Annotated in this window: 42 protein-coding genes and 1 pseudogene (2 of these 43 cut by a window edge); 17 read left to right on the forward strand and 26 right to left on the reverse strand. The window is 72.2% G+C overall.

Going from position 1 to position 57,671, the window contains the following annotated elements; all coding sequences use genetic code 11:
* From sbnA to OHS81_RS07095, 6 genes are all read right to left on the reverse strand, one after another.
* A protein-coding gene (sbnA, locus tag OHS81_RS07070) for a 2,3-diaminopropionate biosynthesis protein SbnA (protein ID WP_328383474.1) crosses the window boundary here: on the reverse strand, positions 1-870 show its 5' portion. Its footprint begins 141 nt before the window's first position; 870 of the gene's 1,011 nt are visible here — the first part of the coding sequence; the start codon lies at positions 868-870; the stop codon falls past the left edge of the window.
* Positions 871-912: 42 nt separating this feature from the next.
* Entirely contained in the window at positions 913-1,947 is a 1,035-nt protein-coding gene (gene sbnB, locus OHS81_RS07075) for a 2,3-diaminopropionate biosynthesis protein SbnB (protein WP_328383476.1), read from the reverse strand.
* A 33-nt stretch (positions 1,948-1,980) separates the two neighbouring features.
* Positions 1,981-3,003 carry a TauD/TfdA family dioxygenase gene (locus OHS81_RS07080; RefSeq protein ID WP_328383478.1) on the reverse strand — a complete coding sequence of 341 codons (1,023 nt, stop codon included), beginning with the start codon at positions 3,001-3,003 and terminating at the stop codon, positions 1,981-1,983.
* 119 nt (positions 3,004-3,122) lie between these two features.
* A complete protein-coding gene (locus tag OHS81_RS07085) occupies positions 3,123-5,678 on the reverse strand; it encodes an amino acid adenylation domain-containing protein (protein ID WP_328383479.1) in 2,556 nt (851 codons plus the stop codon).
* Positions 5,679-5,898: 220 nt separating this feature from the next.
* The gene (locus OHS81_RS07090; protein WP_328383481.1) at positions 5,899-6,558 is read right to left on the reverse strand and encodes a response regulator transcription factor; all 660 of its coding nucleotides are present in this window, start codon (positions 6,556-6,558) and stop codon (positions 5,899-5,901) included.
* Entirely contained in the window at positions 6,558-7,892 is a 1,335-nt protein-coding gene (locus OHS81_RS07095; protein WP_328383483.1) for a sensor histidine kinase, read from the reverse strand. Before OHS81_RS07095 ends, OHS81_RS07090 begins: the two co-directional genes overlap by 1 nt.
* Before the next feature lie 298 nt (positions 7,893-8,190).
* Between OHS81_RS07095 and OHS81_RS07100 the strand changes: the two genes are divergently transcribed.
* Complete coding sequence (locus OHS81_RS07100; protein WP_328383485.1) at positions 8,191-8,631, forward strand: hypothetical protein; 441 nt, start codon at positions 8,191-8,193, stop codon at positions 8,629-8,631.
* Between the two features lie 119 nt (positions 8,632-8,750).
* Here OHS81_RS07100 and OHS81_RS07105 read toward each other — a convergent pair whose 3' ends face one another.
* Together OHS81_RS07105 and OHS81_RS07110 are read right to left on the reverse strand one after the other, a co-directional pair.
* On the reverse strand, positions 8,751-9,893 hold the full coding sequence (locus OHS81_RS07105) for an FUSC family protein (protein WP_328390955.1): 1,143 nt from the start codon (positions 9,891-9,893) through the stop codon (positions 8,751-8,753).
* 180 nt (positions 9,894-10,073) lie between these two features.
* On the reverse strand, positions 10,074-10,472 hold the full coding sequence (locus OHS81_RS07110; RefSeq protein WP_328383487.1) for a VOC family protein: 399 nt from the start codon (positions 10,470-10,472) through the stop codon (positions 10,074-10,076).
* A 121-nt stretch (positions 10,473-10,593) separates the two neighbouring features.
* Here OHS81_RS07110 and OHS81_RS07115 point away from each other — a divergent pair, with 121 nt between their 5' ends.
* The 5 genes from OHS81_RS07115 to OHS81_RS07135 all read left to right on the forward strand — a co-directional run bounded on the left by OHS81_RS07115 (position 10,594) and on the right by OHS81_RS07135 (position 16,073).
* Positions 10,594-11,685 carry a helix-turn-helix transcriptional regulator gene (locus tag OHS81_RS07115; RefSeq protein ID WP_328383489.1) on the forward strand — a complete coding sequence of 364 codons (1,092 nt, stop codon included), beginning with the start codon at positions 10,594-10,596 and terminating at the stop codon, positions 11,683-11,685.
* 168 nt (positions 11,686-11,853) lie between these two features.
* Positions 11,854-12,255: an SH3 domain-containing protein gene (locus OHS81_RS07120; protein ID WP_328383490.1), complete on the forward strand. Its 402-nt coding sequence runs from the start codon at positions 11,854-11,856 to the stop codon at positions 12,253-12,255.
* A 93-nt stretch (positions 12,256-12,348) separates the two neighbouring features.
* Complete coding sequence (locus OHS81_RS07125; protein WP_328383492.1) at positions 12,349-13,368, forward strand: phage baseplate protein; 1,020 nt, start codon at positions 12,349-12,351, stop codon at positions 13,366-13,368.
* Positions 13,369-13,572: 204 nt separating this feature from the next.
* A complete protein-coding gene (locus OHS81_RS07130) occupies positions 13,573-14,421 on the forward strand; it encodes a helix-turn-helix domain-containing protein (RefSeq protein WP_328383494.1) in 849 nt (282 codons plus the stop codon).
* A 566-nt stretch (positions 14,422-14,987) separates the two neighbouring features.
* Positions 14,988-16,073, forward strand: coding sequence for a DUF2637 domain-containing protein (locus tag OHS81_RS07135; RefSeq protein WP_328383495.1), 1,086 nt, complete (start codon positions 14,988-14,990; stop codon positions 16,071-16,073).
* Positions 16,074-16,113: 40 nt separating this feature from the next.
* On the opposite strand, the gene OHS81_RS07140 is transcribed toward OHS81_RS07135, so the two are convergent.
* Positions 16,114-16,491: an ATP-binding protein gene (locus tag OHS81_RS07140; RefSeq protein ID WP_328390957.1), complete on the reverse strand. Its 378-nt coding sequence runs from the start codon at positions 16,489-16,491 to the stop codon at positions 16,114-16,116.
* A 389-nt stretch (positions 16,492-16,880) separates the two neighbouring features.
* Between OHS81_RS07140 and OHS81_RS07145 the strand changes: the two genes are divergently transcribed.
* Together OHS81_RS07145 and OHS81_RS07150 are read left to right on the forward strand one after the other, a co-directional pair.
* Positions 16,881-20,102, forward strand: a complete 3,222-nt coding sequence (locus tag OHS81_RS07145; protein WP_328383497.1) for an alpha-mannosidase — start codon at positions 16,881-16,883, stop codon at positions 20,100-20,102.
* A 177-nt stretch (positions 20,103-20,279) separates the two neighbouring features.
* Positions 20,280-20,504 carry a hypothetical protein gene (locus OHS81_RS07150; protein WP_328383499.1) on the forward strand — a complete coding sequence of 75 codons (225 nt, stop codon included), beginning with the start codon at positions 20,280-20,282 and terminating at the stop codon, positions 20,502-20,504.
* Positions 20,505-20,521: 17 nt separating this feature from the next.
* Here the strand turns inward: OHS81_RS07150 and OHS81_RS07155 are convergent, their stop codons facing one another.
* Positions 20,522-22,264 (reverse strand): pyruvate dehydrogenase, encoded by a 1,743-nt coding sequence (locus OHS81_RS07155; protein WP_328383501.1) that lies wholly within the window; start codon positions 22,262-22,264, stop codon positions 20,522-20,524.
* Between the two features lie 192 nt (positions 22,265-22,456).
* A complete protein-coding gene (locus OHS81_RS07160) occupies positions 22,457-24,064 on the reverse strand; it encodes a protein phosphatase 2C domain-containing protein (RefSeq protein WP_328383503.1) in 1,608 nt (535 codons plus the stop codon).
* 457 nt (positions 24,065-24,521) lie between these two features.
* On the opposite strand from OHS81_RS07160, the gene OHS81_RS07165 reads away from it, so the two are divergent.
* On the forward strand, positions 24,522-25,004 hold the full coding sequence (locus tag OHS81_RS07165) for a DUF456 domain-containing protein (RefSeq protein WP_328383505.1): 483 nt from the start codon (positions 24,522-24,524) through the stop codon (positions 25,002-25,004).
* Positions 25,005-25,420: 416 nt separating this feature from the next.
* On the opposite strand, the gene rsgA is transcribed toward OHS81_RS07165, so the two are convergent.
* From rsgA to OHS81_RS07220, 11 genes are all read right to left on the reverse strand, one after another.
* The gene (rsgA, locus tag OHS81_RS07170; RefSeq protein WP_328383507.1) at positions 25,421-26,548 is read right to left on the reverse strand and encodes a ribosome small subunit-dependent GTPase A; all 1,128 of its coding nucleotides are present in this window, start codon (positions 26,546-26,548) and stop codon (positions 25,421-25,423) included.
* 327 nt (positions 26,549-26,875) lie between these two features.
* A complete protein-coding gene (locus OHS81_RS07175) occupies positions 26,876-28,849 on the reverse strand; it encodes a hypothetical protein (RefSeq protein ID WP_328383509.1) in 1,974 nt (657 codons plus the stop codon).
* Positions 28,846-30,957 (reverse strand): hypothetical protein, encoded by a 2,112-nt coding sequence (locus OHS81_RS07180; protein WP_328383511.1) that lies wholly within the window; start codon positions 30,955-30,957, stop codon positions 28,846-28,848. The genes OHS81_RS07175 and OHS81_RS07180 overlap by 4 nt, the downstream gene beginning before the upstream one ends.
* Entirely contained in the window at positions 30,954-33,515 is a 2,562-nt protein-coding gene (locus tag OHS81_RS07185) for a hypothetical protein (protein WP_328383513.1), read from the reverse strand. The genes OHS81_RS07180 and OHS81_RS07185 overlap by 4 nt, the downstream gene beginning before the upstream one ends.
* Positions 33,512-37,003 carry a tubulin-like doman-containing protein gene (locus OHS81_RS07190; protein WP_328383515.1) on the reverse strand — a complete coding sequence of 1,164 codons (3,492 nt, stop codon included), beginning with the start codon at positions 37,001-37,003 and terminating at the stop codon, positions 33,512-33,514. The genes OHS81_RS07185 and OHS81_RS07190 overlap by 4 nt, the downstream gene beginning before the upstream one ends.
* 130 nt (positions 37,004-37,133) lie before the next feature.
* Positions 37,134-39,407: a VWA domain-containing protein gene (locus OHS81_RS07195; protein WP_328383516.1), complete on the reverse strand. Its 2,274-nt coding sequence runs from the start codon at positions 39,405-39,407 to the stop codon at positions 37,134-37,136.
* A 117-nt stretch (positions 39,408-39,524) separates the two neighbouring features.
* The gene (locus OHS81_RS07200; RefSeq protein ID WP_328383518.1) at positions 39,525-40,076 is read right to left on the reverse strand and encodes a Pycsar system effector family protein; all 552 of its coding nucleotides are present in this window, start codon (positions 40,074-40,076) and stop codon (positions 39,525-39,527) included.
* A complete protein-coding gene (locus tag OHS81_RS07205) occupies positions 40,076-41,134 on the reverse strand; it encodes a hypothetical protein (protein ID WP_328383520.1) in 1,059 nt (352 codons plus the stop codon). Before OHS81_RS07205 ends, OHS81_RS07200 begins: the two co-directional genes overlap by 1 nt.
* Positions 41,127-43,619 carry a hypothetical protein gene (locus tag OHS81_RS07210; RefSeq protein ID WP_328383522.1) on the reverse strand — a complete coding sequence of 831 codons (2,493 nt, stop codon included), beginning with the start codon at positions 43,617-43,619 and terminating at the stop codon, positions 41,127-41,129. Before OHS81_RS07210 ends, OHS81_RS07205 begins: the two co-directional genes overlap by 8 nt.
* A gap of 5 nt (positions 43,620-43,624) precedes the next feature.
* Positions 43,625-44,476 carry a hypothetical protein gene (locus OHS81_RS07215; protein WP_328383524.1) on the reverse strand — a complete coding sequence of 284 codons (852 nt, stop codon included), beginning with the start codon at positions 44,474-44,476 and terminating at the stop codon, positions 43,625-43,627.
* Positions 44,477-44,572: 96 nt separating this feature from the next.
* Complete coding sequence (locus OHS81_RS07220) at positions 44,573-45,283, reverse strand: Crp/Fnr family transcriptional regulator (RefSeq protein WP_328383526.1); 711 nt, start codon at positions 45,281-45,283, stop codon at positions 44,573-44,575.
* Between the two features lie 550 nt (positions 45,284-45,833).
* Here OHS81_RS07220 and OHS81_RS07225 point away from each other — a divergent pair.
* Both OHS81_RS07225 and OHS81_RS07230 read left to right on the forward strand, forming a co-directional pair.
* A pseudogene (locus OHS81_RS07225) lies at positions 45,834-46,072 on the forward strand (IS5/IS1182 family transposase); the annotation flags it as partial.
* Between the two features lie 257 nt (positions 46,073-46,329).
* Positions 46,330-47,565: an esterase/lipase family protein gene (locus tag OHS81_RS07230; RefSeq protein WP_328383528.1), complete on the forward strand. Its 1,236-nt coding sequence runs from the start codon at positions 46,330-46,332 to the stop codon at positions 47,563-47,565.
* Between the two features lie 65 nt (positions 47,566-47,630).
* On the opposite strand, the gene OHS81_RS07235 is transcribed toward OHS81_RS07230, so the two are convergent.
* The gene (locus OHS81_RS07235; protein WP_328383530.1) at positions 47,631-48,158 is read right to left on the reverse strand and encodes a DinB family protein; all 528 of its coding nucleotides are present in this window, start codon (positions 48,156-48,158) and stop codon (positions 47,631-47,633) included.
* A 261-nt stretch (positions 48,159-48,419) separates the two neighbouring features.
* Here OHS81_RS07235 and OHS81_RS07240 point away from each other — a divergent pair, with 261 nt between their 5' ends.
* Complete coding sequence (locus OHS81_RS07240; RefSeq protein WP_443058663.1) at positions 48,420-51,125, forward strand: SpoIIE family protein phosphatase; 2,706 nt, start codon at positions 48,420-48,422, stop codon at positions 51,123-51,125.
* Between the two features lie 108 nt (positions 51,126-51,233).
* Positions 51,234-51,725 (forward strand): hypothetical protein, encoded by a 492-nt coding sequence (locus OHS81_RS07245; RefSeq protein ID WP_328383532.1) that lies wholly within the window; start codon positions 51,234-51,236, stop codon positions 51,723-51,725.
* 48 nt (positions 51,726-51,773) lie between these two features.
* Here the strand turns inward: OHS81_RS07245 and OHS81_RS07250 are convergent, their stop codons facing one another.
* Positions 51,774-52,256 carry a DUF4118 domain-containing protein gene (locus OHS81_RS07250; protein WP_328383534.1) on the reverse strand — a complete coding sequence of 161 codons (483 nt, stop codon included), beginning with the start codon at positions 52,254-52,256 and terminating at the stop codon, positions 51,774-51,776.
* Between the two features lie 310 nt (positions 52,257-52,566).
* On the opposite strand from OHS81_RS07250, the gene OHS81_RS07255 reads away from it, so the two are divergent.
* From OHS81_RS07255 to OHS81_RS07265, 3 genes are all read left to right on the forward strand, one after another.
* Positions 52,567-54,534 (forward strand): amino acid transporter, encoded by a 1,968-nt coding sequence (locus OHS81_RS07255; RefSeq protein WP_328383536.1) that lies wholly within the window; start codon positions 52,567-52,569, stop codon positions 54,532-54,534.
* Between the two features lie 116 nt (positions 54,535-54,650).
* The gene (locus OHS81_RS07260) at positions 54,651-55,451 is read left to right on the forward strand and encodes a maleylpyruvate isomerase family mycothiol-dependent enzyme (RefSeq protein WP_328383538.1); all 801 of its coding nucleotides are present in this window, start codon (positions 54,651-54,653) and stop codon (positions 55,449-55,451) included.
* A gap of 417 nt (positions 55,452-55,868) precedes the next feature.
* The gene (locus OHS81_RS07265; protein ID WP_328383540.1) at positions 55,869-56,279 is read left to right on the forward strand and encodes a hypothetical protein; all 411 of its coding nucleotides are present in this window, start codon (positions 55,869-55,871) and stop codon (positions 56,277-56,279) included.
* Here the strand turns inward: OHS81_RS07265 and OHS81_RS07270 are convergent.
* Positions 56,276-56,515, reverse strand: a complete 240-nt coding sequence (locus OHS81_RS07270) for a hypothetical protein (RefSeq protein WP_328383541.1) — start codon at positions 56,513-56,515, stop codon at positions 56,276-56,278. The genes OHS81_RS07265 and OHS81_RS07270 overlap by 4 nt on opposite strands.
* Positions 56,516-56,533: 18 nt before the next feature.
* Entirely contained in the window at positions 56,534-57,172 is a 639-nt protein-coding gene (locus OHS81_RS07275) for a TetR/AcrR family transcriptional regulator (RefSeq protein WP_328383542.1), read from the reverse strand.
* A 145-nt stretch (positions 57,173-57,317) separates the two neighbouring features.
* Here OHS81_RS07275 and OHS81_RS07280 point away from each other — a divergent pair, with 145 nt between their 5' ends.
* Positions 57,318-57,671 carry the 5' portion of an MSMEG_1061 family FMN-dependent PPOX-type flavoprotein gene (locus tag OHS81_RS07280; RefSeq protein WP_328383543.1) on the forward strand. The gene runs 276 nt beyond the window's last position, so 354 of the gene's 630 nt are visible here — the first part of the coding sequence; the start codon lies at positions 57,318-57,320; the stop codon falls past the right edge of the window.

Genomic DNA, 57,671 nt, shown 5'->3' on the forward strand with positions numbered 1-57,671 from the left:
GATCGCCACGGCTTCGGGCCGCTCGGCGCCGGCGTGTGCGGCCAGCCAGCGGGCGGCACCGCTGACGACCGTTCCGGTGGAGCCGCCGAACAGGAAGCCGCGGGCGGCGAGCCGGTGGCACATGCGGAGGGTGTCGGGTTCGGGCACCATCACCACGTCGTCGACGAAGGACTCGTCCAGCAGCGGCGGGCGCACTCCGGTGCCCAGGCCCGGGATCATGCGGGGGGCCGGCGGGTGGCCGAAGGTGACCGAGCCGACGCTGTCCACGGCCACCACGCGGACGGCGGGGCGGTGCTCCTTGAACCAGCGGGCGCAGCCCATCAGCGTTCCGGTGGTGCCGGCGCCGACGAACAGGACGTCCAGGCCGGGGTGGCTGCGGGCGACGGCGGGCGCGGTGTGGCGGTGGTGGGCCTGCCAGTTGGCGTGGTTGGTGTACTGGTTGAGCCAGACGTACCGCTCGTCCCGCTCGCACAGCGCCTGGACGTGTGCGATGCGCGCGGCCAGGAATCCGCCCTCGTGCGCCGGTTCGGTGACGGTGTGCACCACGGCGCCGAACGCCTCCATCAGCCGCTTGGAGGCGAGGTTGCAGCGCGAGTCGGTGACACAGACGAGGCCGTATCCCTTGCTGGCCGCGATGACGCTGAGCGCGACGCCCAGATTCCCGGAGGAGGACTCCACCAGGATCGATCCGGGGGTGAGCTCCCCCGACTCCTCCGCGGCCTCCACCATGGCGACGGCGGCCTTCTGCTTGACGGAGCCGGTGAAGTTGAACCCCTCGCACTTCAGGTGCAGCGGGATGCCGAGCACCGCGTCGAGGTCGACGTACAGGTCTTCCTCGTTGAACTCGTGGGGGGCCGAAATGATCGGCACGAGACCTCCCTGCCTGGCCGGGCGTTGATGCGGTGGACTGCGTCAGCCGTAGCGCTGCATCTCATGGAAGAAGTCGTCGACGACGTTCAGCTGCCCCAGGGCGCGGACCGCGTCGTAGACGTGCTTGCCGAGTGCGAGATCGAGGACGCCCAGGCCGAAGGGGGAGAAGAACACCGGGCGGTCGGCGGCCGGGCTCAGCTTCCCGGTCAGCACGTCGTGGAGCGTGCCGTGGACGAAGTCGCGGTGTCCCAGCTGCTGTTCGGCCAGGTGCAGGGAGGTGTTGGCCTTCAGGCAGTGCTCGACGTCGTCGACGATGTTGGTGCCGGTCAGCACGACCTCGGGCGCGAGGTCGCGCAACGAGACGTGCAGCACCAGCGGGTTGTGGGCGAACAGGCCCGGGTCGGTGACGTGCGGGGTGCCGGCGATGGTGGCGAAGACGACCAGGTCCGAGGAGCGGATCAGGTCCTCGGGGGTGTCGTGGACGGTGATGCTGCCACTCTCACCGGACTGGTCGAGGTACGCGGTGAAACCGGCCGCGTGCTCGGCGGACAGGTCGTGCACGCCGACCTCGTCGAAGGTCCAGCCGGTCTCGCGCAGCAGGCGGTGGATGAAGCGGGCGATGAGGCCGACGCCGAAGAAGCCGATCCGGGCCGGGCGGGTGCGGGTGGCACCGATCCGGTCGGCGGCCAGCGTGGCGGAGGCGGCGGTGCGCACCGCGCTGATGATGGAGCTCTCCAGGCAGGCGAACGGGTAGCCGGTCTCGTGGTCGTTGAGGATGAGGACGGCGGACGCCCGGGGGATGCCGGCCGCCACGTTCTCCGGGAAGCTGGAGATCCACTTCACTCCGTCGGTGCGGACCCGGCCGCCGATGGAGGCGGGCAGCGCGATGATGCGCGAGGAGGGCTTCTCGGGGAAGCGCAGGAAGTACGAGGGCGGGTTGACGGTGTCGCCCTCACCGTGCAGGCGGTAGGCGGTCTCGATCAGGTCCACCACCTCCTGGCCGCGGCCGTCGAGAACCTGGCTGACCTGTGCTCCGGGGATCACCGCAAAGGAGGGCGCCGGGTGCTGCTGGGACATGAAGAACTCCGTGGAGAAGTGCGGGATGGACGGTCAGACGGCCGTGGGGCGGGCCGGTACGTCGGTGCGTACATGGCCGGTGAGGCGCACCGGGTCAGCGAAGAGCGCCACGACCTCGCGGTCGCCCTGGTACGCCTCGCGGCTGTGCGCCATCCGCAGGTTGTCGACGACCAGAAGGTCGCCGGTCTGCCAGGGTTCCCGTGACGTGGCCGCGGTGTAGGCGGCGTTGATGGTCTCGATGACGTCCTCGGTGATGGCCTCGCCCTCGCCGAAGCGGGTGTTGAAGGGCAGCGATCCCGGACCGTAGAAGGAGGTCAGGTACTCCCGGACCGCCGGGTCCAGGGTCAGCTCGTTGAGGAAGGCGATCTGGTTGAACCACAGGCGCTCGCCGGTGACGGGGTGGGCCATCACCGCGGCACGCCGCTGGCGGGTGCGCAGCGCGCCGTCCGCCAGCCACTCGTGCGCGATGGCGTGGCCGGCGCAGTACGCGGCCGCCTCGGCACGGTCCTCGGAGCCGAAGGCTTCGAGCCGGCTGACGCCCACCTCGCGGTAGTCGCGGTCCAGCAGCCAGCCCTCGCGCTCGAAGCGCTCGACGAGGCCGGCGGGCAGGGTGCGCAGCAGCGTCCGGGCGTCGGCGACCGCGGTGGCGCCGCCGGAGGCGGGCGCGGTCAGGCAGCCGAAGAGGGCGAGGGAGGGCACCTCGACGGCGTAGCTCAACTCGTGGTGCATGCACATCGGTTCGTCGGCCGGCCACTGGGAGGCGGAGTAGACGCCGTCGCCGTGGTCGGTGCGGCTGGTGAAGCCCTCGCGCTCGGTCATCGGGGTCACCCCGAGCCACCGCGCGGCCCGCGCCAGGTCCGTGGGGGCGCTCAGGCCGAGGCCCCGTACGAGCAGGGCACCGTGCCGGGCGACCAGGTCCCTGACCGCCTGGCCGGGCAGCGTCTCGAAGTCCGCGCCGGGGACCTCCAGCAGGGGGGTGCGCCCCGCGTCGAGGGTCGGCTCGCGGCCGTCGGGGAGTGCCGCGCCGGCCGTGTTGCCGTCGGTCGTGACCGTCATCGGGTTGCCTTTCTGGGCGGTCTGGCGGCGTACGGGCAGGGCGGGCCGGCCGGTACGCAGGAGGAGGTGGTGGGTCCGGCCGCCGGGGCCGGTCAGGGAGGGGCGGGCGCCCGCCGGCGTCAGACGACCGGGGTGGCCTGGGCGGCCCGCTCGTCCAGCAGGGCGGCGAGGTCGGCGAGCACCGGCCGGTTCATCAGCTCCGCGGGGGTCACCGTGCGGTCCAGGGCCACCGCGAGCCGCAGCATGGCCAGCGACGTGCCGCCGGCCTCGAAGAAGTGGGTGTCCCGGCCGATGGTGTCGGCGGGGAGCTTGAGGGCGGCCGCCCACAGTGCGGCGAGCCGGCGTTCGCGGTCCGTGCGGGGTGGCCGGAACTCCCCTTCGGCCGGGCCGAGTTCGTCTGCCGTACGGGTCAGCGCCTTGCGGTCGATCTTGCCGTTGGAGGTGAGCGGCAGGGCGGGCAGGTAGTGGAGACGGCCGGGGACCATGTACGCGGGCAGGGCACAGCCCAGCTCCTTGCCGACGGTCTGCGCCGGCAGCTCCTGGGCGGCGGAGTAGAAGGCCACCAGCTGCTTGTGCTCGCCCTCGCCGGTGATGACGACGGCGCTGTCGCGCACCCCGGACACCCGCAGCAGCTGGTTCTCCACCTCACCGATCTCGATGCGGAAGCCGCTGATCTTCACCTGGGCGTCGCGGCGGCCCAGGAACTCCAGCCGCCCGTCCGGCAGCCAGCGGCCGAAGTCGCCGGAGCGGTACATCCGGGCGCCGGGGTGGTACGGGTCGGGGACGAACGCGGCGCGGGTGCGCTCCTCGTCGTTGACATAGCCGCGGCCCACGCAGACACCGGAGAAGACGATCTCGCCGGACGAGCCGAGCGGCACCGGACGCAGCAGTTCGTCGACGACGTAGATCCGCACGCCGGCGATCGGACGGCCCAGCGGCACCGACGCCTGCTCGGGCACACCGCGCATGACCTCGTGGTTGGTGTCGTCGGAGGTCTCGGTCAGGCCGTAGGCGTTGGCCAGCGCGACGTCGGGGAAGGTGGCGAACCAGCGTGCCACCAGGTCCTTCTTCAGGGCCTCGCCGGTCGCCGAGACGCAGCGCAGGTGGGGCAGTTCGCGGGGGTGGCGCTCCAGTTCGGTCAGCACCACCTCCAGGTAGGAGGGGACGACCTGGACGACCTCGACGCGGGCACGCTCCAGCGTCTCCACGAAGCGCGCCACGTCCAGGACGGCGGCCTGCTCGATGATGCGGGTGCGGCCGCCGACGGCGAGGGCGGCGACCAGCTGCCACAGCGAGATGTCGAAGCACTGCGGAGCGCTCTGCGCCACCACCCCGCCCTCACGGACCCCGAAGTCCTCGATCTTGGCGAGGAGGTGGTTGAGGAATCCGGCGTGCTCGCACAGCGCGCCCTTGGGCTTGCCGGTGGAACCGGAGGTGAAGTAGATGTACGCGCCTTGGGAGGCGGCGACGGGCAGCCCGGGATCGGTGTCGGGGTGGTCGGCGGCGAGCACGTCGTCGAGGTGCAGCGCGACGGCACCGGGGGCGGCGCGCAGCGCCTCGGGCAGTCCGGCGCAGGCGTCGCGTTCGGCGAGTACGTGGCGGCACTCGCTGCGGGTGAGCATGTCGGCGATCCGGCCCGCGGGGAAGTGCGGCTCCACCGGGAGGTAGACACCGCCCGCCTTCAGGACGCCGAGCACGGCCGCGAGCCATTCCAGGTTGCGTTCGCTGACCACCGCGACGGCGTTTTCGTCGCACAGGCCGCGGTCGCGCAGGGCGTGGGCGATGCGGTTGGCGCGGGCGTTGAGCTCGCGGTAGGTCCAGGAGCGTTCGCCCTGTTCGGCGGCGATGTCCTGTGGGCGCAGCCGGACCTGTTCCTCGAAGAGCTGATGGACCCGGCGGTCGGGCAGCTCGCGCCGGGGGCCGGCCAGCCCGTCGAGCTGGTGGGCGGTCTCCGCTGCGGAGACCGGGCTCCACTCGTGGTGGTCCGCCTCGGGCCGGCGGGCGAGCGTGTCCAGGGCGGCCAGCAGATAGCCGGAGATCCGCCCGGCCTGGCCGGCGTCGAGCGCGCGGGGGCGGTGGCCGAGGACGAGTTCCGGCTGCTGACCGGTCGTGTCCAGGCCCACCGCGAGCACGGTCTCGGGGGCCAGGTCGTCCGCGCGCGGGGCCCGGCCCGCGACCACGAGTGTGTCGAAGAGGGCTGGGGCGCCGTCGGCCTCGGCGCGCAGTTCCGCAAGGGCCGCGGCAGGACGGCCGGTCACCGCAGCGGCGGCGCGGGCGGCGGTGTGCAGCAGGGCCCGCCACGGGCCGTCGGCCACCGGCACCGGGCAGGGCAGCGCCTGCGGCGCCGGACCGTCGGCGCCCAGGTAGCCGACCACGACGGCGGAGTCGGAGGTCAGCGCCGCCAGCACCCGTGCACAGGCGGCCAGGAGCACGGTGCCGGGGTCCGTGGCGAGGTCGTCCGCCAGCCGCCGCACCGCCTGTGCGGTCGCGGCCGGCAAGGCCGTCCGGTGTTCGGCCACGGCGCCCGGTGCGCTGTGCTCGCCGGACCACCGGGGTACGGGCGTATAGCTGCCCTCGGCGAGCACGCGCTGCCAGAATTCCCGGTCCGTCACCGGGTCGGCAGTCGTGTGCCACTGTGCGGGCCGGCTGTGCTGCCCGTCCTGCCGAACCTTCACTCGCGTTACCTTCCATCGCGAACGTCCGGTCCGGACGTTCTTCAGCATCTGTGCAATGGCCGGTAACGACGCTAGGACGCCCCATTATTGGCGAGATATCGCTTCGGAACCCCGGGGTTATCGCCCCGCTCGGCGCTGTGCGAACGGGACGGACGACCGGCGCCGGGGACCTTGCGGGGCGCCGGAGACGGCGCACTTCAGCGCCGCGAGGGCGGGGCGGTCACTCCCCGGCGACCACCAGCCCCGCTTCGTACGCGTACACCGCCGCCTGTGTGCGGTCGCGCAGCTGCAGCTTGACCAGGATGCGTCCGACATGGGTCTTCACCGTCTGCTCGGCGATGACCAGCTGCTCGGCGAGCTCGGCGTTGGACAGGCCCTGGGCGATCAGGCACAGCACCTCCGTCTCCCGCTCGGTCAGATCCGCCACCCGGTCCCGGCGGGGCGCGCGGGGTGCGCCCCGCTTGGAGAACTCCTCGATCAGCCGCTTGGTGACGGTCGGGGCGAGCAGGGCGCCGCCGGTGGCGATGGTGCGTACGGCGGCGGCGAGTTCGTGGGCCGAGGAGTCCTTGAGCAGGAACCCGCTGGCCCCGGCGCGCAGTGCCTCGTACACATACTCGTCCAGATCGAAGGTGGTGAGCATGAGGATCTTGGTGAGGCTGCCGCTTCCGGTGATGCGGCGGGTGGCCTCCAGGCCGTCGAGCTCCGGCATCCGGATGTCCATCAGCACGACGTCCGGGGCGTGTTCGGCCACCTGGCGGACGGCCTCCGCGCCGTTGTCCGCCTCCCCCACGACCTCGATGTCCGGCTGCGCGTTGAGCAGGACCGCGAAGCTCCCCCGGATCATCGCCTGGTCGTCGGCGATCAGCACGCGTATCGTCATCAGTCCTCACTCCGGCCGGTGGGCAGCAAGGCCCGTACCTCGAACCATCCGTCCCTCATGCGCCCCACATGCAGGGTGCCGCCGAGCATGGAGGCCCGCTCCCGCATACCGAGGACACCGTGTCCGTTGCCGCTCTGGCGCTGCCCGGTGCCGGTGACCGGGCTGTTGGTCACCTGCACCCCGAGCTCCGCATCCCCGTAGGTCAGCTCCACCCGGACCTGTGCGCCGGGTGCGTGGCGCAGCACATTGCTCAGCGCTTCCTGGGTGATCCGGAACGCCGAGAGTTCGACGTGGTGGGGCAGGGTCCGCGGGGTACCGGCTATGTCCGTCTCGACGGTCAGTCCGGCCGCCCGTACATTGCCGACCAGTTCACCGAGATTGTCCAGGGTCGGCTGCGGCACGTATTTGCCGTCCTCGCCGCGCGCACCGGGGTCGTCGGACCGCATCATGCCCAGGATGTGGCGGAGTTCGGTCAGGGCGGCCAGCGCATTGCGCCGGATGCTGCCGAAGCTCTCGCGCATCACCTCCGGCGGATCGGCGACGAGGTACGGCGCGGCTTCCGCCTGTACCGCGACGACGGACATGTGGTGCGCCACGACATCGTGCAGCTCCCGTGCGATGCGGGCCCGTTCCTCCAGCAGCGTCCGGCGGAACCGTTCGATCTCGGTGAGTTTTTCCTGCCGCCGCAACTGCCGCTGTGCTTCCCTGCGTCCGCGCACGGCGGCCAGCAGCAGCAGTCCGACCCCGGACAGTATCCCGAACGCGTACAGCCCCTGCCCCGCGCCCTCGGGCCGCAGCACCACCGCGAGCACCCCGCCGACGAGCAGGGTCAGCAGCCACTGGGTGACGAACAGCCGGGCGCTGACCCGCCAGGCGACGATCAGCGTCACGACCAGGTGCGCCAGAAACCCCGGCTCCGTCCACGGCCAGGGCGTATCCCTGGCCGGCGGGGCCCCCAGCGCCACCAGCAGCAGCGGGAACGGCACCATGGCCACGAGCGACAGCCACCAGGCTGCCACCGGCCGGGACAGACTCAGCGGTACGGACGCCGCCTGGAGGCACGCGAGCAGCACCGGCACCGGCCACGGCATCTGCAGCCGCTCGGCGACCACGTCCGCTCCCGGCACGACGAGATAGAGCGTGAACAGTCCCGCGAGGACGAGCGGGAGCTGGCGGAGCACCCGGTTGCGCGCCCGGTGGAGAGCCGGCAGCGGCCGTGGGGAGAAATCCAGGAGCTCCCCCCGTAAGGGACGAACGGTGGACACCCACCACTGCTGCACCCCGTGCGCCCGCTCACTCGGTGGTCGCTGCGCACTGTCCGGATCGCTTGTCACGCACGCCATGGTAGAGCCGCGCCGAAGAGGCCCGGAGCCGTGCCGCTGGCCGGGCCACGATGCCCTGGTCGGCCCTCCCGTGTCGCGCGCGCGGTGGTTTCGGCGTGAAGTGGAGAGGGCGCCCGGCCGTGGAGGTGCCGCAGGCCGGCCAACAGAACAGCGACGGCCGCTCCCGCAGGAACACCTCAGGAACCCATGAGGAGCATCGCAAGGCCCCGGCCGCTGACCCGGCCCACCGGGCCTGGCGTCCGCGGCACCATGAGCGAGTGCCCTGACAAAGAGAACGGCCAGGAGAGCGATGCACGACAACAGCGGCGAACCGACGGCCACACCGCATCCGAGGGTGTGCGAACTGTGCGGCACTGCCATCCACCGGACCTCGCAGGTCTCCGGCCGGGTCCGCGACTCCTCCTGGATCCACCCCTACGACTCGGAGCAGGACGGTGAACGGCTCCTGGCAGCCTGCAGCCCCGGCCATCTCGACCAGCTCCGGCAGCGCTACCGCCGGCGGCCGTTCGTCAAGGAAGAACTCTGGGCGGGAAAGATCGACCGTGCCCTGCGCGCACAGCCCGACCTCGACGAGGAAGAACTCGCCGATGTGACGGGGCTGAACTTCATCCAGATCGAACACGCCCTCACCTGGGAGAGCGAACGCTTCCTGGCGGAACGGGCCGCACGAGGCGGTCACGAGGGGCCGGACGGCGGACCCGGCAGACAGAACACCCAGGGGCTGAACTGACACCGGGTCTCCCCCTGACTGACACCGGGCCCCCTACGGCTTGGATCCATCGCGCTGTGCTGCCGGTTGCGGCACGACCAGGGCATCCCCGGGGCGGTGGGAGTCCGGCGCCACCGCCGTCACTGGTCCACGTGGTGCTGGAGCACGTCACAGGTGTACTGGAACTCCTCCATGAGGCGGGTGGCCTCGATGACCAGTACGCCGTAGGGGCGGGCCGGGTCGGCGAGCGGCAGGCCGTCACGCTCGGCCTGTTCGGTCACGCGCCGGCGGCACTGCTGGGCCCGGTCCGCCAGCCGGCACAGCTGCGGAGCCTGGTCGCTCAGCTTGTCCTCGTCGAGACCGGCAAGGACCTCGGTGATCTCCGAGACGGAGGCCAGGAAGTCGGCGTAGTACTCCAGGAAGGACCGGTAGCGGGGGCTGCTGTCGTCCTCGCTCCACCGGTCCAGGCTCCGCGTCAGGGACCCCATTTGGTACAGCACGCGCTCCAACGCCGCCAGAACCGCGTCGTAGCCCGCGAAGCCGGTACGCCCGCGATGGCGGCGGAGCAGCCGGCGCGGGTTGTAGTGCAGGCTCTCCTGCGCGGTGTGCAGGCCCGCCCTCGCCTGGGTGACCAGCCCTTCCGTTCGCTGGGCCCGGCCCCGCCACTGTGCGGTGCGCTCCTTGCCGACCTCGTGTGCGCGCAGCGCCGGGTGCATATCGCCGACCAGGTCGTACAGCGCACGGGCCAGGGTGTGGATACCGTGCTCGGCGCTGCGGTAGCGCAGGGGTGGCACCACGGCGACGTTGACCAGGATGCCGATCCCGCAGCCGATGAGGACCAGCAGGATGATCTGCCCGAGCTGGGTGACCTTCTCCAGGTCCGAGGTGGCGGAGACATAGGTGGAGAAGGCGAAGAACGCCGCGGTGGCCACCTGGGAGCCTTGTGAACCGAGCGCCGGCCACCGGCCGATGGTGAGCGCCACCAACGCCACCAGCGCAAAGGTCAGCAGCTCGGGGCCGCCGAGAGAACCCAGGGCCGCCTGCACCGCGACGCCCACCGCGACGGCAGCCGCATAGCGGGAGGACTGCAGCAGTGACTGGTACACGGTCACCTGCATGATCAGCACCGCCGAGAACGGCGCAAAGGCCGGCGACTGTGCGTGCAGGAGGGAGAAGGAGACGACCCAGGCGAGGGTGGCGGCCACGGTGCTCTTGCCGATGAGCAGCACCGTGTGGCGCTCGTACCCCTCCGAGCCCAGGGCCCGCCGCCACCACTGCCCCATCCTGGAGAGCCGGCCGTGTCCGGCCGGTTCCTTCCGCCGCTCGACGACACCATCGGCCACGCCAGTCCTCCGCTTCCTCAGGGGTCCGCCCATTCGGGCGTCTTCGGTCTGCCCGGTACCCGCCCCTTGCGGCGCTATCCACGGCCGTGCCGCGTGGTGGATGACTCCACGGGCTGCCCCTCAGCGACCCTGCCTCTGCACGGCCTCGGGGGTGACGGGCGTGAAGAGGTTGATCAGATTCCCGTCGGGGTCCCGGAAGAGGAGCGAGCGGTTGCCCCACGGCATCGTCGTCGGCTTCTGGACGAACGCCTCGCAGAGGGACGTCAGACGCTCGTACTCCGCATCGACGTCGGCGACGCGGAATTCGGTGATCACCGTGCGGTTGGCGGCCGGCCGGGCGCTGCCGGCGCCGAACAGCGCCACCGTGCGCTCACCGGCGAGCGCAAGGGTGCCCGACTCCGTCACGAGCTCGGCGAACTCGGGGGTCGACCATGTCGCCGAAACGCCGGTGACCTGCTCGTAGAACGCGACGAGGCGAGCGACGTCATGGGTGATCACACGGAGCGAAACGAGGTTCATCAGGGGACTTCCTGTCAGAAGTGACGCGCCTGTCAGAAGTGACGCGGGGTGAAGGAACGCCTCGAACGCTAGGACCCCTACCGGACAGAACCCGCCCGGTATATGCAGCAGACTTGCCGAAGTGACCACATCGACCACTCGGGTGCTCGCCCTGCTGGAGATCCTGCAGGGGGGCGGCATCCGCACCGTTCCCGACCTGGCCGCCCGCCTCGGCGTCGACGAACGCACCGTCCGTCGCTACGCCGGCCACCTGCTGGACCTCGGCGTGCCCGTCGACTCGGTGCGTGGCCGCTACGGCGGTTACCGGCTCGCCCCGGGCTACCGGATGCCCCCGCTGATGCTCACCGAGGACGAGGCCCTGGCCGTTCTGCTCGGCCTCCTGGCCGCACAGCGGGCCGGGCTGGTCACCACGTCCGCCGCGGCGAGCGAGAGTGCCGCGGCGAAACTGCGGCGCGTCCTGCCCAAGGCCCTGGGGCGACGGCTGGCGGCGCTGCCGGCCACGGCCGATTTCACCGCGCGGCCCCGCCCCGCCGCCGCACCGGATGCGGGTGTGCTGCTGGGACTTGCCGAGGCCGCGCTCCATCAGCGCCCGGTGGCGATCGCCTACACCGACCGGAAGGGCCGCGGCAGCGACCGCACCGTCCTGCCCTACGGTCTGGTGGCGCACTCCGGACGCTGGTACCTGACCGGCGCGGACCCGGCCGCCGGGGAGGGGGAGGTGCGCACCTTCCGGCTGGACCGGATCACCGCCGCCACCGTGCAGCCCGGCTCGTTCGTCGTCCCGCCGGCCTTCGACCCGGTGGCCACGGTCCTGGACAGCCTCGCGCAGACCCCCTGGAGGCACGAGGTGTCGCTGCGCATCCACGACAGCGTCCCGCACCTCCGCCGCCATCTCCCGGCCGGCATCGCCACCCTGTCCACGATCCCGGATACGGCGGCACCCGACGACACCGAGCCGGCGGTCGACGCGCGCGGGACCCGCCCCGAGAGCCCGGCCCGCCCGGCACCGTCCGACGAACCCACCCGGTGGGTCCGCGTCCGGATCCGGGCCGAGCGGCTGGACTGGATTCCCCCCGTACTGGCCGCTCTGGACCGCCCGTTCGTCATCGAACACCCCGCGGAACTGCGCACCCGTGTGCAGGAGCTGGCCCACCGCCTCGGCGCTCATGCCGCTGCCGGCCAGGAGCGTCCGCCCGGTCCTGAGGCCGGCTGACGGGCCGGAGCACCACCACTGCCGGCTTCCCAGGGGCCGCAAGGCGGGCCGCCACGTTCCACTTTCTCCCTGGGACGGCTGGGACACATCATCGGCCGGCTCGTCGGAAACGCTGAGCGATGCAGGGTCACGCTCCGGTGAACCTGCAGATCAATCGAGGAGAATCCGATGAATCGACGTCGACGCATGATGCGCAGCGGTGTGGTCGCCGCGGTTGCCGCCCTCGCCATGGTCCCCGCGGTGGCGTTCGCCGACTCCTGTCCGCACCCCGCATCCGGCCGGCACTCCGCGCAGCAGGACACGGCGACGATGAGGACCACTCATGCGTACGGCCGCGTGGTGACCCCGAACGACGTGCGCCTGAACGTCCGTTCGGGTCCGGGCACCGCCTACCGCGTGGTCGGCACCGTACGCGCCGGCCGGGTGCGGGCCCTCGCGTGCAAGACCGACGGCGGCTCGGTGCAGGGCAACCACCGCTGGTACCGGCTCACGCACCACCGGGGCTTTGTCTCCGCCCACTATGTCCACGCCTTCCGCGCCGTCCCGTGGTGCCGGGTCCTCGGCAGCTGACGCCGCCGTCCGCGGTGACACCGCAATGATCGCCGGCTGCCCGCCCGTTCGAGGGGGCGGGCGGGCAGCCGGTCCGAGTTCTTGGAGCGCGCGATGGTCACAGAGACAGATATGCAGGGGCCTGGGCCGGGACGCAGGGCCGTGTGCCGCCTCGGGCTGAGCGCGGCGGCCGCTGCCGTGATGCCGGCCCGGGGGGCACCGGCGGCGCCGGCTCCGAGCCGGAAGCTGCCCACCCTGTCCGCGGCGGGCCGGCCGTTCCTCGCCGGGCGGCTGCGGCACGCCACGGTGCTGCAGTCCTTCGCCGTCGACGAACGGAAAGGTCATCTCTACGCCCTGCAGGTGGTGGCGGGCGGGGTCCGGCTGGCAGGCGAGGAGACGGCTCCTTCCCACGCGCAACGCGTCAGGAACGGCGATCTGTGCCTGAACCGGCTCACCCTTGACGGCTCCGCCGCCGGTCACATGTACCTGAAGGGCTTCGGTCACGGAGGCTCGATCGGACTGGAGGACTCCGCGGACGGTGTCACGCTGTGGACGGAGTGGGATGCCAACCCGGCGTCCGGCTACGGGCGGGGGGTGTGCCGCTTCCGTTTCACGGACGGGCGGGTGCTGGAGCGTGGCACCGGCGGACTCGGCACGTGCCACCCCGTCATCGGCTCCACCAGCAACGCCCCCGCCCTCGATGTGACGCACCGGCAACTCCTGCTGCGGTACAAGAGGGACGGCATACCGAGGTTCGCCCTGTACGACCTGGACCGGTTCCGGGCCGGCTGGTTCCTCCCGCTGACCGACTTCGCCCAGCCGGGCGCCGGCCTCGCCCTGCCCTTCCAGGGCATGGCCGTCCACGGCGCCTACGCCTACCAGCTCCTGGGCAGTGCGTACGGCACGGGGAATCCGGCGTCCTCCGGCGGCAACACCCGGTTGTACCGCATCGACCTGCGGTCCGGACGTGTGGTGTGGCAGCAGCTGGAACGGACGGCTCCGGGTCTGTCGCCCCGCGAGCCGGAGGGCCTGGCCGTGCTGCGGGACGGGGGCACACCGCGGCTGTGCCTGGGGTTCGTCGAAGGCCCGGCGGGCGGCCGCGGCTTCCGCCTGTATGACAAAGCGCTCAGCTGACATATCCCGTTCGGTGTGTGCGGGGTGCATCGGCCGCCACGGGTGGGTACACATTCCGCCATCCGGGAGGAAACAGACCCCCCGGATCCCCGGCCGGGACCGCTGAGGCGAACCTCCCGGCCCGGAGGCAGGTGGTGAGGGGAGGCGCACAAGGTGTCCCGCTGGCGGCCGCTGCCCGACACGCTCGATACTGACGCGCAACGCTTGGCGAAAGAGTTGCGCGTCCTCAAGGAACGGACCGGGCTGAGTCTGGACGGGCTGGCCAGGAAGACCCCGTACAGCAAGTCCGCCTGGCACCGCTATCTCAACGGCGAGAAGCTGCCGCCGCGCAGCGCGGTCGAAGCACTCGCCCAGGTGGCAGGCGCGGATCGGGAACAGTTGCTCGCCGTGTACGACGCCGCGTACCGCGCCCGGACGGCACCCGTGGCCCCGCCGCCCGTGGCGCCCACGGCTCCCCTCCCGGCGGAAGGCACCGGCCTCACGGCGGAACGCACCGGGTGGGCCCGGCAGTTCCTGCGCAGCGCCGGGGTGCTGCGGACCGTCGGGGCGCTGGTGGCGCTGACGGCGCTGGTGGCGACCATGGGTGCGGCGGCCGCGATCGTGGAGATTCCCGCACGGGCCGCACGCACGGACGGCGATGCCTCCCCCGCGTGCCACGGCCACCGATGCCAGGGGCGCTATCCGTGGCGGCCCGGCTGCCATCGCGATGCGCGCGCGGAGAGCACCATCGTGGACACCACCTACACCGTGCGCCTCCGGTTCAGCCCCTCGTGCGGAACCGTCTGGTCGGAGGTACAGCCGCGCTCCGGCGGCGCACAGAAGGTGTCGATCTGGGTCGGCCGTGACGCCCGCCTCACCTCCCACACCCACGGCCGTGAAGGACTTGCCGTCAGCCCCATGCTGGCCACCTCGGACCTGCGGCAGGCGGTGGCCTGCGCAAAGGTGGCGGACCGCGTGGCCTGCACCGGCGCCATCGAGCTGACGAGCCCGGCCCGTTCCCCTGAGGGTGATGACTTTCCCGGACCCGAGTTCCTTGACCGGGTGATGCGTTGAGGTGAGCGGTGCCGGGTGAAGGGGCGATGCACCGCTGGGGCCGTCCGCCGCGACGAGTCGCTTTCGGCCTGTTCAGCGCCTGTGCCGGGAGGCTTTCCCGACGGCGGAATTCCATGGCCGACTGCTGCGGCGGCGTAAGTGGTACCCGAAGGGGCGGCTGTTCGGACGTTCGGTATTCAATGACCAAGGGAAATGTGTCATCCGCCAGAGCTGGGACGAGGAAGGCAATTTCACGGAGGAGACCTACACACGCCAGGCCTCCCCGTCCTCCACCTGTTCGAGGAGGGAGGGGTCAGGCAGGGAAGCGGCCTCGCAGCCCTCAGCCGTCCGCGCGGCCGGCCTGGCATCGCCACCGCCCACCCTCTGGGGGGCTCACCAGTTCGTCGGCACGCCACCCGCCAGGGTGATCTCACTCGAACTCAATTACCCCTCGGGGAAAGGAAGTTCGACACCCAGGCGCCTTCCTCGCCCCCTAGGCGTCCTCTTGTTCCGAATGCCTCGGTTACGGCAGCGCTTTCCGCCAGGATGTCGCGGAAATCGCGTCTTCGAGCCAAAGGGATCCCAGAATGAGAATGACCGACATACCGCTGGACTGGCTGGTTCCCGGGGTCTTGCTGCTCGTCGGGGTGCCGGTGGTCGCGGCGCTGGTGGTGCGGGGCAGGCGAGCGGCCGCCCGGTCCGCCGGAGAGGACTCCTGGGAACGCAGCGAGGAGCGCCGGCGCCGCAAGGAGACGGTCTTCGCCTCGGCCTCGTATCTGCTGCTGTTCTGCTGTGCGGCGGTCGCCGCAGCACTGTCCTTCCACGGTTTGGTCGGCTTCGGCGTACAGAACCTCAACCTCTCCGGGGGCTGGGAGTACCTGGTGCCGTTCGGGCTCGACGGCGCGGCGATGTTCTGCTCCGTGCTCGCCGTGCGGGAGGCCAGCCACGGTGACGCGGCGCTCGGTTCGCGGATGCTGGTGTGGACGTTCGCGGGCGCGGCGGCGTGGTTCAACTGGGTGCATGCGCCGCGCGGCCTGGACCACGCGGGCGCTCCGCAGTTCTTCGCCGGGATGTCGCTGTCGGCGGCGGTCCTCTTCGACCGGGCGCTCAAGCAGACCCGCCGGGCGGCGCTGCGCGAGCAGGGCCTGGTGCCCCGTCCGCTGCCGCAGATCCGGATCGTCCGCTGGCTGCGCGCTCCCCGTGAGACCTTCGGGGCCTGGTCGCTGATGCTGCTGGAGGGCGTACGGACGCTGGACGAGGCGGTCGAGGAGGTCCGCGAGGACCGGCGCGAGAAGGAGCAGCAGCGTCTCCGCAGGCGCGAGCAGGGCAAACTCGACCGGGCGCGACTCAAGGCCATCAACCGGCAGCACCGCAGCTGGGGCCGTGGCGGCGGTCGGCAGCTGGCGGTGACGCAGGCGGCGACGGCCACCGCGGAGGTGGCCGGTCCCGACCCCGCCATAGCCGGCGACGCCGCGCCGCCGCTCACCGGAGAGCTGCCGGTGCCCGCCCGTCCGGCCCTCAAGGCCGTGTCCGGGGCTGAGGCCGAGGGCGCCGCGATCGCGGACGGGCCCCGGCGGACCGTGGATCTCACCGCCGAGGACGACACCCAGACCATTCCCCGTCTGGACTCCCTGGAGGAAAAGCTGGCCGAGATCGAGCGGCAATTCGGCTGACCGGCGGCGGGCCGTGCGGGCCGGCACCCGCGCCCATGGGTCAGGCCGGTCCGCCGCCCAGCTCGAACCACACGCTCTTGCCGAGGCTTTCGACACGTATTCCCCAGGCGTCGGCTAAGGAGCGCACCAGCATCAGGCCCCTGCCGGAGGTGCCGTCGGTGGTCGGGGTGCGCGGCTCGGGACGGCCGGGAACAAAGTCCCGCACCTCCACCCGCAGCCGGTCGCTGACCCTGGCCGTGACGACGGCGCCGCCCTCCGCATGGACCAGGGCGTTGGTGACCAGCTCGCTGGTGAGCAGTGTCGCGACCTCCGTGAGCTCGCCGCCCCCCGGCGCCGACCAGCGGCTGAGCAGTTGGCGCAGCTCCCGGCGCACCTCGCCGACCGCTTTCAGATCCGCATGCCGCACCTTCCGCTCCAGTACTCCCGGCGCTCGTGCGGCGATTCCCCCGTTCCGGCTCCCCTCAGCCGTTTTCTGCTGTCTGTCCCGCTCTTCGCGTCGCACAGGCTGACGCATTTTCTCCCCCGCCCCCAACGAACATCGGCGCTCTGCCTCGAACAGCCTCACGGTCAGCATGCCCATCGGATCTGCCGCCATGCTTCGGCCCGCCGGGTCGCCGGGGCACGCCCCGCGCGCCGGATGGGCCGGGCGCCGCCCAGTGGGTATGCCTGACCCGAGCCTGCCGTGGACCCCCGGCCGGGACCCGGACGACCGGAGCACTCCCCCGGCTACGGCAACCGCCGAGGTCCCCGCCGGGGGCCCCGCCCGCGCCCCGGCGGCGTCGGGGAGTACGACCGTGAGGAGCCGCTGTGCACGACGACCGACTGCTGGTGGAGGGGCGTCTGGAGAGGGCGCTGGGGCAGTTCATCCGGCCCGCGCAGTACGCGGCGCGGGTACCGCTGCGGCTCGAGGTCTGGCATGTGCCGCGCAGCGTCGTCGACGGCCCGGGGGAGGATGCGAGCGCTCGGGGAACGGTGCCGGTGCGCGACGCGCTGCAAGCCCCGTACGAGCCCTTCGCGGTCGGCGAACCCTGGGGGCCGCCGTGGTCCACGAGCTGGTTCCGGCTGACGGGTGAGGTGCCCGAGGAGTGGGCGGGGCGACGGGTGGAGGCCGTTATCGACCCCGGCTTCAGCGGCGACGGGCCCGGCTTCCAGGCGGAGGGGCTTGTCTACGACGCCGAGGGCGTACCGGTCAAGGGCATCCATCCGCGCAGCCGGCATGTCCCCGTCGGCGCGCCGGCCGGCGGCGGTGAGCAGGTGCGGCTGCTGCTGGAGGCCGCCGCGAATCCGGCCGTGCTGCGGGATTTCCGCCCCACCGACCTCGGCGATGTACGCACCGCGCCCAGCCGTCCGCTGTACCGCTTCGCCTCGGCGGATCTCGCGGTGCTCGACGAGAGCGTCTGGCAGTTGATCCTGGACATCGAGGTGCTGTCGGAGCTGATGCACGAGCTGCCCGCCGAGGGGTCGCGCCGGCACGAGATCCTGCGGGCGCTGGAGGACATGCTGGACGCGCTCGATCTGCACGATGTCGGCGGCACCGCGAGGGCGGGACGGGACGCACTGGCGGACGTCCTCGGCCGCCCGGCCGCCGCGAGCGCCCATCGCGTCTCGGCCGCCGGGCATGCGCATATCGACTCCGCCTGGCTGTGGCCGCTGCGTGAGACGGTCCGCAAGGCGTCCCGTACCTTCGCCAATGTCACCCATCTGGCCGAGGACTACCCGGAGTTGGTGTTCGCCTGCTCCCAGGCGCAGCAGTACGCCTGGGTCAAGGAGCACCAGCCGCACATCTGGGCGCGCATCAAGAAGGCAGTGCGGAAGGGCAATTGGGCTCCGGTCGGCTCGATGTGGGTGGAGTCCGACGCCAATATGCCCGGCGGTGAGGCGCTGGCCCGGCAGCTGGCGTGCGGCAAGCGCTTCTTCCTGGAGGAGCTGGGGGTGGAGACCGAGGAGGTCTGGCTGCCCGATTCGTTCGGCTACAGCGCCGCATTCCCGCAGCTGGCGCGGCTGGCGGGGGCGAAGTGGTTCCTGACCCAGAAGCTGTCGTGGAACCAGAGCGACAAAATGCCGCACCACACCTTCTGGTGGGAGGGCATCGACGGTACCCGGGTCTTCACCCACTTCCCGCCGGTGGACACCTACAACTCCCGGCTGGCGGCAGATGAACTCGCCCACGCCGAGCGCAACTTCGCGGACAAGGGCCGCGCCACCCGCTCGCTGGTGCCCTTCGGCTGGGGTGACGGCGGGGGCGGCCCGACCCGCGAGATGCTGGAGCGGGCCCGCCGGCTGCGCTCCCTGGAGGGCTCCCCCCGCGTCGGGATCGAGGCGCCGGCCCGGTTCTTCGAGTCCGCCCACGCGGAGTACGGGGCGGCGGCACCGGTCTGGTCGGGCGAGCTGTACCTCCAGTTCCACCGCGGCACGTACACCTCGCAGGCGAAGACCAAACAGGGCAACCGCCGCAGCGAACACCTGCTGCGCGAGGCGGAGTTGTGGGCGGCGACGGCGGCGGTGCGGGCGGGTGGCGGTGGCTACGCCTATCCGTACGACGCCCTCGACCGCCTCTGGAAGACGGTGCTGCTGCACCAGTTCCACGACATCCTCCCGGGGTCGTCCATCGCCTGGGTGCATCGCGAGGCCCGTGACACCTATGCGGCGGTCGCGGCCGAACTGACCGGGATCACCGGGACGGCGCTGGGGGCGCTCGGGGCAGCCGGGGCGCCCGGAGCGCTGGAGGCAGCGGAGACGGCGGCGGCCGGGGTGCCGGTGGTGTTCAATGCCTCGCCCTACGACCGGGACGAGATCGTCACCCTGCCGGCGGCGGGGCCGGGGAGCGGTCCGGGGACGGGCGGGCCCACCGAGGTTGCGGTGCATGTCCCCGCGCTCGGCTCGGCGGCCGTCCGCCCGGGCGGCGAGGACTCCGCCACCCCGCCGCCCGCGCCGGTACAGGCGGACAGCGACGCCGGCGGCACCGTCACGCTCGACAACGGGCTGCTGCGGGTGGCCGTCGACGCCGACGGCCTGCTGGCGTCCGTACGCGATCTGCACGCCGGGCGGGAAGTGCTGGCGCCGGGCGCCCGCGGCAATCTGCTGCAACTGCACCCCGACCACCCCAACAAGTACGACGCCTGGGACCTCGACCGGCACTACCGCCACCGGCACACCGATCTGGCCGACGCCGAGTCGGTCGAGCTGACCGCGGCCGGGCCACTGTCCGCGACGGTACGGGTGACCAGGGCGTTCGGCGCGTCCCTGATCGTCCAGGAGCTGATCCTGCGGGCGGGCTCACGCCGCCTCGACATCCGCACCGACATCGACTGGCACGAGTCGGAGAAGGTCCTCAAGGCCGCCTTCCCCCTGGATGTGCACGCCGAACGGTCCACCTCCGAGGTGCAGTTCGGGCACGTACACCGCCCCACACACGCCAACACCAGCTGGGACGCGGCCCGTTTCGAGATCTGCGCGCACCGCTGGCTGCGGGTCGCCGAGCCGGGCTACGGCATCGCGCTGCTCAACGACTCGACGTACGGCCACGACGTCACCCGCACCCCGCACCAGGAGGGCCTGGGCACGACCGTCCGGCTCACCCTGCTGCGCGCACCGCACAGCCCCGACCCCGAGACCGACCAGGGCACCCACCGTTTCACCTATGCGCTGCTGCCGGGCGCCGGGACCGGCGAGGCGGTCGCCGAGGGGCTGGCGCTCAACCTGCCGCTGCGGACCGCCGTCACGCCGCCCGTCGCGCCGCCCGTCCCCCCGCTGGTCCGCATCGACCACCCGGCCCTCACCATCGAGTCGGTCAAGCTCGCCGAGGACCGCAGCGGCGATGTGGTGGTGCGGCTGTACGAGTCGCGCGGCGGACGCGCCTGCGGCACGCTCTCCCCCGGCTTCCCGGTCGAACGGGTCACCGTCACGGACCTGCTGGAGCGGCCGCTGCACGAGGAGGAGGAAGGGCCGACCTCGGAGGTGACGGTGGAGCTGCGTCCGTTCCAGATCCTGACGCTCCGGCTCCGGCCACAGCACCCGCCAGGGGCCTGAACCGCCGCGGCACCCGCCAGAGGCCTGCACCGCCACGGCACCCGCCAGAGGCCTGCACCGCCGCGGCACCCGCCAGAGGCCTGCACCGCCGCGGCACCCGCCCGGGGCAGCCGGGGTGCCGGTACCTCTATTCTCGATCGGTCAGGGTGCGTTGGTGAGGGATTCAGGGGGCGGGGAATGAAATTTTTCTGGTCATTGGCGTGGATACGGCACGCCGGCAACTTCGGGTACAGCCATGGCGCCCTGCCGGGAACGATCGGGACGATCGCCCTTCTCCTCACGGCCGTTGTCCTGGGCTTCGCGCTCCACCGCGTCGACCGCATCCGCCGCCTCCGCTTCGCGGCGCCTGCCGTCGCGGTCGCCTTCTTCACCGCCGGGGTGCTCTGGCTCGCCGGCAGTTGAGGTGTCCTCGCGCCGAACTAAATCCTGGGAACGTTCCGCAAGTTGGAGCGGGCCATCTGCAGCATCCGGCCGACGCCGCCGTCCAGCACCATCTTGCCGGCCGAGAGGGCGAAGCCGGACACCATCTCGGCGCTGATCTTCGGCGGGATGGACAGGGCATTGGGGTCGGTGACGATGTCGACCAGCGCCGGCCCCTTGTGCTTGAAGGCCTCGCGCAGTGCGCCGCGCAGTTGCTTGGGCTTCTCCACCCGGATGCCGTGGGCCCCGGCCGCGCGGGCGATGGCCGCGAAGTCCGGGTTGCGGTAACCCGTGCCGTACGACGGCAGCCCGGAGACCAGCATCTCCAGCTCCACCATGCCCAGCGAGGAGTTGTTGAACAGCACCACCTTCACCGGCAGGTCGTACTGGACCAGGGTGAGGAAGTCGCCCATCAGCATGGAGAACCCGCCGTCGCCCGACATCGAGACGACCTGGCGCCCGCGGTCGAGGAACTGGGCGCCGATCGCCTGCGGCAGTGCATTGGCCATCGAGCCGTGGCTGAACGAACCGATCACCCGGCGGCGGCCGTTGGGGGTGAGATAGCGGGCCGCCCAGACATTGCACATACCGGTGTCGACCGTGAAGACCGCGTCGGCGGCGGCCTCCTCGTCCAGGACCGAGGCGACGTACTCGGGGTGGATCGGCAGGTGCTTCTCGACCTTGCGGGTGTACGCCTTGACCACGCCCTCCAGGGCGTCGGCGTGTTTCTTGAGCATCCGGTCCAGGAACCTGCGGTCCGTCTTCGGCTGCACCTTGGGCATCAGACCGCGCAGCGTCTCGCGCACATCGCCCCAGACGGCCAGGTCGAGCGTGGAGCGGCGGCCCAGGTGTTCGGGGCGGACATCGACCTGCACGATCGTGACGTCGTCGGGCAGGAACGCCTCGTACGGGAAGTCCGTGCCGAGCAGGATCAGCAGGTCGCACTCATGGGTGGCCTCGTAGGCCGCGCCGTAGCCGAGCAGTCCGCTCATGCCGACGTCGAAGGGGTTGTCGTACTGAATCCATTCCTTGCCGCGCAGCGCATGGCCCACCGGGGCCTTCACCCGCTCGGCGAATTCCATGACCTCGGCGTGGGCTCCCGCCGTACCGCTGCCGCAGAACAGCGTGACCTTGCCGGCCTCGTTGATCATCCGGGCCAGCTTGTCGGTCTCGGCGTCGCCGGGGCGGACGGACGGGCGCGCGGTGACCAGGGCGTGTTCGATGGTGCGCTCGGGGGCCTGCTCGGCGGCGATATCACCGGGGAGCGCGACGACCGCGACCCCGCTCCGCCCGATGGCGTGCTGGATCGCGGTCTGCAGCACCCGCGGCATCTGCCGGGTGCTGGAGATCAGTTCGCTGTAGTGGCTGCACTCGGCGAACAGCCGGTCGGGGTGGGTCTCCTGGAAGAAGCTGGTGCCGATCTCGCTGGAGGGGATGTGGGAGGCCAGCGCGAGGACCGGGGCCATGGAGCGGTGGGCGTCGTACAGGCCGTTGATCAGGTGCAGGTTGCCGGGGCCGCAGGAGCCGGCGCAGGCCGCGAGGGAGCCGGTGAGCTGTGCTTCCGCCCCGGCGGCGAAGGCGGCGACCTCTTCGTGACGGACCTGGATCCAGTCGATCGCGGAGTTCCGTCGGATGGCGTCCACCACCGGGTTGAGGCTGTCGCCGACGACACCGTAGAGCCGCTGTACTCCCGCCCGCACGAGGATGTCCACGAACTGCTCGGCCACGGTCTGCTTCGCCATGTCGTGCTCGCTCCTTCGACGGGTGGTTGATTGCCCCTGCCGGCGTGGTGGGTGCTGCTCTCCCATGAACCCATGGGGCGCCGCGGTGCGCCCCCGCTGTGCCTCCCCGTATATCTCAGCGGCTGCCTCCCCGGCCCGCCTCCCGCTGCGCCTCGCCGTCGGGTCCGCGGCGGGGGCCCGGTACGGGCCGCGCTACGACTCCCACACCCCCACGGCCGTACGGTCCTCCGGGTGGCCCTCGGCCCGTAGTTGCGCGGCGGTGAGGAAGTCCACCAGTCCCGGCGGCCCGTCGGCGGACCACCGGTCGGCCAGCCGGGCGGCGAAGGCGGGCTCCCCCCTCAGCGGATCGGCGAGACCCGCGCTGCACAGCAGCAGAGTGTCCCCCGGACGGGCGAAGGCCGTCCGGAAGAGGAACGGCTCGGGCCGTGCCGGGCTCGCGTTCGGGTGCGGGTCGTGCGCCGGGCCCGTGTCGGGCCGGGGCAGGTGGCCGGTGCCCGTCGCCGTTCCGGAGCGGTGGGCCGTCCCGGCGGGCTCCAGGTCCTGCCAGGCGCCGTCGCGCAGCAGGAAGAGGCCGCCCTCGCCGACACCGAAGAACACCCGGGTACGGCAGTCCGGGTCGGCGGGCAGCAGCAGACAGCGCAACGCGGCCGGGTGCCGCTCCGGTGGGACGCCCCGCTCCGGCGACCGGCCGCGCAGGGGGCCGTAGCTGCGCTCGGTGAGCCGCTGCAGCCCGGATTTGAGGGCACCGCGACGGTCCGTCCGGATGTCCTCCGCCAGTCGGGTGTAACTGCGGCCGACCGCGCCGCCGATCCAGGTGCAGGCGTCCCGGGCGGCGCGGTGGGCGCCCTCGGCGGACGGACGGCCCGTGGCGACGGCGACCAGGATCAGGGCGTGCCGGCCGGCCCCGAAGCGGGCGGTGAGCAGCGCATCACGGCGTAGGTCGCCGCGCCGGCGGGCGGCGTCGCCGCGCTGTGAGGCGGCACGCAGGGTCAGCGCGCCGTACCGGGCGCCGTCCAGCGTGGTGTCCGGCACCAGGTCGTCGAGCGCGGCCGGGTCGGCGGCGGGCAGTTCGCCCGGTTCCGCCCCGGGGGAGGGCGGCCGGTCACCGGGGACGGCGGGGCCGGCGGTGGCGGGCGGTGGGGTGTCCAGGGGAGTGCGGGGCGATGGGGTGGTTGGCCGGTCGGTGGGTGGCGGGGTGGCCCGCTTGGGGCGGGGCGCCGGGGAGGCTCGCCGGTCGGTGGGTCGGCGGTCGGTGGGTCGGCGGTCGGTGGGTCGGCGGTCGGTGGGTCGGCGGTCAGTCGGCGGGGCATCGGTCGGCGCGCGGTCGATGGACGGGCCGTCCATGGGCGGGCGGTCGACAGACGGGCCGTCCATGGGCGGACGATCGGAGAGCGGGAGGCCGGCGGACGGGCGCTCGGCGGATGGCGTGTGCCTCCCGGGACCGGTGGACCGGAGCGGGGTCGGTACCGACGGCTCGGGCGGGGAGGGGGCGGGCCGGCTCGGCGGTTCCCGCGGTGGCGGGTCGGCCGTGCCGCGGTCCGGGGGCACCTGCGGTGCCGGACCGGCCCGCCTCGGCCCTCTCAGTGTCCGCAGCGCCGACGCGACCCGGTCATCGAGGGTGTCCGGGGCTCCGGACGGGCCCACATCGGACGGGCCGGCGCCGGACGGGCCGGCATCGCACACCACGCCGCGGCCCGGGGCGCCCGCGCCCGCGCCACCACTGCCGCTGCCGTCGCCGTCGCCGTACAACTGCCGCCACCAGTCGTCCTCGTGGCCCCGCGCGGCTCCCTGCTGATCCATGGGCCGTATTGTCCCTGGACGGCCACGGCGGAGACAGGGCGCGAAAGAGCGTCCACCGGGCGGCCGGCCCCTTACGGGTGATCGTCCGCCGGAAGGGGCGGCCGATGCGGGCCGCGGGTGCGGGCTCGGGCCCGGCGGGCCGGGTGGCCGTGGGTGTCGGCCGGTTCGCCCTCCGGCGTTGTCTGTTTGCCGGGTGACACGGAAGGGGCGGGGCTGACGGCGGAGCACCCGCCGGGCACGTCCGGTCCGGCCGGCCGGCAAGCGCTTCCGGGTCGCGTCCGGCACGCTGGGTCCATGAGACTGTGCAGCGTACGAGCCGTCACGGGGCGTGCGCCCGCCGGGAGTGAGGCCGGCGCGTGAGCGAGGGCAGCGGGCGGGCCAGGAACAGCAGCCGGCGGGCCAGGAGAAACTGCCTGCCCGGCGAAGGCGGGACGGCCGGGCGATATGGGGCCGGCGCATGAGTGCGTGGCAGTTGGCCGCGGTCGGCCTGGTGATGCTGCTGGGGCTGCTCGGGGTGCTGGTGCCCGGTATCCCCGGGCCGCTCATCGTCTGGGCGGGCGTGCTGTGGTGGACGCTGTCCGAGAAGTCCTCCCTCGCCTGGGTGGTGCTCATGGGCGCCACTGCCGTACTGCTCCTCAACCAGACGCTGAAGTGGCTGCTCCCGGTCCGGAATCTGCGGGCCGCGGGCGCGCCGTACCGGGCGCTGTTCCTGGCCGGGGTGGCCGGCATCGTGGGGTTCTTCGTGATCCCGGTCATCGGCGGCCCGCTGGGCGCCGTCGGCGGGCTCTACCTGCTGGAACGGGTCCGGCTCGGCAGCCATGGCGATGCCTGGGCCTCGACCCGTACGGTCATGCGCGCCATCGGCCTGAGCGTGCTGATCGAGCTGTTCGCCTGCCTGCTGGTGGTCGGCGCCTGGGCGGGCGCGGTGGCGGCGGGGTGAGGCGTCATCCGGGCCGGCGGGTTGCGGCGTCGCCCCGGACGGGACGGCCACGGCGCAGGCGGGCAGGTCCGCCAGGACGGCACCTCCGCCGCCCGACAGAGCTCCGCAGACCTGGCCCCCCTCCACCGCCCGCGGGCCGGCCCAAGAAGCGCGACCGGCACCCGTTCGGCGGCACCACGGTCCGTGCCCACGTCCAGCGGCACCACGCCCTCGGCGAGGGCGGTGCACCGCGTACGGACCGGCTCCGCGATCTCCGCGCCGGTCAGCTCACCGGGCTCGGGAAAGAGGTGGGGCGGCCCGGCGTCCGCCGCATCCAGCGGGGTGCCGTACCTCCGCACCAGCGCGGCGGCCCGGTCGGCGGGCCGCCGAGCACGGTCCGTACCGCGAGTTCCCCGGCGCCAGGCCGCCGCCTCACCTCACCTCTGCGGCCCCCGCTTCCGCTCCATCATGTGCCGCCCCAGCGCCTGCTTCTGCTTCCAGTCCCGGCGGATCCCGGCGCGCAGCCGGGCGTCCGTCTTCGCCACGATGCGCTGGTTCTCCCGCAGCAGCTTGCGGTAGCTCTCCAGCCGTCGCAGGGGCAACTCCCCGCTCTCGACGGCCTCTTGCACCGCACAGCCGGGCTCCGCCTCATGCGCACAGTCGTGGAAGCGGCACCCCTCGGCCAGCGACTCGACGTCCGAGAACGTCCGGGCCAGACCGGCCCCCGCATCCCACATTCCGACGCCCCGCAGCCCCGGCGTATCGATCAGCACTCCACCACAGGGCAGCGCCCGCAGATCCCGGGTGGTCGTGGTGTGCCGCCCCTTGCCGTCCCGGTCGCGGATCGCCTGTACCAGCTGCACCTCCTCACCGAGCAGGGCATTGGCCAGCGTGGACTTGCCCGCACCGGACTGCCCCAGCAGTACGGACGTGCCCCCGGCGAGCACGGCGGAGAGCACATCGATCCCGTCCCCGGTCGCCGAGCTGACCGCCAGCACCTGCACACCGGGAGCCGCGGACTCCGCATCCGAGACAAGATGCGCCACCGTGTCCGGCCCTCCGGCCAGATCCGCCTTCGCCAGCACCACCAGCGGCTGCGCCCCGCCCTCCCAGGCCAGCGAGACGAACCGCTCGATACGCCCGAGGTCCAGCGCATCGGCCAACGACACCGCAATCACCGCATGATCGACGTTCGCCGCGAGGATCTGCCCCTCGGAACGCTTGGACGAAGCAGACCGCAAAAACGCCGTACGCCGCGGCAGCAACGCCCTGACGACACCGTCGAGATGGTCACCGGTCAGCCCGTTCTCCAGGTCGATCACTGCCCAGTCACCGGTACACGGCACCCGCATCGGATCACTTGTCGCCACGAGTGCGGTATCCGCCAGCACGGTCCGGACGCCCTCGGCCTCGGGCACGACGACATCCACCCGCCCGCGGTCCACGCGGACGATACGGCCGGGCACAAACCCCTGCCCGGCATAGGGGGTGAAACTCTCCGCGTACCCGTCGTCCCAGCCATAGGCGGTCAACGGGTGCGCAGCAGAGGAATCGAGGTCGAACAACGGGATGACCCTTCGCAAAGAGCGGTCCCGGCTCCGCGCAGCACGCGCGAGAAGAAGAAAAGGTCGGTCAGCCGGAGACCACAGGGGTGGGATGGATGAGCTTCCGATTCCGGGCAGCGCCCGGCGCAATGACAGTCATCACGGTCCTCACCTCCTGTTCTCGCGAAATTTCACGCGGAAGTTCACGCGCACTCAACGGCTTGCGACACGGAGCCTACGGGAGTGGGGTGCGGCGGCGCCAACCCTTTTTCCCGCGGCACTCACCCGGTCGAGCGCCGCTTCACGGGGTGGCGCATCCGCCCGGTAGAGCTCCGGCTTGACGGTGCGTCACACAAAGACCACCAGGATCACGATGAGTACGGCAATCACTCCGACGCCGGTTCCCACCACGCAGCCCGGGTTGGTCGCCAGGTCGGAGAGCCGGGCCGCGAAGGTGGGTGGCTCCGGCACGGTGGCGGAGGGCCCGGGGGACGTGGTGGGCACCGGGGCGGCGTGGGAAGCGGCGTGGGACGTGGGCGGAGCGGTACGCGGAGCAGCGCTCTGGCCGATCACATCGCGCAGGATCTGCTGCCACAGGTCGGGAGGCAGGTCAGGGGCCAGGCCGTTCGCCGGTGCGATGATGCTCTGCCAGAGCCAGTTGCCCGCGGTGGGGTGACGGTCCAGGCACATACGGTGCAAGAACTCCTGCAGGTCACGCCGATAGCGTTCGTCCCGGGCCAGGGGGGCGACGGCCCAGGTGAAGAGGTCGGCCGCCCGTCTGGCCATGGCCGTCCTCGAAAGGGCCTCCGCGCCCTGCCCGTTCGGCTCGAAGTACAGGCCGTGGCCGAGCACTTCGGCACACAGCTCGTGCCTCATCCCCGTGTCTCGCGCCCGGACGCGGTGGTCGTCGCCCAGCTCGTGCAGCAGCAGATCCAAGGAGTCCGGCGGCAGCTCGGCGGAGCGCAGCTCGTCCAGGAGCAGGCCGTCGGACTGCGTGCGCAGGCGCTCCCTCAGCAGGCCGCGCTGCAGGGCGTTCCTGCGCTGGGGGGCACACAGGTCCTCGTGGAGTGCGGACGCTTCGTGGGCTGCCGTCGGTCCGGTACCGAAGGTCGCCGGCCGAGGGGCGGGCGTCCGGACGGGGAGCGGAGTTGCGGGTGTGGGCGTGGGGGCGGGCCCCGCTGGGGGCTCCGGCGTGACGGCCGGCGGAGGAGACGCGGGGGTGAGCGTCGGCGTAGGAGGGAGCGGCGCGGGTGCGGGCTCCGGCTGCGGGGCGGCGGGCCGGGCGACCGGGGCCCGGGCCGGTTCGGCTTCCGGGGACGGGAGGCGGTGCGGGGCCGCGGCGGTGCGGGGGCCGGTCCGGGGGCCGGCGTCCAGGATCTCCTTCAGCAGGCTGCGCCGCTCCGGCCACCCCAGCGCCGCACCGTCCTTCAGCGCGTCGGCCAGCTGCGGCACACCGGGACCGTCCGCCGGGTGGGCCAGGAGGTGGCTCACCAGCCGGGCCGCCGCCCTGTGCTCGAACCGGAGGCCGGCCGGCGGGTGGCCCGTGATCCGGGCCAACGGCCCCGGCCCGCCCGCGTCCGGCTCCCAGCGCGGGACGCACATCAGACGCAGCTGATGAGTATCGGCCGTGTCGTACGTGGCGAACGTCCACTCCTGGCCGAGCCACGAACCGAACAGCAGGAACAGCCCCAGGTACACCAGCCCAGCCGCGTCCCGGCCCGGCCAGCCGGGCAGCTTCTCCTCGTTCGTGAGCAGCGACACCCGCTGTGCCGGATCGCGCAGCCACTCCGCGGTGACCAGGATCAGCGCGTGCTGGACCGTCGGCAACAGCTCCTGCATCCCCGGCAGCCGCCGCCGGGCCACTTCGTCGAGCTGCCCGCACTCCACCGGGCGCAGCCGCCCGGCGGCCCGCTCCGCGGACTCCCGGTTGCCCCAGCCGCCGTGGGAGAGGCCGAGACACTGACGGGTCTTGAGCGCCCGTGGGTCACCGACCAGGACATGGCTGACCGTGCTGGGCCGTCCGCCGCGGTCGGTGGTGGGCCAGCGCTGGACGAGCATGACCTCACCGTCGCGGGACAGCGTGCGTACGACGCTCTGCCGCTGGGCCGCCGCACCGGACACCCACAGCAACGGGCCGAGTTCTGCGCCCAGTTGCTCGGCGCGCTCGGCGGGGCAGGAGTGGGCGACGGCCTTCATGCCGGTGCCCTGGCGGCCCTGGTTGCCGTCCCACCGGAAGATCATCTGGTGCACCGGCCCCGCGGCCCCGCCACCGCCCGGTCCGCCGCTGCCGGCCGGTGGCATCCGCTCCTGGAAGTCGCTCACTTCGCTTCCTCTCCCCCTGTTTCCCTGGCTTCCGGCGACGGTTCCGCTTCCCGCGCGGATACCGGCCCCACGGCGAACGCCTCGGCGCCGCCGGTCACTTCGATCAGCCCGTGCATGGCCAGCAGGGACAGCAGCGGCTCCAGCACCCGCCGAGGCCCCGCTCCCGCCGGATAGCGGCCGTGTTCCTCCTGGCCGCCGGTGGCCGACGCGACATGAAGGGTGCACCGGCGGATCGTGTCGAACGGGCGCAGCCATGCCTGGCCGGCATGGTGGCGCAGCAGCCCGTAGACGTCCCGGCTTTCCTCGCGTATCCGGGCGGGATCGAGCGCGGTGGGCGGCGCCTCGCCCAGCCAGCGGTCGACAGGTGGCTGGAACCGCAGGAGGTCGGCCTTGCCGAGCACCATGGCGGCCGCCACGTCCGGATACGGGCCGTTCTTCGGCAGTCGGTCCAGGACGGTGCCGAAGGCGAGATCGCCGTCCCGGTTCACCTCAAGACCCCAGCGTTCCCTGGCGTGGTCCAGCTGCGGCAGCGGGAGAGCCAGCGCCGGGTCGACGACGAAGATCATGGCGTCGACTCCCAGCAGGAAGCGCAGCGCTGCATCGGTGCGTACCAGGTCCTCGCCACCGAGGTCGAAGAAGGCGACCGGACGCACCTGCCCGCGCGCGTCGGTGAGCAGCAGGGACTCCACGAAGCGGGCGAAGCCGTCCAGGCCGAGGCCGCCGGTGTGGTCGAGGACCTTGCCGTTGCGCAGCGGCTGCACCCGTTCCCGTACGAACCGGGCGTGCTGCTCCGGGTTGACGGACTGCCACTGGAGGCCGAACGGCTCCAGGCCGCCGTCCGTGATCTCCGCGATCATCTGGGTCAGCAGGTGGCTCTTGCCGGTGGAGGACTGGCCGACCATCGCGACGGTCAGGGGGCGGCCGTAGGTGAGGTAGGGCACCGGGATGAAGTGCTCGGGGAAGTCCGGGTCCGCCGTGCACTTCTGGACGGCACCGCGCATGATGTCCTGGCGCCGCAAGGGGTTGCTGATGCCCGAGGGATCCAGGGCCCGGTACTGCATCTTGCTGTCGGTGACGAACAGCGACGTGAGGTCGAGCTGGATGGTCTCCAGGCAATACGGGCAGAGCACTTCACCGTTGCTTCTGTCTGCCGGTGCCCCGGCCCCGTCGCGGGGTGCGGCGGCGGGCGCCTGCCGCTTGAGACGCAGCGCGTGCGCGAATGCCTCCCGGTGCGGGCGCGTCTCGTCGGCCGGCACGGAGAGCGCGATGCGCCGGTCGGCACCCGGGGCCAGCAGGTCGAGCAGCCGGGCGGGCGTCGGCCGGCCGGCTGCCAGCGGGGCGAAAGCGCCCCGCAGCGTCTCGGCGAGCACCCGGTGCTCGCCGAGGTCGGCGGGCGCCCGGTCGGCGGGGCCGGGCCGGCCGGTCACCAGCTGGTAGAGCACCTGGGCCGCGCTCCACACCGCGTCCCGGGAGTCGACGAGGCCCTCGCCCCTGCGCTGTTCGGGCGAGCAGTAGGGCGCCCGGCCCCACCGGGTCCTGGGCCGTCCGGTGCGGGCCACCCCTTCCAGCCCCCAGAGCTGGAGCGAGGTGCCGTCCCAGAGCACGGTGGCGGGTGAGATGCCGCGTAACACCAGGCCCTGGCGCTCCAGCAGGCACAGCCCCAGCATCAGATCGCGGGCGAAGACCCGCTGGTCGGTCGCGGACATCACATGGGTGCGCACGGCGGCGGTGCCGCGCGGTGCGGCGTACAGCAAGAACGGCTCGGCGGTGTCCAGTTCGTGGCCGACGATCCTCGGGAAGAGCGTCGCGTACTCCGTGTCGACGAGCACCCGGTGCAGGTGCAGGGCCGTGCCCGTCTCGGCGTCCAGCAGTGCCCGCGCCGCCGGGTTCGCCGCGTCGGCGGCGGTCAGACGCACCTGGACGACCTGCTGTCCCTCGTCGTCGAGCAGGCCGTTGCGCATCCGCTGGGGCAGCAGCGGATCGCGGCGGGATTCGCGGCCGAAGCGGACGGGGGCGATACGGCGCCGGCCGGAGGGGACGGTGAAGGCAAGTGAGGTCCGCTGCGAACGGTCCGGCTCCACCGGGTGGGAGTGCGGGCTGCCGGTCACCAGCGGTCACCGTCCCTTCGCTCGTACGCGTCCGCGCGGTCGGCTGCGGGGCTCTCGCGGGGCCGGACGGTGTCCACCACTCCCATCCGCAGCGGGGTGAGCCGGATCAGGCCGGCGTACCGTCCCGACGAAGTCCACAGCGTCCCCTGGGGCCAGGCCGCACCGCTCGTCCGCCAGGCCTTCTCGACCTCGGCGCGTACGGCCTCCGGTGCGAACCTGATCCACACCGCCGCCGCCGGGTCGCGGCTGAGCAGTGTGCCCTGTTCGGGCGAGGACAGCTGCACCACGGCCTGCCGTTCGGGCTCCGCGCCGACCAGCTCGGCCACCCGCTGCGGGTCGGTCCCCAGCAGGTTCGCCGAGGTGGCGCGGATCCGGTGTGCGGCGGCGAACGGGGGCGGGGCCGGCACCCCGTTGCGCTGGAGGTGCCGACGGGCCGTCGACAGCAGTTCGCGGACCCGGTCCTCGGTGCGCCGCAGGGCGAGGGCACCGGCCTGGCCCCGTTCGACGGCCCCCCAGTAGGGGGCCATCGCGACCATGGCGGCATCCGTCAGATCACCGGCGAGCGTGGCCACCAGCTCCGGCCCGCCCTCGCCGCTCTCCCGGTCCAGCCAGCGCGGAGCCCCGGCGGTGCCGTCCTCCCACGGGTCGGCGGGCCGGGCCGCACTCTGCTCTGCGGAGGCCTCGTCCCAGGAGGGCCCGTCCTCCCAGGCGTACGCGCTCGCCCAGTCGCCGTCCTCGTCATCGGATGCGGCGAAGACGTCCGTTTCCAGGGGCGAGGCGCTGGACAGCCAGTCGTCCGCGTCCGGCGGCTCGGTGGCGCAGGACGCGACGGTGGCCGGGGGCCGCTCCGGTTCTGCCGCCGCCTCGGCGTCCGCGGCGGCGGCCGTCGCGCGCAGCATGCCGGCGACGGACCGGGCCGCGTCGGCGCAGTACAGGCGTTCGTCTGCGGCCCAGTGCTCACGGACCGCCTCGGCCAGCAGCGCATCGAGCCCGCTCAGGGCCTGGCGCAGCGCGGTGGTCCCGTGGCCCGTGGCCCAGCAGCCGGCCGCCGCATGCCAGAGCCGGCGCGCCGTCTCCGCCGCAAGGCCGAGGGCCACCACCAGAGCGGGGGCGCTCAGCCAGAGCGGAGGCTCGGTCGCGTACGCCAGGACCACCCCGGCCACGGCACCGACGGGTGCCGCGGCCCGGGGGCCCGTGGCCCAGCGCCCCGGGTGTCCGGTCCCCCGCAGCCGGGATGCGCCGAACGCCGCCAGGCCGAGGAACAGCAGCGGGACAGCGAGCGCCAGCGCCACGAACGGCCCCTGCCACAACGCGCCGAGCAGCCCCGCCGCGGCCGCCGCCGACGGCCCGGCCACCGGTCCCGGCACCGGGCCACTGCCCGTCCCGGACCGCCGGGCCACCGCCTCGGCGGAGTGCTCGGCGAGCTTCGGCAGCAGCGCCGAACCCGGCACCGGCTCCACCCGGCCGGCCAGTCCGGTGAAGCGCTGGGCCACCGTACGCAAGGCGAGCCCCTGCCCCAGCAGCCTGCCGGCGAACTCCCGCAGGCCCTCGCCGATCCGCTCCCCCACGCCCTCGGCCGAGGGCACCCGCAGACCGAGGACCGCGAGCCGGGCCGCCGTTTCGGCGGCGGACGGTACCGTGCCGGAGCCGCCGCTGTGCAGAGCCGTGCCGACGAGGTCCCGGTAGTCGCCGAGCGCCTGGTGCGCCTGGTCGAGGTCCGCCTCGAACGCCTCCCTGCCAGAAACCCTCAGCAGTCCGGGGACGGAACGCAGCCCGGCCAGCGACGCCTCGGCGTCGTCCAGGGCCGCCGCGCACGCGCGGTACGCGGCGTCCGCCGCTCCGCCCGCCTCACGGTGCCGCAGGTCGCGGCCGGTCCGGCCCGCCACCAGCCCCCGCAGCGGCTCCGGCAGATCAGCGGCTGCCCGGGCGGCCACCGGCAGACCTGGTACGAGTTCGGTGTCCTCGCCGGCGAACCGGGCGAGCGCATCGCGCCAGGCCCGGTCGCGCACCTCCGGCGGCAGGTCCTGCTCCAGCAGCCGCACCCCGGGCGCGGCGACGGTGTCGGGCAGCGACCCGAAGTCGTCGAGCACCCTGAGGAAGACGTCCGGGACCGACAGCAGGTCCACCAGGACCGCCAGCGCCTCCGGGGCATCGGGCGCAGGCTGTTCCAGCGCCGTGCGGGCGGAGCGCAGATCGCCCGCCCACAGCAGGGCGGTCCCCGAGGCCCGCAGCATCGCCGGCCGTACCAGCCGGCGGTCCGGCTGCAGGATCTCGTCCTCACCGTCATACGTACCGGGTGCACTGCCCACCAGAAGGACCAGGATCCTGACCTCGCCCACGGCCCGGTAGGCGGTGAGCAGTTCGTACTGCTGCTGGTGGTCGGTCAGTCCGGCGGGGGTGTCGACCACCAGGAACAGCGGGTGGTCGGGTTCCGGGAGCCCCGCCCTGCCCAGCTGCCGGGCGACCGCGGCCCGCAGGTCCGGGGCGGTGCCGAGTTCCGCCGCCCCGGTGCGCAGGTCCAGGTGGATGACGGCGCCGATGTCCTCGGGGGTGGTCACTCCGCATCACCGTCCCAGGGGTTGCGGCGTGCACGGTCACTGCGGCGGTCGTCGGTGCCGCCGTCCGGACGTGCGGCGCCGGGGTCGTCCCAGGGCGCCCACGGCCGGTCGGCGCTGCCCGAGTGCCCGTTGACGCGGTCCCGGTCCCCGGAGGAGCGCCGGGCGCCGTCGTCGTACGTCTCGCCGTCGCCGTCGTCATGGTCGTCCGCCGCGCGCCGCGCACGCTCATCTCGGCCGTCCTGGTACCCGCCGGCGGAGGCGCGCGGTCCGGTGCCCCAGTCGTCGTCATCGGAGGCGGCACGCCGGGGTTCCGACAGCTCTTTGCGGACGCGCGGCTTCGGCGTTCCGCCGCGTACGTGCTCCAGCAGCGTGCGCAGGGTCGGCTGGACGGCACGCTGATCCCCGAACTCGCTGTCCAGAGCGGCCGGCAGCGTCTCCGCCCAGAACTCCCACAGCGGCCGCACCCAGCCCTCGACCCGCTCGCCGCCGCGCTCGCGGCGGTCCGCCAGCAGTTCCAGCTGGCGCGGGGCGACCGTCTCGACCAGTTCGACGAAGAGCGGATGCGGTGTGCTGCCGCTCCTGGCGAGACCCAGCGGCTGGGCCCCCATCAGTTCGCGGCAGTAGTCCTCGACGATCCGTTCGTCGTCGAGGACGGTCCAGCGTTCGTACGCGCGCAGCAGCTCCGCCCAGCTCGACACGCCGCCGGGGAAGTCACCGAGCCGCAGCCGGACACCGGGCACGTTGTCGCCCGTCTCGGGGAACAGCCTCAGCCGCACGCGGTCCGGCGATGCCAAGTCGCCGTCCACCACGTCCACCTGGCCGTTCCACATGCAGCACAGCAGCCGGTGCAGGATGGCGCGGCGGTCCTCCTCGCTGCTGACCATCCAGCTGTCCCGGAACCCGAGCCGCTGACGCCACCGCAGCACGTCCTGGGCCTGCTCGGAGTCCTTCGCCCTGGCCCACTGGCGCAGCACCTTGCGGGCCTCGGGCACCTGGGTGAGGCTCATCTCGCTGCGGAAGAGGACCACGGTGATCGAATCGCTCTCCACCCCCCGGTACTCCACGGAGTTCTTGGCGTCGGAGGGCAGCCGCAGCGCCTTGCCCAGGTACTCCTGCACCTCCTCCACGGCCTGCACGCGCGGGTGCGTGACCAGGACCCGCAGCGGTCCGGTGCCCTCCGGGGTGAAGCCCACCGGCAGCAGCCCGGTCAGTTTGCGGCCGAACAGGTCGAGCGCCTCCTTGCTGACGTGGTCGGTGGCGTCCGCGTCGCCCGCGGCCGCGGCCAGCAGGGTGCTCATGGACGGCAGCAGCGGGCGCTCCTCCAGATGTTCGCCGCCCTCGGCGAACAGGCGCGTGATGCGGCCTTCCAGTTGTGCCTTGACGAGTGCCACCGCGCTGTCGGGGCTGCGGCGGCTGAGCGAGTGGACCGTGCGCCAGGTGTCCCCGTCGACCATCTTGAGCAGGAGCGTGGCCTCGTCGTCGTGGTCGCGCAGCCCCTCCCGGCGGATCAGCCGGGTGACCAGGTCCTCGTAGAAGTGGTTGAGGGTGCGCTGCGGTGGCAGCAGATAGGAGATCCCGGTGCGGTCCTCGTACAGTTCGAGGCCCTTCTGCGCGGACACCTTGCGCTCCTGGTCGGAGTGTTTGCGGAAGGCGTTGACCAGACGTCCGAGGTCGGTCCCGGCCGCGTCCGCCTGGGGCTGCCAGCGCTGCTGCTGCTCCCGCCACGCCTCGTGCCACAGGATCCGGCTGCGCCACTGGTACCAGGTGTCCTGCTCCTGGAGCGCCGCCTGCACGTCGTCGTCGCCCCAGCGGGCCGGCGACATACCGGCCATCCGGCCTTTGATCCGGGGGGTCTTGGGCGGCTGCTCGGTCACCCCCGGCGGGCGTTGGGGGGCGACGGAGCGGCTGTTGAGCATGCCCAGGAACCCGGCCCGGGCGATCGGTTCGTCGCTGTCCGGGACGCCCCGCACGACGCGTTCGGCGAGGAAGGGATCCACGGTCTGGAGGAGCTTGTCGATGGCGGGGCGCGGGGCGAACCGGTCGGCCATCGAGGCGGTCTGCCGGTCGGCGATGGACCGGAGGTCGGACAGCAGCCGCTGCATGTCCGCGATGCGTTCACCGAGCGCCTGCTCGATGGCCCGGCTGCCGCGCGGCAGCGGGTCGGGCTCCGGTACGGGCAGCTGCGGGCGTTCCCAGAGCTCTTCGAGATGGGAGTCGGCGAACAACTGCCGGATCATCGGCACCGCGGTGTCCCGCAGCGCGGTACGCGGCCGCTCCACCAGGTCGGTGACCGCCTCCCGCAGCAGCCGGCCGGCCACCAGGTCGGCCAGTTGGTCCATCGGGGCCGTCATGGAGGCCACCAGGCTGGTGGAGACGCCCTGCCGGCCGATGCCGGTGGGGGACATGGCGCTGCGGTGCACCCCCCGGTTGATGAAGCTCGCGGCGAACGTCTGGAAGTCGTCGTCGGCCGCCGTCGTCCGGCCCCGGGAGCGGCCGTCGCCCAGCTCGGTGCCGATCAGTGACATCACCAGGGAGACGATGGAGCGGCGCAGGTCGTCCTGGCGGATACCCGCGGTCGGGCTGAACAGGAAAGCGGTGGGCAGAATGCCGGTCCGCAGCCGGATCGGTGTCGTGCCCGGGTAGCGGATGCCCAGACCGGAGTCATGGTCCAGGTCGCCGATCTCCGCCCCCTCCGTCGGCGCGTTCTGCCCGTCCACCAGCCGGAACAGGTCGACCAGAGCACGGGCCGAGTTGAGCTCCGCCTCCCGTCCGCCGCCGGCGGCGGAGGAGAACGAGGAGGGCATCACGACCAGCGGGTAGATCTTCACCCCGTCGAAGCGGCGCAGGTGGAAGGCGTGGTTGATCAAGTGCAGATAGTCCAGGAAGATCCCGGCGCCGGTGCCACCCGCAACCGAGAAGGCGACGAACACATCGCAGCCGTTGACCTTGCCGCCGCCGAGCTCGCTCAGTTCCCCGGCCGATTTGGCGATCGCGTCGATCGCCTGGAGGAGGGGTTCCAGAACCGGCGCGAGGCTGTGCCGGAGCGTGGCGAACAGGGCGGCGCGCCCGACGGTGGGCAGTTGCCCCGCGCCGTTGTGGAGCGGGGTGACCTTCGGCTCGTCGATGCGCGGCGGCAGCCAGCCGGAGACCTCGTCGCGCAGGCTCGCCCGGAGCATCTTGGTCACTTCCGGTGAACTGTCGAAGTTCGGCAGCAGGTTGTGGGTGGCCCGGGAGGTACGGGCGTACGCGGCGCGCAGCGACGGGTCCACATTGAACTGGGGCAGGCGCTGCAGGTCGGATTCGCTGTAGTCCGCGTACACGAACTGGAGGCAGTCGGGAAGCTGGTAGGGGGCGTGGCCGCTCAGGTGGCTGAGTGCGACGCCGTCCGGACCGCACAGCTCGGCGCGCAGCTTGCGTTCGAGTTCGGCACCGACCAGGCCGCCGGTGCCGCCCAGGCCGACGAAGAGCATCGGCTGGAAGATCTTCATGGGTTCCCTCCCGCATGCGGCCGTATCGGCGGCCGGTTCGTCCTCGGTACGTCTGTGGATTCCTCGCGGCACGGTGGCCGCGAGGCGGTGTGCGCCCGCGGGCCGGTGAGGCACCGGCCCGCCCTGCGCCTCACCGGTACGACTCGTAGGTGCTCGCGCTCCCGCCCTCGGTGGCCGCGGGGGTGGCGGCCGTGGTGGTCCGTGGCCGGGAAGACCGCGGCCGACGGACCTTTGCGCTGCGGGTCTCCTCACCGAGGGAGAGACTCAGTGCATCGGTCAGCGGGACCTGCCCCCGGGCAGGCAGCCGGGTCCGCCCACCGCCGCGCTTGCGCAGGACGGCTCCGCCCTCGGGGCTGCGCTGGACGGCGTACGGGCCGTGGCTGCGCCGCTCGATGCGCGGGCTGCGGTGCGGCTCGACGACGGCGAAGGCGTACCACTGCTTGTGCCCGTGTCCGGCCGGGTGTTCCGCGACGACGTCGCCCTCCTCGGAGACCAGTTGCAGCACCAGGCCGAACGGGTCCCTGCGGAGGCGGCGCTGCCGCAGCCAGGCGAGGGCCGCCCCGGCGGCCAGCGCGCTCAGTGCGGCGGCGGACAGGAACGCCCACCAGTACTTCTCCCAGATGCCGGGCTCCGGCGTCACCGGCACGGAGAGCGGGGACCGCACCAGCGTCCGGTCGTGGTCCGTGGTGTCGACGACCGTGACGGTGCCGCCGAGCCGCAGGCCGTCGTCGTCGAGGCGGTCGCCGAAGACGCCTTCGGGGGCCACTTCGACCGTCACCTTCCGGGTCCCGGACTCGCCGGGCTTCACCTCGATCTCGGCCGGGCTGACCGAGAGCAGCCCGGGCTGGACGTCGGCGACGGACAGCCGCAGGGTGTGCCGGGTACCGCTGGTGTTGTGCACGGCCAGGTTCCCGGTGACCGTGGAACCGGGGTGGGCCTCCGCGGCCGGCAGGGTGAGCGCCGTGGTGACGGGCAGTACTCCGGGCGCGATCTGGCCGCTCTCGCTGCGGGTGTCGGCGCTCAGCCCCGAGGCCGTCAGCGTGCCGCTCACCTTCAGTGCCCCGGCGGCGCTCTTCGGGATCTTCACGGAACCGGTGAAGGAGCCATCGCTCGCCTTGGGGTCGGGCCCCTTCCCGTCGTCGGCGAGCCGCAGCGTCTGCGGGGCGAAACCGTCCCCGGTCAGCTCACTGCGGACCCTCAGCCCCGCGTAGTCATGCGGGTCCTTGATCTCGTAGCCCTCGCGGGTCTGCAGGCGCATGGTCACCGTGGCCTGCTGTCCGGCCTGTGGCGACGGCGGGTCCATGGTGAGGGAGCCGCGCAGCTCGCCCTGCCACAGCACGCTGACGCCGACCGGAAGGGAGCGGTGCCCTTCGGGGGCTTCGGCCTTCACCTTCCAGACGCCGGGCACCGGGTCGGTGATCTTCAGCGCCTCGACCGTGGCACCGGCGCCCGCCAGCTCGAACCGCGATTTCCGGTAGGTCCCCGAGGTGGGGACCTTGTGGCCACTGGGGTCGAGGTAGGTGACCGTCACCGCGGGGTCGCTCTTGTCGACGACGATGCTGCCCACGGTCGCCAGCGGCGAGATGCCGACCTCCAGGGTGGCGGGTGGCCGGTTGCTGGTTCCCGGCTGGTAGCGCAGGCAATGGGCGGCGGCGAAGGCCTTCTCCAGCATCGGGCCGACGTCCTTCGCCCCGGAGACCTTGCCGGCCGTCGGGCGGGCGGAGGGCAGTTCGACACAGCCCTTCTGGTATCCGCCCGCGGCCATCCGGTCGAGCTGCGCCTTGTCCGGAGCGGGTCCGAAGCCCAGCGGCCAGATCTGGACCCCTTGTGCGGCGGCGCTCTTGAGCTCCCGGTCCAGCTGCTGCCTGCCCTCGGCCTCGCGGTGCGCGGCATCGCCGTACTGAGGGCTGCCGGTGACGTCCATCTCCCCGTCGGTGAGCAGGAACAGCACCCTGGGCACCGACGGGTCGGTGCCCGTGCTGAGTTCGTGCACTCCCTGGCGTATCGCACTCGGGAAGTCGGTGCCGGTGCCCTCGTTCTTCTTCCGGCTGCGCAGCTTGCCGACGCACCCGCCGATCGATTCACGTCCCGCCGCGTCCAGCGTGGTCCGCGGGCACACCGGGTCCACGGCCCGCTGGTCACCGGATTCGGCGGCGGCGAATCCGAAGACCGTGACATGGGAGGACGAGGAGACGTCGCCCAGCGCGATCCGGGCGGCGGCGGCCTTCTCCGCCTTCATGTCCTCGGGCGCGAGACTGGCGGACTCGTCCACCGCGACGGCGTAGTTGACGGAGGCGAAGGCCGGCTTGGACGCCGCCGCCGGCACCGGATCAGCGCCGGCGGGTGCCAGCAGGGACACGAGCACCGCGGCGCCGCCCAGTACAGAGACCGTCCCGCGGCGCACCCAGCCCCTTCTTGTCTGCCGTTTTCCCCTGACTGCTCCCACGGCCGTCCCCTTATTTCGTCTCTGCGTCATGTGCGTAGTGGTGCGCCGTCGTCGACGGCGCGGGCCGGCCGCGGGTCAGCGCGCGGTCAGACCCCAGGCCAGGGCCAGTGCTGCCGAAGGGGCCAGTGCGCCCACTCCCCAGCGGATGGCCCGGTATTTGGCGGCCAGGATCGAGCTGACGTCCACGGCCTGGACGAGCAGCCACCCGGCCGGATCACGCCCCGCCTCGGCGAGCTCGGCGGACAGCCGCGCGAGGTCGTGGGGAGCCAGCAGGTCGCCGAAGAACGTCACCCCGCTCCCGCTGCGGAGCGTGCCGGTACGCGGCATGAGCACCCGGACCAGCGCGGTCACCGCGACCGCCCAGAGCAGACCCGCGACGACCAGCGTGATGTCGGCGGGCCCGTGCCATTCGGGCGTGCCGTGCCGCCCGATCAGGAACGCGGGCAGTGCCAGCGCCCCGGAGAGCAGCACAGCCGCCTTCGAGTCGGCCCGGCCGAGGTCTTCCCGGACCGTGAGCAGCAGTCGTTCCGCGATGCGTTCCCCCGTCCGGCCGTGCCCGTGCAGACCCCCGTCCGGCACCGGCACGACCGGATCGGGGGAGGTGTGTGCGCCGCCGTCGGCAGCCATCAGTCCTCCTCCGCCCAGGACCATCCGTCGTCCCGGCTGCGGCTCCGGCGGCGGGGCGGCTCCGGTGCGGCGTCCTCCTCCTTGCTCGGGTGGGGCCGGCCCCCGGCCCGGGAGGCCGGTTCGTCGGCCACCCAGTCCGGGGTGAACGGCTCGGGCGGATCCAGCTGCGGGGTGTCCCGGCGGGCGGGCAGCGAGCCGATGGGCCCCTGGACGTGCCGGCGGCCCCGGTTGAGGAGAGCCAGCGCCTGCGACTCCACGTCGTTGGAGTGGATCTGACCGCTGTCGACCATGGCGAAGAGCCGGTCGACGCGTTCCTTCTCGTCCTGCCTGCCCTCCTGCCGGATCTTCTCCAGGAAGTCCTTGGCGGCCTCGGGTTCGGCCGCCAGCATGTAGCTGAGCTGGTCCAGCTCCCCGCCCTGCAGCATCGCCCGGAACTTGTTCTGGTGGACCCGGGTCAGCTCGGCCGAGGCATGCGCGTCCCGGATGCCGTCCATGTGGTGGATGGTCCGGTCGTCCACCCGCAGACGGACGTACAGCCGTACCCGCAGGCCGAGTTCGGCACCCAGGTCGTCCCAGCGCCCACCGGCACAGTGACGGGTGATGGCACGGTCGGCCTGTTCGGCCTGGGCCACCGGGAATTCCGCGGAGACCTCGCGCAGCCGCTCCAGCGTCGGGGCGGTGAGCCGCCCGGCGACATCGGTGACGACCTCGGTCGCCACCAGATGGGGATCGCTCACGGACCAGTGGATGTCCACCTCGGCCTTGAAGAACGTGGTGCCGCCCGCGGCCGGCAGCTCCATCTGGAGCGTCGTCTCGAAGGTGCCGAGCGCGATCTCGCAGATGGTGTGCGGCCGGGCCAGCGCCCGCTTGTCGTAGTGCTGGACACCGGAGACGGTGGCCACGCTGTAGCCGCCGTTCCGGTAGAACAGCACCGAGGCCGTGCGGGCACTCGTCTGCCGGAACGGGCCCGCCGGTGTGTACTCCCGCAGGAACGGGCCCGCAGGGCCCGGGCCGTACTCCGCGCCCCCGTCCGGCGCCACGCCCTCGTGCTCAGCCATCCCTCTCCTCCTCGCCCGTCCGGTCCCGCGGCGGGACGGCGAGCCACCACAAGGAGCGCGCCTGCGCGTCGGGGAGCGGATTCTCCGGATCGTTCATCATCCGGCGCAGCAGCCAGTCCAGCCGCCGCCGGTCGTGCTCGTTTGTCATCAGCGCGGGCAGCAGCGCCGCCAGGCCCGGCTGGGTCCACTGCCCTCCGCCCTTGCGCACGGCGGATCGCAGCAAGTCCTCCAGCGCGTCCACGGCCACCTCTTGCGACCGTGGGGTGTTGAGCGCGGTCCACATCAAGTCGGCCATGGGGAGGACGAGTTCGGGACGCGTGGCGGCGAGGGCGAGCGGCAGCGGCCAGTCCCCGCGGTCCGCCAGCGGGGAGCCGGGCTCGTCGTTCAGCACCTCGTCCACCGGGGTCACGGCGAGCCGGACGGTGGTCACCAGACCGAGGTCCTGGTACGCCTCGCGTCGGTGGTGGGTCCAGTCGGACATCCGCCGCAGCACCTGCGCACCGTCCGGGAGGGCCAGCAGCCGTACGACGTTGAACGAGGCGGCCGCCAGCTGGTCCCCGTTGTCGCGCACCCCGATCCGGGCCAGGGCGTCCAGGGCGTCGTCCGTCGTGGCGGCGGCGTTCCCGTAGCCCAGCGCCATCGCCGCGGTCCAGCGGAGCGGCTTCGTCCCGTACCTGCTCCAGTCGTCGACGAGCTTGCACACCGCCCTGCGGTGCGTGGCGTGGCCGGCCGCCTGGTCCAGCGTGGTGGCCGCAAAGATCCTCCGGCGTGGCGTGGACGCCTCGGCGAGCGGCCGGATCAGCTCCGCGTAGCCGTGGTCGAAGTCCCGTACGCACAGCTCCCCGGCGGCTACCGCGGCGCGCATCCACGCCTGGGGGCGGGGGTCGTCCGCCAGCAGCCGCAGCCACCGGACGACCGGCGCCCTGGTGGGGAAGTGCCGGTCCCAGATCTCGGTCAGCACCGCGGCGGGCAGGGCGGAACCCTGGTACCAGATCAGCTGGGCGCCCACCTCGGCGCCGGCCACCTCGACCGTGCCGTCGGTCGGTTCGGCACGCGAGAGTGCCAGATCGGATTCCGGGTCGTCACAGAACAGCGGGCGTGCGGGCGTGTTGTCCGGATCGCTCTGTACGGACAGTTCCCAGGTCAGCAGATGTGCGGCGGTGGCCACGACGCTGCGCGAGGCCCCGCCCAGTACGGCGAGCGCGATACGGAACGCCACCGGGTGGAAGAGGGCCGCCGTACCCGGCCGCCCCGCGCTCGGCTCCGTACCGGAGGGAGGCGCGGCCAAGGCCCGGTCCACGCCGGCGAACCACTCCCTGGCCTGGTCCGCAGCCAGGCTCCGGCAACCGGACAGCAGCTCCTCGTACGAGACGTCACCCAGCAGATGCCCGGCCAGCAGCGACGCGACCAACTCGGCCTCGGAGGGCCGCAGTTCCTCCAGCCCGACGGCGTCCCTGACCGCTTTCCCGCGCGCCAGCTCCTCCGCCTGGCTCAGCAGGTCCGCCACCCGGGGCCCGCCGTCCGGGGTTCCGGCCTGCGCGGTGGCGAGGCGGTCCTCCAGTCGTTCCCGCAGCCGGGTGGTGAGCAGTTCCTGCGTGGGTACGGGCGGGCAGCGCATCCCGTACCGGCCGGCCAGCAGCGGGTTCGCCGCCGATCCGACCGTCACGACGATCACCGCGAACGAGGCGCGCTCGTCCAGGGCCGCGGCCAGCCCGTCCAGGTCCATCTCGTCCGGCGGCAGCGAACCAGGACCGGCGAGGGAGAGCTCCAGCAGGTACCCGGTGCCGGGCCGCTCCTCCAGCGAGCCGGCCAGCCCCCGTACGTCCGGGTCGACCCGCCGCACCCGGGAGCCGGTCCCGGTCTCCGTGCCCTGGTCGCTCCCCACCCGGGCGGTGACCTCGTCGAGGAGCGCGAGCGCGGTGCTGGTACGTCCGGTACCGGGCGCGGCCCCGAGCACCAGCAGCCGACGGGCATCGAGCGCATTGCGCAGCTGCACGTACCCCTTCGGCTCCACATGGACCCGGCGGAGCCGGCGCAGCTCCTCGTCGGGAACGGGCCCGCTGCGCATCCCCGCGTTGGACTGGCGGGCGTCCATCCGCAGATGGATATCGCCGATATGGGCGCTCTGGATATACGAACGGTCGAAGCTGTTCAGGTCCCGGCCGGTGTCGAACAGCATCCGGGTGGAGCGGCGGGCCCGCGAGGCGGCGGCGAGATCGGTGGGGCCGTCCTCGCCCTCCGCCTCGGCGAGCGGATCGCGGGTGTGCTCCCTGAACCGCCCTGCGGCGCGCTCCCGTTCCTTCTCCTTCTCCGCCGCCTCACCGTCAGCAAGGTCCCCGCCGTCCGCCGCTCCTTCTTCCCCACGCGGCCTGTCGTCGCCGTCCCCGGCCCTGGCCTTGTGGCCGGCTTCGGGAGCGGGGCCCCCGGCCGGCTTCCGGGGCGCGGGGCCCGGGGAAGCGTCCGCCTGCTGTTGTTCCTCGGCCACGTGACTCAGTCCTTCCGTGGCCCGGCGCCACCGGTGATCCGCCCGATGTGCACGGGCTGCTGGTACACGTTGTCCCGGTGCTGGGACATGTCGCCGTGAACGGTGTAGCGGGCACCCGGGGCACCGGTCCGGTCGTCCCCGTCCGTGCCGTCGTCCGGGACATCCGTGTCGTCGTCCGGGATATCCGGTCCGGCGGCCTCGGCCCCCGCCTCCCCCCTCGCGGGCGTCTCCGTACCGGCCGGCGGCGGATCACCGAGCGGCACCGCCGGAGCGGGCCGCCCCGGGAGATGGAACCAGGCGGTGACCGCGCCCTCCTTGAGCTCCGGACGGGCCGAGGAGTAGCGCGCGGGCTCGATGAACTTGCCGCCGCTGCTGACCACGTCCTCGTACAGCGACTCCGAGACCACCAGCACGAGGTCGGCTCGTTCGGCATCCAGCAGCTGCCTGGCGACGGGAGAATCCGCCAGCCGGCAGGCGAGGTCCACCGCGCGCCCGCTGATGCCCCGGCCGTCGTGCCGGACCGGACCGACGTGCATACCCACCCGCAGACCGAGGGGTACGCGCAGGGCGCGGTTCTCGTCCCGCAGGCTCTCGTGCACCTCGACCATCCACAGGCCGAGCAGCCGGGTCACGGCGATCCGGCCGGCCACCGACAGCAGCACGCCATCGCCGCGGTCCTCCATGTGGACGGCGTCCCGCGCCACCTTGGCATGGGTGAACGCCGCTTCCAGGACCCGGTAGATCCGGGCGCGCATCCGCGGTTTGTCCACATCGTCGTACGCACCGGAACGCCGGGCGTCGACGCTGATCACCAACTCGTAGCGCGCTTCGGCGACATCCATCGTGTCGTCGTCCACTCCGTACCCCCTGTCCTGTCGGCTCGGTGTCCCCCTCAGCTTCGGGCCCGGGACCAAGGCCGTCTGTAGCCGTTTACACACGGCCGGGCGTGACTTTCACTCCTGATGGCCGCCCGCGAGGAGGGCGAGCAAGGCGGGGTCGAGAATTTCCACCATCCGGTTGCCCGTCCGCACGACCTGCTGGGTACGCAGCAGCCGCAGGGCCTTGGCGACGGCTTCGCGGGTGGCCCCGACGGTGGCGGCGAGCTCGTCCTGAGCCAGATGGACGACGGCGCCCGCGGGCGAAGGGCCCGGGAGAGAAGGCGCGTAGGGGCCGGAGGGTTCGGCCCGGGAGAGTTCGGTGAGCCGGGCGGCCAAGCGCTGCAACACGGTGAGCGAGGCGAGTGCGGACCGCTCCTGGTCGGCACTGCGGAGCCGGAAGGTGAGCTGGCGTATCACCAGACCGCTGACGCGGGGGTGCAGGGCGAGAAAGCGACGGAACGCGTCGCCGGATATGACCTGGGCCTCTATGGGGCCCAGGGCCCGTACGGTGGCGCTGCGCGGGTGGCTGTCCAACGCGGCCATCTCCCCGAGGAGTTCGCCGGGGCCGCGCAGGCCGAGTATCAGCCGGGTGGCACCGCGGTCCGTCTCCACGGAAACGGTCACCCAGCCCGCAAGCACGATCATTACGTGACTGGAACGGTCGCCTTCGGTCAGAAGATGAGCATCGGCCGCATAACGCTTCCGATTTCCGAGGGCCATCACGCCCTCGTTTTCCTGGACCGTCAGAGCACGCGCGAACGCCAGCTCATCACCGAGCAGCCCCATGGCCATTCCCCCCACGGCATTCCGGATGGCCTGATTTCCACTGTCGTTGATAGTCGCAGAGTGACGCTCCCGGGGGAGGTAATCGCGCCATATTGGCGGTACTCATAGGTAGATATCGAACTGCCAGGTAGATCGCCCGCCACTCTCCCTGCACTCACCCCCTTTCCCCCTCCCGCACCCGCACACGAGGCCCTGAGCCCCACTCGCCCCGCCCCCTTCTCCACCGACGATGCCGAGGTCAGGCCGCACCCGCGGACGTATCGGACGCATCGCCGACCGAAGCGGAAGCGGCACGAAGGCTTGGCGAAAACTCGGGTTTTCGACGACCAGGCGCTGATTCAGCACACATGAAGGGGAGTCGGCAATTCCACAGATTCCCCCTCCCCTCCCCGTGGTTCCTCTTGGACAACATGACAGCAGAAAGGTTTCAGCGGATCGGAGAGGACCAGAGCTACGACGCACGACCCCGCGGGGCGCTTTCCGAAGATCCAATTCGCCCGCTTCCTGCACATACTCCGGGCCGATTGGCCGTATTTGGCCATATGAGTTCGGTTCGGGGCCGACGTGCCGGCGACGGCCGGCCGAGTGGCAGGCAGCCGGCGTCCGGGATGAGCTTCAGCGGATGCTGCTGGACCGGTTGCGGGCGGCGGACCGGCTGGACTTCTCCCGGGCCGCGGTCGACGCCTCGCATGTGCGGGGCAAGCGGGGCCGTCCCGCCGCAGGCCCCGTGCGGGGTGTGCCGACCGCGGGTACGACCACGACATCCACCGCCGACGGCTGCGCGAGCGGACAGGCTCGCTGCGCCGAACCTCCCCTCAGGCGCAGGCCCGTTGGCCGGTCGGCCCGGTGTGCGGCAACTGCTCCATCCGGGTGCGCGTCAACCCGGCCCCATGAGCGGTGTGCGACCTCGCACGGGGCTTGATCGGACGGGCCGGCGGGGAACAATGCAAGGTAAAATCTCGGTTGAGAATTTCCTGCCAAGAATCTGATCTGCAGGACCTGGAACCTTCCGCATTTCGCCGAGAGTAGAGAAGGAACCCATCCTCATGCCGCATCGCCTTCGGGGACGTAGAAGCCATTTTTCACGGAAGGCCGAGGGCAGAAGGGGGCGTTGGGCCGAGGCGATGCGTGCGCGCTTGGGGGCAGCCGCCGCAGGCGCAGTGGTGGTCGCCCTTCCTGCCGCAGTTGTCGCAGCACCCCCCGCTGCCGCGGCCGCCAACTCAGAGGTGGTGGTGTTCGTGCACGGGCTCAATGACACCCCTGGCGTCTGGGAAACAGCCAAAAAATATTTTTCGCACGAACACTACGCCGGTGAAGTGAAGACGTTCGATTACCGAGACGACACTCACGACCCCCTTCAGGCCAACACCAACCGATTATGGAAGTGGCTACAAAAAGAGGGCCTGACGGGGAAGCAGGTGAATTTTGTCGGGCATTCCATGGGCGGCCTCATCTCCCGCATGGTCGCCCACCAGCATAAGCAAGATCTCTCAGTGGGGTCGCTGGTCACGCTCGCTTCGCCCAATCACGGTTCCTACTTGGCGGATTGGTGCCCCAATATCCCGGCGGGGTACTGCAACGCCGCAGTTCAGGACATGAAATCACGTTCCACCACCCTCCACATCCTCAACAGCGGCACCGAGAACATGGGCGCATACAACGAGAACAACACCCTCACCTATGCCATCTCCCAGGATGAGATGGTGAAGGCGGATTCGGTCAAGCTCCGCGGAGCCGGCAATCGGCACATCAGCAGCAGTGCCGAAGAGTACTCAGAGTCCAGGGGCGGCTCGGAAGTGCATACGTCGATCGTCAGGAAAAAGAAGGTCCTCGCCGATACCCTGAACTTCATCCGGAAGGCAAACAGGGAACGCTGCTCGAAAGAGGAAGAGATCTTCGGAACTGGCGGATGGACGCGGTCACGTCTGAAGTTCTGCCTGGTAGATGACGGAAAGAACAACCTGCAGGCAAGCGCCAAGGTTCTGGAAACCCGCTATTTCTGGGGCGGTGCTTGGTATCACCCGAGCGGGAAGTGGGGATACCCCCTGACCCTGAAGGCTGATATCAGTAAGGGGGGTTCCCACCACGTCACCCTGTCAGGATCCAGCCGACCGTCAGCCAACTACGACGGGGCGGTGACGACCAACCTCTACTGGCCCGGATCCAGCGGCACCACCGGGACTTGGACGGTGAAGTTCACCTACACCCAAGTCGGCCCGTACTGGGACACGGATGCAGGCATGTACCCCAACCCCCGCACACACAGCTACACCTTCGGATAGCGCCCCGACGGCCCGCCAGAAGGCTCTCCAGCCGCGGCCGTGACCTCATGGAGGCCCGACGGCCCTCAGGCCCCCGTGACGCCGTCGATGCTCTCCCTGAGCAAATCCGCATGGCCGTTGTGGCGGGCGTACTCCTCGATCATGTGGACCAGGATCCAGCGCAGCGAAACACCCTGGCCGCCGGCGAGGCCGGCTTCTTGCTCCGAGAGGCTGCCGGTGTCGTCCAGCGAGGCGGCCGCGGTCAGCTCGCGGCTGCGTGCGACTTCCGCGTGCCAGCGGGCCAGGGCCTCGTCGATCCCGCGGTCCGCGGCCGGCGTGAAGCCGTCCGCGTTGTCCGCCTCGTGGACCGGCGGGACGTCCTGGCCGGCGAACACCCGCTGGAACCAGTTGCGTTCCACCTCCGCCAGGTGCTGGACCAGGCCCAGCAGCGTCATGGATGACGGGGTCACCGAGGCGAGGCGGATCTGACGGTCGTCCAGTCCCTCGCACTTCAGCGGGAGCGTGGCGCGATGAAAGTCCAACCAGCCTTCCAGCGTGGCGCGTTCATCGGCCTGCAGGGGCGGAATCGGCCGCCCGTCCGGTGTTGTCCCCATGCGCCACACCTTTGCACACACCACGGGCGGATGACGGGGCGAGGCACCGCCCGGCGGTCATGCGGCCAGGGGCCAAAGAGACGGGGAAGGGAGGAATGCGGGAAGGGGGAATACGGACGGTGCACTGCCGCCCGAGCGGGTCGCGCGGCCCGGGGAGAGTGGCTGAGCACTGATCAACGACATGGGGGCGGGCCCGAGGGCGGCGCACGGGGCCGACACGGCCGGGCACCCGGCGAGGGAGCACAATGCTAGATATGGGTCATGACGGAAATTTTCGGGCGAGAGGGTGACCGTTCGCAGGCGTCACCACGCTCCCCCGGACAGCGCCTCCGCTCGCTGCTGACCATGCACAGCGTGGCGGGCCGGGTGTGCGTGCCGCAGCTCGCCCTCGCGGTGCTGCTGGTCATCATCGCGGCCGTCGTGGCTCCCGCCCGCCAGGCGGAGGGCGCGAGCATGCAGGAGGCCCGTCAGCGCGCCCCCGCCGGGGCCGCCGCCTTCGCCCCTGCGCCGGGAACCCTCGCCGCGATGACATCCCGCGACCCCACCGCGCTGCTGCAGCCCCGGGCGGAGGCGGCGCGTCAGGCCTCCGGTGTCGACCCGGCCGCCTGGTCCGTGCCCGTCGGGATCCGCGTCCAGCGGGCGGGCGAGCCGGTGGTGGACCAGTTGCCGATGCTGCTCGGCGCCGTTGCCGGCGGACTGCTGGTGGTCGCCGGCGGGGCGGCATGGCTGAGCCGTCGGCAGCGGCGGCAGACGCACGGGCTGCATCCGGCCGACTTGCGGCGGATGTACGAGCACCACGACGCGGTGCTGCACGCCGTACGGGAGGGCGTGCTGATCATCGGCAGCGACGGACGGCTGCTGCTCGCCAACGACGAGGCCCGGCGGCTGCTCGGGCTGCCCCCGGACACGGAGCGGCGCCCGGTCGCGGACCTGGGTCTGGAACCGCGGCTGAAAGCGCTGTTGACCTCGGGGCGGAAGGCGACCGACGAGGTGCTGCTGGCGGGCGACCGGCTGATCGGGGTCAGCGTCCGGCCGACCGCTCCCCACGGCGGACCCGCCGGAACCGTGGTGACGCTGCGGGACACCACCGAACTGCGGGCCCTGGCCGGCCGGGCGGGCGTGGCCCAGGAGCGGCTGAAGCTGATCTACGACGCCGGGCTGCGGATCGGCACCACGCTGGAGGTGGGTCGCACCGCCGAGGAGCTGGCCGAGGTCGCGGTGCCCCGGTTCGCCGAGGTGGCCACCGTCGAGCTGCTGGAACCGGTGCTGCGGGGCGACGAACCGGCGGCCGGGGCGGGTACCGACCTGCGGCGGATGGCGGTCCGTGGGGTCCTCGACGAGTCGGCGATCTACCGGGTGGGCGAAGTGCTCAGGGTGGTGTCCGGTACGCCGATGGCAACGGCTCTGGAGAGCGGCCGTCCGGTCCTGGTGGACGATCTGCGCAGGTCGGACGAGTGGCGGCGGCAGGATCCCGCAGGCGCCCAGCGGGTGCTGGACGCCGGTATCCGGTCGCTGATCGCCGTACCGCTGCAGGCGCGGGGCGTGGTGCTGGGGCTGGCCGGCTTCTGGCGGAGCGGGACCTCCGGCGGCTTCGGGGAAGGGGATCTGGCCTTCGCCGAGGAGCTGACCGCGCGGGCCGCGGTCGCGATCGACAACGCCCGCCGCTACACCCGTGAGCACACCACGGCCGTCACCCTGCAGCGCAGTCTGCTGCCGCAGACCCTGCCCGAACAGTCGGCCCTGGTGGTGGCGCACCGCTATCTCCCCGCGCACGCCGGGGTCGGCGGCGACTGGTTCGATGTCATCTCCCTGCCCGGTGCCCGGGTCGCGCTGGTGGTCGGCGATGTCGTCGGACACGGTCTGCACGCCGCCGCCACCATGGGCCGGCTGCGCACCGCGGTCCACAACTTCTCCGCTCTCGACCTGCCGCCCGACGAACTGCTCAACCACCTGGACGAACTCGTCACCCATATCGATACCGACGAGGTGCAGGCGGCGGGGTCCGGCACCGGTGAGGAGGGCGGGGGCAGGGGCGGGGCCGAGAACGAGGGACCGTGGCCGGGCGGCACCGGCACGGGCAGCGACGGCCGGGGGGCGCCCGCGCACCCGGGCCGCACCGGCATCACCGGCGCGACCTGCCTGTACGCCATCTACGACCCGGTCGGCGGCCGGGCCACGCTGGCCAGGGCGGGCCACCCGGGGCCGGCCGTGATCGCCCCCGACGGCACCGTGTCGTTCCCCGAGGTGCCCGTCTCCCCGCCGCTGGGACTGGGCGGCAACGAGCCGGTGGAGGTCACCGAGCTCGCCCTGGGCGAAGGCTCGCGGCTGGTGCTGTACACGGACGGGCTGATCGAGGGCCGTGACCGCGATGTCGGCACCGGCCTGGAGGTGCTGCGAACGGCCCTGGCGACGGCGGCGGACGACACCCCGGAGCAGATCTGTACAGCGGTCCTCGACACGATGCTGCCCGAACACCCCGGTGACGACGTCGCCCTGCTGGTGGCCCGTACCCAGCTGCTGGAACCCGGCCGGGTCGCCGAATGGGAGGTGCCCTCCGATCCGGCGGCCGTCGCGCGCATCCGGTCGGCGTGCCTGGGCACGCTGGAGTCCTGGGGCCTGGTGGCGCTCGCGTTCACCACCGAGCTGATCCTCAGCGAACTGATCACCAACGCCATCCGCTACGGGGCCCAGCCGATCCGGGTACGGCTGCTGTACGACCGTGCGCTGATCTGCGAGGTCTTCGACGGCACCAGCGCCTCCCCGCATCTGCGCCGGGCGGCCACCACGGACGAGGGCGGCCGCGGCCTCTTCCTCGTCGCCCAGTTCGCCCAGCGCTGGGGCACCCGTTACACACCGAACGGCAAGATCATCTGGACGGAGCAGTCCCTCGACGGCGGCCGCCCGGAGCCCGGCCCGGACTCGGCCGACGGCATCCTCGACCAGTGGGACGACGTGCCTGCGCTGTGACGTCGGGGACGTCGGGGACGTCGGAGACGTCGCCGACCTCGGATGCACCCCTCCTGCCCGCTGGCTAAGCTCGTGGAAGGGGCCGAAGATCTGATCTTGGAGGCTCCCATGGTGCAGCTGCCCGAAGCGCGTGATCTGGCCCCCCGGCTCGCCACCGGTGCGTTCATCCTGAATTCCGGGCTGACGAAGCTGCGGGCGGACCAGGCCACCGCGGAGGCCGTACACGGCATGGCCTGTGTGGCGTACCCGTTCCTGGACAGGATTCCCGCCGAGCGGTTCACCCGGCTCCTGTCGTGGTCGGAGCTCGTGGTCGGCGGCGCGCTGCTGGCGCCGTTCGTACCCACCCGGCTGGCCGGACTGGCGCTGACCGGGTTCTCCGGCGGGCTGGTCGGTCTGTATCTGCGTGTCCCGGGGTTGCGGCAGGAGGGAAGTCTGCGGCCGACCCAGGACGGGATTCCGATGGCCAAGGACACCTGGATGCTGGGCATCGGACTCGGGTTTCTGGGCGCGTCCGGCCGCCGGCGGCGGGCCGCGGCGGTCCGGCAGCACCGGCACGGGGCGTGCTGCCGGCGCCACCACCGGGGGCGTTGCCGGTGGTGAGCGTCGCGAGGGCCCGGTGCGTGCCGGCCGTGCGCGGGCAGACCCCGGTCAGCCGGCCGAGTGCCGCCGGACGGCCCGTACGGCGGCGGCGCAGCCCGCGCCCATGACACCGGCGAGCACGAGGACCAGCAGGCCCGTCCGGTCCTGCGGCTGGAAGGCCAGGTCGGAGCGCTGGTTCAGCACGAAGCCGTCGTAGAACATCCACGACACCAGGGCCACCACGGGCACCACGGCCGGCCGGGCGAGGGAGGACACGGCCACCGTCAGCAGGGCGAAGACCGCGAGCGCGACCGCGGCGTGTGCGGTCTGTCCGGTCAGCATCAGGGCGGTCACCAGCAGCGCCGCTCCCAGGGCGCCGAGCGGCAGCGCGAGGTCACGGGTGAGGGTGTGGCCGGGCGGTGCCCGATGGGCCGGCCGGGTACGGGGCGGTGCCGCCCGCGGGAGGTGCGAGGTGCGGCGGGTGTGCGGGGCGTAGGGGAGATACGGGTGGTGGGGGCGGTAGGAGGTCGCCGGACGGTGAAGGGTGGCCACAGGGAACACCTCCTGCTGTGGTCCGCGCGGCGGACCGTTCGGTCCCGTGGGCCCGCGGTGGACCCTTGCCGCCAGAGTGCGCGCGGGAGTCGGTGCGGGAGCCCCGCCGCGCCGTCCTTTAACGCCCTGCGTACGGGCAGCGGATGCTTTCTGACACGGCCTTGACGGCACGGTGAACACGCTCCGGACGGCAGAGGCGAACCCACCGATGTCGCCCGGCACGGGGTGGGCCGAGGCGCCGCTGATGTGGTGATGCATACTCGCTCCTCGTTGCCCGAACGACGACCGATGATCGGCAGGCCTTCCCCGCATGACCACTGTCGAGGCGGACCCCACGCCCCCCACCCCCACCTCCCGACGGTGGCGCGCCTGGCTCCTGGACGGGCTCAGCAGCCAGGCCGCCCGCCACCCCGGGCCGCACGGCACCCCGCCGGCCGAGCACAAAGGCCACTCCTGGTGGCGCGTCATGTGCCTCACGGGCGTCGACTACTTCTCCACACTGGGCTACCAGCCGGGCATCGCCGCGCTGGCGGCCGGACTGCTCTCGCCGTTCGCCACGCTCGTGCTGATCGCGCTGACCCTGCTCGGCGCGCTGCCGGTGTACCGCAGGGTCGCCAAGGAGAGCCCGAACGGCGAGGGTTCGATCGCCATGCTGGAGCGACTGCTGCCGTGGTGGGCGGGGAAGCTGCTGGTCCTGGTGCTGCTGGGGTTCGCCGCGACGGACTTCATCATCACGATGACGCTGTCCGCCGCCGATGCCTCGGCGCATGTCGTGGAGAACCCCTTCGCCCCTCCCCTGCTGCACGGCGCGAACCTGTGGATCACCCTGGTGCTGCTGGCCGCCCTGGGCGCGGTGTTCCTCAAGGGCTTCCGTGAGGCGATCGGCATCGCCGTCGGCCTCGTCGGGACCTATCTGGTGCTGAACGTCGTGGTCCTGGCCACCGCGGCCTGGAATGTGCTGTCGCACCCGGTGGTGGTCGGCAACTGGTGGAGCGCGATGACCGCCGAGCACTCCTCGCCGGTGGCGATCGTCGGTGTGGCGCTGCTGGTCTTCCCCAAGCTGGCGCTGGGCATGTCCGGCTTCGAGACGGGCGTGGCGGTGATGCCGCAGGTACGGGGCGCCGCCACCGACACCGCGGCGCACCCGGCCGGCCGGATCCGGGGCACCCGCCGGCTGCTGACCACGGCGGCCCTGGTCATGAGCTGCTTCCTGCTGCTGTCGAGCCTGGCCACCACGCTGCTGATCCCGCAGAAGGAGTTCGCGACCGGCGGTTCGGCCAACGGGCGTGCGCTGGCCTACCTCGCGCACGAGTACCTGGGCGAGGCCTTCGGCACCGTCTACGACCTCTCCACCATCGCCATCCTCTGGTTCGCCGGCGCCTCGGCGATGGCGGGACTGCTCAACCTCGTACCGCGCTATCTGCCCCGGTACGGCATGGCGCCGGAGTGGGCCCGTGCGGTGCGTCCGCTGGTGCTGATCTTCCTGGCCACCGCCTTCGGCATCACCTTCTTCTTCAACGCCAGCGTCGACGAGCAGAGCGGCGCGTACGCGACCGGTGTGCTGGTGCTGATGCTCTCGGCGTCGTTCGCCTCCACCGTGGCCGCCCGCCACCGGCGGCTGCGGGCGGCCACGGTCGGCTTCGGCGCCATCACCCTCGTCTTCGGCTACACCCTGGTCACCAACGTCATCGAACGGCCGGACGGCCTGAAGATCGCCCTGATGTTCATCCTGGGCATCTTGCTGACCTCGTTCGCCTCACGGGTTCACCGGGCCTTCGAACTGCGCGCCGTACAGGTCGATTTTGACGAGACGGCCGAGCGGCTGATCGGCGCCGCGATGGCGGCCGGGCCACTGCGGGTCATCGCCAACGAGCCCGATGAGCGGGACGCGGCGGAGTACCGGGAGAAGGAGTACAGCCAGCGCGAGGAGACCCATATACCCGACGGCCGGCCGGTGCTGTTCCTCGAAGTGACCGTCAGGGACTCCTCGGACTTCACCACGGACCTGCACGTCCGGGGCGAGGAGCGGTACGGGGCGCAGATCCTGCGGGTGGAGGGGGCCGGCGTGGCGAACACCATCGCCGCCGTGCTGATGCAGCTGCGCGAGCACACCGGCCAGGTGCCGCACGCCTACTTCAACTGGACCGAGGGCCATCCGTTCAGCCATCTGCTGCGGTTCCTGGTCTTCGGCGACGGCGAGGTCGCCCCGGTCGCCCGGGAGGTCCTGCGCCGCGCCGAGCCCGACCCGGCCCGGCGCCCGCGGGTGCACGTCGGCTGAGTCACGGGACCCGCTCAGGGCCACCCGCACACAGCTCCCCCGACCGGCTGTGACAGGCTGCCCGCAGATGCCCGGCCGGTCAGGTCGCCGGGCCGAGGAGAGCGGGAACAGCGCCCATGAACACGCCGGACACCTCGGGCCGGGAGACCGTCACCCCTGCCGTACACCGCGCTGCCGTCGCGGCGGAGACCGCGAGGTTCGTGGCGGCACTGGACGGTGCGCAGCTGTCGCTGCCGGTGCCCGGCTGCCCCGACTGGACGCTCCTCGACCTGGTCCGGCACACCGGGAGCGTGCAGCGGTGGTTCTCCCTCCTGCTGCGTCAGCGCATCCAGGAGCCACCGCGCAGCCGCGAGGTGGAACTGGAGCTTCCCGCGGACGACAACGGCTGGGCCGACTGGCTGACGGCGAGCGCGGCCCGGGCAGCCGACGCGTTCGCCGGGACCGACCCGGACGCCCCGATGTGGGCCTGGGGCGCCGATCACCACGCCCGGTTCTGGATGCGGCGGATGCTGTTCGAGACCCTGGTGCACCGCACCGACGCGGAACGCGCCGTGGGTGCCCGCACGGTGATCGACCCCGTCCTCGCGGCCGACGGCGTGGACGAGTTCCTGGTCAATCTGCCGTTCGCAACCTCCTTCGCCCCCGGAGTGGCGCACCTGCGCGGCAACGGTGAGACCCTGCGCTTCCGGTGCACGGACACGGCCGGCGACTGGCTGGTCCACCTGCGGCCCGACGGTTTCGAGGCAGCGCCGCAGTCCGGAGACGCGGCAGCCGGCCCCGCCGACGCCGTCGTACAGGGCCCCGCCGCGGACCTGCTGCTCCTCCTCTACGGCCGCCCGGCCCGCGACGCGGACACCGTCGAGAAGACCGGCAACGAGGAACTGCCGGCACGCTGGTTCACCCACTCCGCGTTCTGAGGGGGCGGTCGGCGCTCCGTGGCAGCGTGGGGGCCCATGTGTCATGCCGGTTCGTTCACACTCACACCAGTTCGACCCCCCGGGCCACTCCTCCGGCGCCCCACTACGGGGAAGGGCGACTCGCTCCGGGTCCGCTCCAGCTGCTGCCATCGACTGGTGCGCCAGCAGAACACAGTTACCGGTGTCCGCCCCGTCCGGCATCGTTGATGTCAGCCGTAGATGTCAGGTGCTTTCTGATCCGTGGCATGCCTTCTGCATCACTCGTCTGCACTGCAGAGATCGCCGGCGACCGATTGCCCGCTGAGGCTGGGAGCTGACGCGGGGCCCTGCGTTGCTTGTTGAGGAGCCACCTGGCCAGAGGTAACTGGGGCGCGACAAGCACCCCCGCCCCCGAAGGAAAGGAGAAGCTACCTTCGCATGTCACACCGCACTGCCGTGGTGGCGGAAGCCACCTGGGCGCTCAGATGGGCAGGAGCTCTGCTGTGCCTCGCGGTCGCCGCCATCCACGTTGTGGACCAAGGCGGCCTCACAGCAACGAAGGACCCCTCCTACATAGGCGTCGCCTACCACGTCCTGGAGATCGCGGCCGTGATCGCCGCGGTCCTGCTTCTCCTCGGCCTCGTACGACTGGGATGGTTGCTGGCAGCTGGGGTGGCCCTCGGCCCCCTGGTGGGCTATGTCCTCTCCAGAGGGCCGGGGCTGCCCCACTTCAGCGATGACATCGGCAATTGGACAGAGCCGCTTGGGCTGGTCAGCCTGGCCGTCGAAGGAGCCCTCCTCCTGCTGTCGGTGCCGCTCTTCGTGCGGAGCTTGCGACGCAGACCCTAAAACTGCGCAGCTCCGGATGGAATGTGCCAGAGCGGGGCCTGGTACTGATCCGGGTGGCTGCTGAGCAGTAGTGCTCTGACGTCCTGGCGCTGGTTGCCGCTGCGGCCGAAGGCTTCGGTGAGCCGGCGGAAGGTTGCGTGGGTGATTCCGCGGGACCGGGCGTCGGTCTCGAAGTCGTCGAGCCGGTGGAGGATGGCTTCCGGGTCGAGCCTTTGTGTCTGCTGGGTAGGCCTCAAACCTTCCCCTGTGGGCGACTAAGACTCCAGCCCCCGCGGCCCGCCCCTGAGATAGCCGGTGACCATGGCGACCAGTTCGTTCTCCAGGCGGGCGGGGTCAAGAGGGTCGGGCGCGGCGACGAGTTGGTGGACGAGCAGTTCGACCGTGGAGACGACGAGCCGCACGGCGATATGCATGTCGTCGACCCGGCTCTCCGGATGGTTCTCGATCAGCTCGCGGACATAGGCGGTCCGCGACTGCTGGTACCGGGACCTCTTTTCCAGCAGCTCCGGGGAGCGGGGAACCTGTTCGACCATGATGCGGAGGAGCTGCGGGTCGTCCAGGTGGTTCTCGATCGAGAGACGCACATAACCGCGGATGGCTTCTTCAAGGGGGCGGGGCGGCCCCTCGTCCTCATGGCAGGCGGTGGCGGCCATTCCCGCGTCCAGGTGCCGGGTCACCAGCTCCACCAGGATCACGTCCTTGTTCGGGTAGTACTGGTACAGCGAGCCGATGGAGATCTGTGCCCGCTCGGCGATCCGGTTGGTGGTCCCGGCGGCATGGCCGTACTCCGCGAAAACGTGAGCAGCGGCCGCGAGAATCCGCTGCCGGGTGAGCTCGGCCCGGGCCTGACGGGGCTGTTTACGTGGCTGGAGTCCACCTCGTCCCGACGTCATGGCACCTCCTTGACAGCGCGGCGAATGCGAGTAGCGCGAGACCTGAGTAATTGCTCACAATAGTGCCATGACCTGCGGCGGAGCGGACGTCGCACTCTTCTGCACGGTCGCCTGCCCGTGCTCCCCCTCCGGAAGGAGCCCCCGCGTGACGCAGACCAGCACACGCCCCCGGCGGGTCTCGCCCGCCGATGTCCGTGCCCGGCTCGGCGAACCCGAGGAGAGGATCAGAGCCAAGATCCTCGGCTGTATAGACGAGCACTTCCACCGCTTCATCGCCCACTCCCCCTTCCTGACGATGGCCACGGCGGACGCGGCGGGCCGCGCCGACTGCTCGCCCCGTGGCGACTATCCGGGGTTCGTGAAAGTCCTGGACGCGCACACGCTCGCCCTCCCCGACCGGCCCGGCAACAAGCTCGCCGACTCCTTCCGCAACCTCGCCGAGAACGACGGGATAGGGCTGGCCTTCCTGATCCCCGGGCTGCCCGAGATTCTTCGCGTC

Source organism: Streptomyces sp. NBC_00400, from assembly GCF_036048035.1.
Lineage (GTDB): Bacteria > Actinomycetota > Actinomycetes > Streptomycetales > Streptomycetaceae > Streptomyces.

Excerpts from the sequence above, each read along its gene's own strand:
- sbnB (WP_328383476.1), bottom strand. The coding sequence starts at position 1,947 with ATGTCCCAGCAGCACCCGGCGCCCTCCTTTGCGGTGATCCCCGGAGCA.
- OHS81_RS07080 (WP_328383478.1), bottom strand. The coding sequence starts at position 3,003 with ATGACGGTCACGACCGACGGCAACACGGCCGGCGCGGCACTCCCCGAC.
- OHS81_RS07090 (WP_328383481.1), bottom strand. The coding sequence starts at position 6,558 with ATGACGATACGCGTGCTGATCGCCGACGACCAGGCGATGATCCGGGGG.
- OHS81_RS07100 (WP_328383485.1), top strand. The coding sequence starts at position 8,191 with ATGCACGACAACAGCGGCGAACCGACGGCCACACCGCATCCGAGGGTG.
- OHS81_RS07105 (WP_328390955.1), bottom strand. The coding sequence starts at position 9,893 with ATGGGGCAGTGGTGGCGGCGGGCCCTGGGCTCGGAGGGGTACGAGCGC.
- OHS81_RS07110 (WP_328383487.1), bottom strand. The coding sequence starts at position 10,472 with ATGAACCTCGTTTCGCTCCGTGTGATCACCCATGACGTCGCTCGCCTC.
- OHS81_RS07120 (WP_328383490.1), top strand. The coding sequence starts at position 11,854 with ATGAATCGACGTCGACGCATGATGCGCAGCGGTGTGGTCGCCGCGGTT.
- OHS81_RS07125 (WP_328383492.1), top strand. The coding sequence starts at position 12,349 with ATGGTCACAGAGACAGATATGCAGGGGCCTGGGCCGGGACGCAGGGCC.
- OHS81_RS07135 (WP_328383495.1), top strand. The coding sequence starts at position 14,988 with ATGAGAATGACCGACATACCGCTGGACTGGCTGGTTCCCGGGGTCTTG.
- OHS81_RS07150 (WP_328383499.1), top strand. The coding sequence starts at position 20,280 with ATGAAATTTTTCTGGTCATTGGCGTGGATACGGCACGCCGGCAACTTC.
- OHS81_RS07155 (WP_328383501.1), bottom strand. The coding sequence starts at position 22,264 with ATGGCGAAGCAGACCGTGGCCGAGCAGTTCGTGGACATCCTCGTGCGG.
- OHS81_RS07160 (WP_328383503.1), bottom strand. The coding sequence starts at position 24,064 with ATGGATCAGCAGGGAGCCGCGCGGGGCCACGAGGACGACTGGTGGCGG.
- OHS81_RS07165 (WP_328383505.1), top strand. The coding sequence starts at position 24,522 with ATGAGTGCGTGGCAGTTGGCCGCGGTCGGCCTGGTGATGCTGCTGGGG.
- OHS81_RS07190 (WP_328383515.1), bottom strand. The coding sequence starts at position 37,003 with ATGAAGATCTTCCAGCCGATGCTCTTCGTCGGCCTGGGCGGCACCGGC.
- OHS81_RS07200 (WP_328383518.1), bottom strand. The coding sequence starts at position 40,076 with ATGGCTGCCGACGGCGGCGCACACACCTCCCCCGATCCGGTCGTGCCG.
- OHS81_RS07205 (WP_328383520.1), bottom strand. The coding sequence starts at position 41,134 with ATGGCTGAGCACGAGGGCGTGGCGCCGGACGGGGGCGCGGAGTACGGC.
- OHS81_RS07220 (WP_328383526.1), bottom strand. The coding sequence starts at position 45,283 with ATGGGGCTGCTCGGTGATGAGCTGGCGTTCGCGCGTGCTCTGACGGTC.
- OHS81_RS07230 (WP_328383528.1), top strand. The coding sequence starts at position 46,330 with ATGCCGCATCGCCTTCGGGGACGTAGAAGCCATTTTTCACGGAAGGCC.
- OHS81_RS07235 (WP_328383530.1), bottom strand. The coding sequence starts at position 48,158 with ATGGGGACAACACCGGACGGGCGGCCGATTCCGCCCCTGCAGGCCGAT.
- OHS81_RS07240 (WP_443058663.1), top strand. The coding sequence starts at position 48,420 with ATGACGGAAATTTTCGGGCGAGAGGGTGACCGTTCGCAGGCGTCACCA.
- OHS81_RS07245 (WP_328383532.1), top strand. The coding sequence starts at position 51,234 with ATGGTGCAGCTGCCCGAAGCGCGTGATCTGGCCCCCCGGCTCGCCACC.
- OHS81_RS07255 (WP_328383536.1), top strand. The coding sequence starts at position 52,567 with ATGACCACTGTCGAGGCGGACCCCACGCCCCCCACCCCCACCTCCCGA.
- OHS81_RS07260 (WP_328383538.1), top strand. The coding sequence starts at position 54,651 with ATGAACACGCCGGACACCTCGGGCCGGGAGACCGTCACCCCTGCCGTA.
- OHS81_RS07265 (WP_328383540.1), top strand. The coding sequence starts at position 55,869 with ATGTCACACCGCACTGCCGTGGTGGCGGAAGCCACCTGGGCGCTCAGA.
- OHS81_RS07275 (WP_328383542.1), bottom strand. The coding sequence starts at position 57,172 with ATGACGTCGGGACGAGGTGGACTCCAGCCACGTAAACAGCCCCGTCAG.